General features: G+C 65.1%; 49 protein-coding genes and 1 tRNA gene (1 of these 50 cut by a window edge). 15 read left to right on the top strand and 35 right to left on the bottom strand.

Features of this window, described 5'->3' with window-relative positions:
* Positions 1-659 precede the first annotated feature (659 nt).
* The 7 genes from L6D89_RS25360 to L6D89_RS25390 form a co-directional block, all read right to left on the bottom strand.
* Positions 660-2,183 carry a malonate--CoA ligase gene (locus L6D89_RS25360; RefSeq protein ID WP_236201530.1) on the bottom strand — a complete coding sequence of 508 codons (1,524 nt, stop codon included), beginning with the start codon at positions 2,181-2,183 and terminating at the stop codon, positions 660-662.
* 9 nt (positions 2,184-2,192) lie between these two features.
* A complete protein-coding gene (locus tag L6D89_RS25365) occupies positions 2,193-3,512 on the bottom strand; it encodes a malonyl-CoA decarboxylase (protein WP_236201531.1) in 1,320 nt (439 codons plus the stop codon).
* A 25-nt stretch (positions 3,513-3,537) separates the two neighbouring features.
* Positions 3,538-4,998 (bottom strand): amidase, encoded by a 1,461-nt coding sequence (locus tag L6D89_RS25370; protein WP_236201532.1) that lies wholly within the window; start codon positions 4,996-4,998, stop codon positions 3,538-3,540.
* Between the two features lie 168 nt (positions 4,999-5,166).
* Positions 5,167-6,162 carry an ABC transporter substrate-binding protein gene (locus L6D89_RS25375; protein WP_371914085.1) on the bottom strand — a complete coding sequence of 332 codons (996 nt, stop codon included), beginning with the start codon at positions 6,160-6,162 and terminating at the stop codon, positions 5,167-5,169.
* Between the two features lie 60 nt (positions 6,163-6,222).
* Positions 6,223-7,029, bottom strand: coding sequence for an ABC transporter permease (locus L6D89_RS25380; RefSeq protein ID WP_024765757.1), 807 nt, complete (start codon positions 7,027-7,029; stop codon positions 6,223-6,225).
* Positions 7,029-7,955: an ABC transporter permease gene (locus L6D89_RS25385; RefSeq protein ID WP_236201533.1), complete on the bottom strand. Its 927-nt coding sequence runs from the start codon at positions 7,953-7,955 to the stop codon at positions 7,029-7,031. Before L6D89_RS25385 ends, L6D89_RS25380 begins: the two co-directional genes overlap by 1 nt.
* A gap of 12 nt (positions 7,956-7,967) precedes the next feature.
* The gene (locus L6D89_RS25390; protein ID WP_236201534.1) at positions 7,968-9,086 is read right to left on the bottom strand and encodes an ABC transporter ATP-binding protein; all 1,119 of its coding nucleotides are present in this window, start codon (positions 9,084-9,086) and stop codon (positions 7,968-7,970) included.
* A gap of 248 nt (positions 9,087-9,334) precedes the next feature.
* On the opposite strand from L6D89_RS25390, the gene L6D89_RS25395 reads away from it, so the two are divergent.
* Positions 9,335-10,255, top strand: coding sequence for a LysR substrate-binding domain-containing protein (locus tag L6D89_RS25395; protein WP_236172045.1), 921 nt, complete (start codon positions 9,335-9,337; stop codon positions 10,253-10,255).
* Positions 10,256-10,322: 67 nt separating this feature from the next.
* Here the strand turns inward: L6D89_RS25395 and L6D89_RS25400 are convergent, their stop codons facing one another.
* From L6D89_RS25400 to trxA, 4 genes are all read right to left on the bottom strand, one after another.
* The gene (locus L6D89_RS25400; RefSeq protein WP_236201535.1) at positions 10,323-11,291 is read right to left on the bottom strand and encodes a CDP-6-deoxy-delta-3,4-glucoseen reductase; all 969 of its coding nucleotides are present in this window, start codon (positions 11,289-11,291) and stop codon (positions 10,323-10,325) included.
* A 120-nt stretch (positions 11,292-11,411) separates the two neighbouring features.
* On the bottom strand, positions 11,412-12,878 hold the full coding sequence (gene ubiD, locus L6D89_RS25405) for a 4-hydroxy-3-polyprenylbenzoate decarboxylase (RefSeq protein ID WP_236201536.1): 1,467 nt from the start codon (positions 12,876-12,878) through the stop codon (positions 11,412-11,414).
* A 221-nt stretch (positions 12,879-13,099) separates the two neighbouring features.
* On the bottom strand, positions 13,100-14,362 hold the full coding sequence (rho, locus tag L6D89_RS25410; protein WP_015475046.1) for a transcription termination factor Rho: 1,263 nt from the start codon (positions 14,360-14,362) through the stop codon (positions 13,100-13,102).
* 237 nt (positions 14,363-14,599) lie between these two features.
* A complete protein-coding gene (gene trxA, locus L6D89_RS25415; RefSeq protein WP_015475045.1) occupies positions 14,600-14,926 on the bottom strand; it encodes a thioredoxin TrxA in 327 nt (108 codons plus the stop codon).
* A 190-nt stretch (positions 14,927-15,116) separates the two neighbouring features.
* Between trxA and ppx the strand changes: the two genes are divergently transcribed.
* On the top strand, positions 15,117-16,619 hold the full coding sequence (gene ppx, locus L6D89_RS25420; RefSeq protein WP_236172051.1) for an exopolyphosphatase: 1,503 nt from the start codon (positions 15,117-15,119) through the stop codon (positions 16,617-16,619).
* Positions 16,620-16,807: 188 nt separating this feature from the next.
* On the opposite strand, the gene ppk1 is transcribed toward ppx, so the two are convergent.
* Positions 16,808-19,012 (bottom strand): polyphosphate kinase 1, encoded by a 2,205-nt coding sequence (ppk1, locus tag L6D89_RS25425; protein WP_236172052.1) that lies wholly within the window; start codon positions 19,010-19,012, stop codon positions 16,808-16,810.
* Between the two features lie 20 nt (positions 19,013-19,032).
* Positions 19,033-20,052, bottom strand: a complete 1,020-nt coding sequence (gene hemB, locus L6D89_RS25430) for a porphobilinogen synthase (RefSeq protein ID WP_236201537.1) — start codon at positions 20,050-20,052, stop codon at positions 19,033-19,035.
* A 233-nt stretch (positions 20,053-20,285) separates the two neighbouring features.
* Here hemB and L6D89_RS25435 point away from each other — a divergent pair, with 233 nt between their 5' ends.
* On the top strand, positions 20,286-20,846 hold the full coding sequence (locus L6D89_RS25435) for a DedA family protein (RefSeq protein WP_054910216.1): 561 nt from the start codon (positions 20,286-20,288) through the stop codon (positions 20,844-20,846).
* Positions 20,847-20,859: 13 nt separating this feature from the next.
* On the opposite strand, the gene L6D89_RS25440 is transcribed toward L6D89_RS25435, so the two are convergent.
* Complete coding sequence (locus tag L6D89_RS25440; protein ID WP_236201538.1) at positions 20,860-22,098, bottom strand: sterol desaturase family protein; 1,239 nt, start codon at positions 22,096-22,098, stop codon at positions 20,860-20,862.
* Positions 22,099-22,225: 127 nt separating this feature from the next.
* Here L6D89_RS25440 and elbB point away from each other — a divergent pair, with 127 nt between their 5' ends.
* Positions 22,226-22,876 carry an isoprenoid biosynthesis glyoxalase ElbB gene (gene elbB / locus L6D89_RS25445; RefSeq protein WP_236172058.1) on the top strand — a complete coding sequence of 217 codons (651 nt, stop codon included), beginning with the start codon at positions 22,226-22,228 and terminating at the stop codon, positions 22,874-22,876.
* Positions 22,877-23,007: 131 nt separating this feature from the next.
* Here the strand turns inward: elbB and L6D89_RS25450 are convergent, their stop codons facing one another.
* From L6D89_RS25450 to L6D89_RS25475, 6 genes are all read right to left on the bottom strand, one after another.
* Positions 23,008-23,478: a YaiI/YqxD family protein gene (locus tag L6D89_RS25450; RefSeq protein ID WP_236201539.1), complete on the bottom strand. Its 471-nt coding sequence runs from the start codon at positions 23,476-23,478 to the stop codon at positions 23,008-23,010.
* 71 nt (positions 23,479-23,549) lie between these two features.
* On the bottom strand, positions 23,550-25,451 hold the full coding sequence (locus L6D89_RS25455) for a cytochrome c/FTR1 family iron permease (RefSeq protein ID WP_236172061.1): 1,902 nt from the start codon (positions 25,449-25,451) through the stop codon (positions 23,550-23,552).
* A 139-nt stretch (positions 25,452-25,590) separates the two neighbouring features.
* Positions 25,591-26,220: a LysE family transporter gene (locus L6D89_RS25460; RefSeq protein WP_054910211.1), complete on the bottom strand. Its 630-nt coding sequence runs from the start codon at positions 26,218-26,220 to the stop codon at positions 25,591-25,593.
* 246 nt (positions 26,221-26,466) lie between these two features.
* On the bottom strand, positions 26,467-27,225 hold the full coding sequence (locus L6D89_RS25465; RefSeq protein ID WP_236201540.1) for a TerC family protein: 759 nt from the start codon (positions 27,223-27,225) through the stop codon (positions 26,467-26,469).
* 15 nt (positions 27,226-27,240) lie between these two features.
* Positions 27,241-27,804, bottom strand: coding sequence for a mechanosensitive ion channel family protein (locus L6D89_RS25470; protein WP_236172065.1), 564 nt, complete (start codon positions 27,802-27,804; stop codon positions 27,241-27,243).
* Positions 27,804-29,714 carry an ATP-binding cassette domain-containing protein gene (locus L6D89_RS25475; RefSeq protein WP_236201541.1) on the bottom strand — a complete coding sequence of 637 codons (1,911 nt, stop codon included), beginning with the start codon at positions 29,712-29,714 and terminating at the stop codon, positions 27,804-27,806. The genes L6D89_RS25470 and L6D89_RS25475 overlap by 1 nt, the downstream gene beginning before the upstream one ends.
* Before the next feature lie 47 nt (positions 29,715-29,761).
* Here L6D89_RS25475 and L6D89_RS25480 point away from each other — a divergent pair, with 47 nt between their 5' ends.
* A complete protein-coding gene (locus tag L6D89_RS25480; protein WP_236201542.1) occupies positions 29,762-30,226 on the top strand; it encodes a TIGR02444 family protein in 465 nt (154 codons plus the stop codon).
* 3 nt (positions 30,227-30,229) lie between these two features.
* Here the strand turns inward: L6D89_RS25480 and L6D89_RS25485 are convergent, their stop codons facing one another.
* Positions 30,230-31,429 (bottom strand): AlgP family protein, encoded by a 1,200-nt coding sequence (locus tag L6D89_RS25485; RefSeq protein WP_236201543.1) that lies wholly within the window; start codon positions 31,427-31,429, stop codon positions 30,230-30,232.
* A 127-nt stretch (positions 31,430-31,556) separates the two neighbouring features.
* On the opposite strand from L6D89_RS25485, the gene L6D89_RS25490 reads away from it, so the two are divergent.
* Positions 31,557-32,207, top strand: a complete 651-nt coding sequence (locus L6D89_RS25490) for an FKBP-type peptidyl-prolyl cis-trans isomerase (protein ID WP_236201544.1) — start codon at positions 31,557-31,559, stop codon at positions 32,205-32,207.
* Positions 32,208-32,263: 56 nt separating this feature from the next.
* Here the strand turns inward: L6D89_RS25490 and L6D89_RS25495 are convergent, their stop codons facing one another.
* Together L6D89_RS25495 and L6D89_RS25500 are read right to left on the bottom strand one after the other, a co-directional pair.
* Complete coding sequence (locus tag L6D89_RS25495) at positions 32,264-32,731, bottom strand: Rsd/AlgQ family anti-sigma factor (protein WP_045213212.1); 468 nt, start codon at positions 32,729-32,731, stop codon at positions 32,264-32,266.
* Positions 32,732-32,988: 257 nt separating this feature from the next.
* On the bottom strand, positions 32,989-33,474 hold the full coding sequence (locus L6D89_RS25500; RefSeq protein WP_054910205.1) for a disulfide bond formation protein B: 486 nt from the start codon (positions 33,472-33,474) through the stop codon (positions 32,989-32,991).
* A 116-nt stretch (positions 33,475-33,590) separates the two neighbouring features.
* On the opposite strand from L6D89_RS25500, the gene L6D89_RS25505 reads away from it, so the two are divergent.
* A complete protein-coding gene (locus L6D89_RS25505; RefSeq protein WP_236201545.1) occupies positions 33,591-34,676 on the top strand; it encodes a PQQ-dependent sugar dehydrogenase in 1,086 nt (361 codons plus the stop codon).
* A 48-nt stretch (positions 34,677-34,724) separates the two neighbouring features.
* Here L6D89_RS25505 and L6D89_RS25510 read toward each other — a convergent pair whose 3' ends face one another.
* From L6D89_RS25510 to L6D89_RS25535, 6 genes are all read right to left on the bottom strand, one after another.
* Complete coding sequence (locus L6D89_RS25510; RefSeq protein ID WP_236201546.1) at positions 34,725-35,957, bottom strand: heme biosynthesis HemY N-terminal domain-containing protein; 1,233 nt, start codon at positions 35,955-35,957, stop codon at positions 34,725-34,727.
* Positions 35,954-37,066, bottom strand: coding sequence for a uroporphyrinogen-III C-methyltransferase (locus L6D89_RS25515; RefSeq protein ID WP_236172077.1), 1,113 nt, complete (start codon positions 37,064-37,066; stop codon positions 35,954-35,956). The genes L6D89_RS25510 and L6D89_RS25515 overlap by 4 nt, the downstream gene beginning before the upstream one ends.
* Positions 37,067-37,093: 27 nt before the next feature.
* On the bottom strand, positions 37,094-37,852 hold the full coding sequence (locus L6D89_RS25520; RefSeq protein WP_236201547.1) for a uroporphyrinogen-III synthase: 759 nt from the start codon (positions 37,850-37,852) through the stop codon (positions 37,094-37,096).
* Entirely contained in the window at positions 37,849-38,787 is a 939-nt protein-coding gene (gene hemC / locus L6D89_RS25525; RefSeq protein WP_236201548.1) for a hydroxymethylbilane synthase, read from the bottom strand. The genes L6D89_RS25520 and hemC overlap by 4 nt, the downstream gene beginning before the upstream one ends.
* A gap of 113 nt (positions 38,788-38,900) precedes the next feature.
* Positions 38,901-39,647 (bottom strand): alginate biosynthesis regulator AlgR, encoded by a 747-nt coding sequence (algR, locus tag L6D89_RS25530; protein ID WP_017521347.1) that lies wholly within the window; start codon positions 39,645-39,647, stop codon positions 38,901-38,903.
* A 4-nt stretch (positions 39,648-39,651) separates the two neighbouring features.
* On the bottom strand, positions 39,652-40,722 hold the full coding sequence (locus L6D89_RS25535) for a sensor histidine kinase (RefSeq protein WP_236172089.1): 1,071 nt from the start codon (positions 40,720-40,722) through the stop codon (positions 39,652-39,654).
* A 233-nt stretch (positions 40,723-40,955) separates the two neighbouring features.
* Here L6D89_RS25535 and argH point away from each other — a divergent pair, with 233 nt between their 5' ends.
* Together argH and L6D89_RS25545 are read left to right on the top strand one after the other, a co-directional pair.
* Positions 40,956-42,350, top strand: coding sequence for an argininosuccinate lyase (gene argH / locus L6D89_RS25540; protein WP_236201549.1), 1,395 nt, complete (start codon positions 40,956-40,958; stop codon positions 42,348-42,350).
* A gap of 51 nt (positions 42,351-42,401) precedes the next feature.
* Complete coding sequence (locus L6D89_RS25545; RefSeq protein ID WP_236201550.1) at positions 42,402-42,683, top strand: hypothetical protein; 282 nt, start codon at positions 42,402-42,404, stop codon at positions 42,681-42,683.
* Here L6D89_RS25545 and L6D89_RS25550 read toward each other — a convergent pair.
* The 3 genes from L6D89_RS25550 to gabD form a co-directional block, all read right to left on the bottom strand.
* Positions 42,669-43,865: an HDOD domain-containing protein gene (locus tag L6D89_RS25550; RefSeq protein ID WP_236201551.1), complete on the bottom strand. Its 1,197-nt coding sequence runs from the start codon at positions 43,863-43,865 to the stop codon at positions 42,669-42,671. The two genes, L6D89_RS25545 and L6D89_RS25550, sit on opposite strands and share 15 nt — an antisense overlap.
* A 250-nt stretch (positions 43,866-44,115) precedes the next feature.
* Positions 44,116-45,396: a 4-aminobutyrate--2-oxoglutarate transaminase gene (gene gabT / locus L6D89_RS25555; protein ID WP_024766390.1), complete on the bottom strand. Its 1,281-nt coding sequence runs from the start codon at positions 45,394-45,396 to the stop codon at positions 44,116-44,118.
* A gap of 201 nt (positions 45,397-45,597) precedes the next feature.
* A complete protein-coding gene (gabD, locus tag L6D89_RS25560; protein WP_054910195.1) occupies positions 45,598-47,049 on the bottom strand; it encodes an NADP-dependent succinate-semialdehyde dehydrogenase in 1,452 nt (483 codons plus the stop codon).
* A 656-nt stretch (positions 47,050-47,705) separates the two neighbouring features.
* Between gabD and L6D89_RS25565 the strand changes: the two genes are divergently transcribed.
* A tRNA-Arg gene (locus tag L6D89_RS25565) sits at positions 47,706-47,782 on the top strand.
* A gap of 224 nt (positions 47,783-48,006) precedes the next feature.
* Positions 48,007-48,600, top strand: coding sequence for a transglycosylase SLT domain-containing protein (locus tag L6D89_RS25570; RefSeq protein ID WP_236172097.1), 594 nt, complete (start codon positions 48,007-48,009; stop codon positions 48,598-48,600).
* 35 nt (positions 48,601-48,635) lie between these two features.
* On the opposite strand, the gene L6D89_RS25575 is transcribed toward L6D89_RS25570, so the two are convergent.
* Together L6D89_RS25575 and L6D89_RS25580 are read right to left on the bottom strand one after the other, a co-directional pair.
* A complete protein-coding gene (locus L6D89_RS25575) occupies positions 48,636-49,361 on the bottom strand; it encodes a hypothetical protein (RefSeq protein WP_236172099.1) in 726 nt (241 codons plus the stop codon).
* Between the two features lie 77 nt (positions 49,362-49,438).
* Positions 49,439-49,621: a hypothetical protein gene (locus L6D89_RS25580; protein WP_236172101.1), complete on the bottom strand. Its 183-nt coding sequence runs from the start codon at positions 49,619-49,621 to the stop codon at positions 49,439-49,441.
* A gap of 176 nt (positions 49,622-49,797) precedes the next feature.
* On the opposite strand from L6D89_RS25580, the gene L6D89_RS25585 reads away from it, so the two are divergent.
* On the top strand, positions 49,798-50,232 hold the full coding sequence (locus tag L6D89_RS25585) for a CBS domain-containing protein (protein ID WP_081518744.1): 435 nt from the start codon (positions 49,798-49,800) through the stop codon (positions 50,230-50,232).
* Between the two features lie 16 nt (positions 50,233-50,248).
* On the opposite strand, the gene L6D89_RS25590 is transcribed toward L6D89_RS25585, so the two are convergent.
* Positions 50,249-50,986, bottom strand: coding sequence for a metallophosphoesterase (locus tag L6D89_RS25590; protein WP_236201552.1), 738 nt, complete (start codon positions 50,984-50,986; stop codon positions 50,249-50,251).
* Between the two features lie 355 nt (positions 50,987-51,341).
* Here L6D89_RS25590 and L6D89_RS25595 point away from each other — a divergent pair, with 355 nt between their 5' ends.
* From L6D89_RS25595 to L6D89_RS25605, 3 genes are all read left to right on the top strand, one after another.
* Positions 51,342-53,558, top strand: a complete 2,217-nt coding sequence (locus L6D89_RS25595; RefSeq protein WP_236201553.1) for a TonB-dependent receptor — start codon at positions 51,342-51,344, stop codon at positions 53,556-53,558.
* A gap of 14 nt (positions 53,559-53,572) precedes the next feature.
* A complete protein-coding gene (locus L6D89_RS25600; protein WP_236201554.1) occupies positions 53,573-54,646 on the top strand; it encodes an ABC transporter substrate-binding protein in 1,074 nt (357 codons plus the stop codon).
* 361 nt (positions 54,647-55,007) lie between these two features.
* Positions 55,008-56,644, top strand: the 5' portion of a protein-coding gene (locus L6D89_RS25605; protein WP_236201555.1) for a TonB-dependent receptor family protein. Its footprint extends 526 nt past the window's final position; the window shows 1,637 of its 2,163 coding nt (coding positions 1-1,637); the start codon lies at positions 55,008-55,010; its stop codon lies beyond the right edge, outside the window.

Genomic DNA, 56,644 nt, shown 5'->3' on the forward strand with positions numbered 1-56,644 from the left:
TCAGCCGACCTTCGGGTGGGTGTGAGGCGGCGGTGCCAATTGTCGCGCAAACATCGGGCGGCCTCAGCGGCGGAAGGCGGTGCCAAGCATCGCGCAAGGCAGTGCCAAAAGCGGCGCGCGCTTACACTTTGGCTTTAAAGAGATTTCCAGAGAAACATCCACGCACTCCGAAGGGCCCCGTTCAGGAGGCCTCGTTGAAGCGCAGTTTCAGGGGTTGAGCGGCATGGATGCCGCGAGAGCCGCGATGGGCCAGGGATGGCCCTTCGTGGGGGGACGCCTAGTTCGGGCCCCTGAAACTGCGCTTCAACGAGGGCATTTTTCGCCCCAAGCGAAAAACCGGATGATTGGGGCAAGACCTTTGCCTACTTTGGGTGGGGCGGCCATCCGTCGTTTGCCAAAGTAGGTCGCCCGAGGGGGCGAAACAGGGAGCCAGCGCGCACTCCGGCGCGACGCGGGAAACAAAGGCGCGAGGCAGACACATCGCGGACGGAGTCCGCTCCTACGAAAGCAAAAGCCCCGCATCAGCGGGGCTTTTTCATTTCGGTATAGGCCTGGAGGCGCCCGGGTTCGCGAGCAAGCTCGCTCCTACGAAGAGCGCGTCACGGCTGGGAGTACCTGTAGGAGCGAGCTTGCTCGCGAACAGCCCCCACTCCATGCCCTCATGAATACAGCGCCTTGAACTGCTCACGCAGCACGTTCTTCTGCACCTTGCCCATCACGTTGCGCGGCAGCGCATCGACCACCATCACCCGCTTGGGCTGCTTGAAGCGCGCCAGCTTGCCGTCCAGCGCGGCGAGCACCTGGGCCTCGCTCGGCGCCTGCCCTTGGCTGGCCACCAGCACGGCGGTAACGCCCTCGCCGAAGTCCGGGTGCGGCACGCCGATCACCGCCGACTCGACCACGCCAGGCAGGGTGTCGAGGATCTCCTCCAGCTCCTTCGGGTACACGTTGAAGCCGCCGCTGATGATCATGTCCTTGTTGCGGCCGACGATCTGCACGTAGCCCTTGTCGTCGATGAAGCCGATATCGCCGGTCATGAAGTAGCCGTCCGCACGCAGTTCCTCGGCGGTCTTCTCCGGCATGCGCCAGTAGCCCTGGAACACGTTCGGCCCACGCACCTCGATCATCCCCGGCTGGCCCTGTGGCAGCGGGGTTGGCGCGGACTGCGAAGGATCGGTGATGCGCAGCTCAACGCCCGGCAGCGGGAAGCCGACGGTGCCGGCAATGCGCTCGCCATCCAGCGGATTGGAGGTGTTCATCCCGGTCTCGGTCATGCCGTAACGCTCGAGGATGGCCATGCCGGTACGCTCGGAAAACGCCTTGTGGGTCTCGGCGGTGAGCGGCGCGGAGCCGGAGATGAACAGGCGCATGTGCGCCACCGCCTCGCGGGTCAGGCCGGGTTGGTCGAGCAGGCGGGTGTAGAAGGTCGGCACGCCCATCAGCAGGTTCACCTGGGGCAGCAGACGGAGCATCTGCGCGGCATCGAACTTGCCGAGGAAAAGCATCGAGCCGCCGGCCATCAGCAGGCTGTTGCAGGCCACGAACAGGCCGTGGATATGGAAGATCGGCAGCGCGTGGAGCAGCCAGTCGTCGCCAGTGATCTGCCAGGCATCCACCAGTGCGCGAGCGTTGGAGACGAGGTTGCCGTGGCTGATCATCGCCCCCTTGGAACGCCCGGTGGTGCCGGAGGTATAGAGGATCGCGGCGAGGTCGCTGGAGGCGCGCGGCACGTCGACGAAGCGCCCCGGCTTGCCATGCACGGCGTCCATCAGCGAGCCGTCGACCTGGTCGCCCAGGGTCGCCACACGAGCCACACCGCTGGCTTCGGCCAGTTCGCGGGCCTGGGCTTCGAAGGCCGGCGCGCAGACGAATAGCGAAGGCTCGGCGTCGTCGAGGAAGTAGCGCAGCTCGTCACCGGTGTAGCCGCTGTTGAGCGGCAGGTAGACCGCGCCGACGCGCAGCACGGCGAGGTAGAGCATCACCGTCTCGGGGCTCTTGTCGACCTGCACGGCGACGCGATCGCCCGGCTGCACGCCGAGCTCCACCAGCGCATGGGCGAACTGCGAGGTACTGCGCAGCATGTCCGCATAGCTGTAGCCGCCGCCCAGGGGCGTGCGGATGAAGGGCTTGGACAGGTCGCTGGGCAGGTGTTTGCCGACTTCGGCGAAAAGACTCTGGTTCATGGTGAGGTCCTAGCGTTTTGTTTTCGCCGTCAGGGTCGCGAGCTTGCGCACCTCGGGTGAGGCTGCGACCGCGCCCTGGTTGGCGTAGGCTTCGTGGTTCTTTTCGATCTGGCGCAGTTCATAGCGGTAATTGACCATCAGCCCGGCCGCCTGGCGCAGGCCGCTGGCGGAAAGGTCGCCACGCCAGTTCAGGCGCTCCAGGCGGGCGCCGTTGCCAAGGTGGAAACGCGCCACCGGGTCGAGCGGCAGGCCGGTGCCATTCCTGGCGTGCAGGAAGTACTCGGCGGCCAGCGCCAGCAGCGGCTGCTCGGTGCGCGGCGGGGGCGGCGTGTCGGGCTTGAGCGCCTTGAGCAGATCGGCTGCGGCCGCGCCCAGTTGCGGGTCGTCGCCCAGCCCGTCGAGCCAGCGACGGAAGCCGGGTACCGGCGACAGGGTGACGTACTGGCGCAGGCCGGGAATCTCCCGCGCCAGCTCTTCCACCACCTGCTTGATCAGGAAGTTGCCGAAGGAAATGCCGCGCAGGCCGTCCTGGCAGTTGCTGATGGAATAGAACACCGCCGTATCGGGTTCTTCTGCCGGCTCAACGTCCGTCGCCGGCGCGAGGATGTCTGCGATCGCGCCGGGCATGGAACGGGTCAGCGCCACCTCGACGAAGATCAGCGGCTCGTCGGCCAGCGCCGGGTGGAAGAAGGCAAAGCAGCGGCGGTCGGCCGGTTGCAGGCGGCTGCGCAGGTCATCCCAGTCCTTGATGGCGTGGACGGCCTCGTACTTGATGATCTTTTCCAGGATCGACGCCGGCGTCGACCATTCGATGCGCCGCAGCACCAGGAAGCCACGGTTGAACCAGGACGCCAGCAGGTGCTGCAGGTCATGGTCCACCGCCGCCAGCTCGGGCTTACCCTTGAGTTCGCCGAGCAAGCGACGGCGCATGGCGATCAGCTCGGCAGTGCCGCCGGGTGCCTGGTTGAGGCGGCGGAACAGTTCCTGGCGCGGCGGTTCGCTGGCCTCGAACAGCTTCGTGGTGTTGGCCGACGAAGGATCGTCGAGATAGCGCTGGCAAGCAGCGACCAGCACATCATGGGGCGGTGCGAAGTCCATGAGCAGCGTGTCGAAGAAAGCCTTCTGCTGCTCCTCCGGACAGTCGCGGTAGGCGCACAGCACCTGCCGCGCCAGCGCCACGCCGGAAGCCTCGCCGTGGCCGGAGATCAGTTTGCGGCAGGCCTGCGCCAGCGCCTGGGCATTGCCCGGCGCCGGTTCGCGCGACTCCAGCAATTGCCGGCCGCGCTCGCTGATGCTCTGCAGCAGTTCCTGGAAGAAGCTGATATTCATGCGTCCCCCTCAGCTTGTGGATAAATCAGTCGTCCTTCAGCATCGGCGGCGGGCAGCGCTGGTACCAGCGCGAAGCCTGCTCGTAGGCGTGGGCCAGTTGCAGCACGGCCATGTCGGCCTGGTGCTTGCCGATGATCTGGATGCCCATGGGCAGGCCCTGTTCATTGAAGCCTACCGGCACGTTGGCCACCGGGCATCCGGACAGGGTGGCCGGGATCACCACTTCCATCCAGCGGTGGTAGGTGTCCATGGCCTTGCCGGCGACTTCCTTCGGCCAGTCCCAGTTCTTGTCGAACGGGAATACCTGCGCGCTGGGCAGCAACAGGTAGTCGTAGCGCTCGAACAGCTGGCTGATGGCGCGGTACCAGTCGCTGCGCGCGGCGGACGCGCGGAACACGTCCATGGCGGAGAGCTTCAGGCCGTTCTCCACTTCCCAGATCGCCTCGGGCTTGAGCAGCTCGCGCTTGGCCGGATCGCTGTAGGCCGCGCCGAGAGAGCCGGCGACCATCCAGTGGCGCAGGGTGCGCCAGGTGTCCCAGAGGCGCTCGGCGGAGAAGCCCATGGCGGTGTCTTCGATGTGGCAGCCAATGGCTTCGAAGTCGGCGAAGGATTTGCGGCACAGCTCCAGCACACCGCGCTCCATCGGCAGGTGGCCGCCCAGATCGCCCAGCCAGCCCAGGCGCGCGCCCTTGAAGTCGCGCTCCAGCCTGCCGGCGAACTGCTCGCCACTCTCGGCAATCGACAGCGGCGCGCGGGCATCGCCGCCGGCCTGTACCGACAGCAGCAGCGCCACATCACGCACGCTGCGACCCATCGGGCCTTCATAGCCGAGCTGGTCGATGAACAGGTCGGCGCTGTCGTCGAAGGGCACGCGGCCCTGGGACGGACGGAAGCCGACGATGTTGTTGAACGCCGCCGGGTTGCGCAGCGAGCCCATCATGTCGCTGCCGTCGGCCACCGGGACCATCTGCAGCGCCAGCGCGGCCGCCGCGCCACCGCTACTGCCGCCAGCAGTGCGTTCGGGCGCGTAGGCGCAGCCGGTGGCGCCGAAGATCGGGTTGTAACTGTGGGAGCCGAGGCCGAATTCGGGGGTGTTGGTCTTGCCGATCAGCACGGCGCCGGCCGCGCGGATGCGCTCGACCATGATGCCGTCGCGCTCGGGCAGGTAGTCGCGGAACAGCGGCGAGCCAAGGGTGGTGCGGATGCCCTGGGTCAGCGACAGGTCCTTCACCGCATGGGGCAGGCCATGCATCCAGCCACGGTATTCGCCGCGCGCCAGCTCGGCGTCGCGCTGGTCGGCCGCGGCGAGCAGCTGCTCTTCGGGCTGCAGGCTGATAATGGCGTTGACCGCCGGGTTGTAGCGCTCGATCTGCGCCAGGTGCGCCTGCATGACTTCGCGGCAGGACACCTGGCGCAGGCGGATGCGCTGGGCCAGTTCATGGGCCTGGAGCTGGACGAGTTCGTTGTTGTGCTTGTACTGGCTCATGGAGCGCGGCCTTCTTTCATCGGGAGCTTCCGGCAGATGGGAAGCCTATGTCGGGTTCAGCAACCCCGCTGGCAGGCGAGGCTTGTTGCGTTCTTCAGGCCGAGCGATGCCGCTGCGCCGAGCTGGCGCACGCGTGCATCGCTGTGCCGTGTTCCCGTCTGGCGGGGATCAGCGCATCAGGTTGGTCCAGATGCGGTCGGCCAGGCGGATCGCGCCTTCGCCGCAGGTCTTGCTGAACACCACCTTGGTGCCCTCGGGGATGTGCAGTTCCGGCGCATCCTTGAGGCTGGCATCGAGGAAGGGTTCCACGCCCTTGATCGGGCTCTGGTGCTTGAGGAAGTTCTGGGTCATCGCCGAGTTTTCCGGCTGGCTGAGGAAGGCGATGAACTTCTTCGCGTTCTCCGGGTGCTTGGCGCCCGCCGGGATCACCAGGTTGTCCACCCAGGCCATCACGCCCTCTTTCGGGTAGAGGTATTTCAGGCTGGACTTCATTTCACGCGCACGCATCGACGAGCCGCCCCAGAACATCGACATGTCGACCTCGCCCGAGGCCAGGTTCTCGCGGATCGAGCCGGCCTTGGAGCTGTAGGTCTTGACGAAGGGCTTCTGGGTCTTCAACAGGGTCAGCACCTGCTGCATCTGCTTGGGGTCCTCGCTGCACAGCGGGATGCCCAGGTAGAGGCTGGCGGTGTCGATCACCTCACTGGCCGAGTCGAACATGTTGATCTTGCCCTGCAGCTCCTTCGGCGGGGTGAACAGCACCGAGTAACTGTCGGCCGGGCCGCTGTATTTCGCGCTGTCCAGCACCACGCTGGTGGTGCCCCAGATGAAGGGCACGGCGTAGGCGCCTTCCGGGTCCCAGGCGGGCTTCTTCAGGTTGTCCTCGACGTTGGCGTAGTATGGCTGGCCGGCCGGGTCGAAGCGCTCCAGCAGCTTCTCCTGGATCAGGATCGGCACGAACTGGTGCGAGGGAATGGCCACGTCATAGCCGGTGCCGCCCTGCTTGAGCTTGGCCAGCAGGGTCTCGTTGGAGTCATAGGAATCCACGGTGACCTTGATGCCGGTTTCCTTCTCGAACTTCTCCAGGATCTGCGGGGTGAAATAACCACTCCAGCTCACCACGTTGAGTTGCTCGGCGGCGTGCACGTTTGCCACCAGGCCCATGGCCAGCGAGGCACCTACAGCAGCGATCAGTTTGCTCATCTTCTACTCCGGTATATGGGCTCAGGCTTTCTTCTTGCCAAGCAGGAAGGACAGGGTTACGAACAGCACGGAAACGCCGAGGATCAGGGTCGATACCGCGTTCACATCGGGCGTCACGCCCATGCGCAGCAAACCGAAGATGAAGATCGGCAAGGTGGTGGTACCGGCCTGGGAGACCATCATCGAGATCACGAAGTTATCCAGCGAGACGATGAAGGCGAGCATCACCCCGGAGAAGATCCCCGGCATCAGCAGCGGCAGGGTGACCTTGCGGAAGGTCCGCCAGGGCCCGGCGTAGAGGTCGGCGGCAGCCTGCTCCAGGGACAGGTCCATGTCGTTCAGGCGCGCGCGGATCGGCAGGTAGGCGAACGGGATGCAGAACACCGTGTGGGCGATGATCAGGTTGCCGTAGCCCAGCGACAGGCCGAGGGTGGAGAACAGCGCCAGGGTGGCCACGCCGACGACGATCTCGGGCAGCACCAATGGCAGCATGATCGCTCCCATGGACAGGCGCAGGCCCTTGAACTTGGCCCCGCGCGAGGTGCCCAGCGCGGCCAGGGTGGCGATCGCCGTGGCGATCACGCTGGCGCACACGGCGATCAGCAGGCTGTTGCCGGCGGCCTGGCGCAGCGCCTGGTTGGCGAAGGCAGCGCGGTACCAGTCGAGGCTGAAGCCGGTCCACACGGTGGCGGACTGGTTGGCGTTGAACGACAGCACCACCAGCACCACGATGGGCGCGTAGAGGTACAGGTAGAACAGGAAACTCAGGACGCCGAAGCCACGGAAATCCTGCACGCCCAGACGGCGCTTGGTCAGCAGCGAAAGCATCATTCACCTCCCCGGGCGATGCGCAGGCGCTCGGCGCGCATCGCGTAGAACATCAGCACCAGCATCACCGCGCCCATCAACACCAGCGACAGCGCCGCACCGAAGGGCCAGTTCCGCGAGTCGCTGAACTGCCGGAAGATCAGGTTGCCGAGCATCATCTTGGTGCCGCCGCCGAGCAGCTCGGGGGCGATCATCGCGCCCAGGCACGGCACGAAGGTGAGGATGGCGCCGGCGAGAATCCCCGGCCGGGCGATCGGCAGCACCACCTTGCGCAGGGTGCGGATACGCCCGGCGTAGAGGTCCTGGGCCGCTTCGAGCAGGCGCATGTCCATCTTCTCGAGGGTCGCGTAGATCGGCAGCACGACGAAGGGCGCGTAGGTGTAGACCAGGCCCAGCAGCACGGCGCCGTCGGTGTAGAGCAGGTTCAGCGGCTGGTGGATGATGCCGAGGCTCATCAGCGTGCCGTTGACCACCCCGGTGCCGCGCAGCAGCAGGATCCAGGCGTAGGTGCGGATCAGCAGGTTGGCCCAGAACGGCACGGTGATCAGGAAGATCAGCAGGCCGCGACGATGCGCCGGCTGCATGGCCAGCCAGACCGCCACCGGGAAGCCCACCAGCAGGGTGATCGCGGTGGTCGCCGCGGCGATGCCGATGGAGCGCAACGCGATCATCACGTAGGAGTCGGCGAAGGCCAGGCTGTCGTCGAGCTGGCGCTCGAACAGCAGCGAGACGTAGGCATCGACGCTGAAGTGCGGGTTCACCCCGCCGTAGGGGTTGGCCTGCATCAGCGAGTAACCGATGACGATGAAGATCGGCACGATCAGGAACAGCCCGATGGAGACCAGCGCGGGCGACACACCGAGGAAGCTGCGCAGCGCCTGACGCCGCTCCAGCGCATTGCCGGAGGTTGTGGAAAACCGGTTCATGCTCACCTCCGCTCAGTCCACCAGGACGCTGGCGCTGCCTTTCTCGAACAGCAGGCCGGCACGCTGCCCGGCCACCAGACGCTGGCGCTGGCCGGCGCTGTTGGGCGCGCGGACAGTCAGCTTGCTGCCGTCCTGAAGCTCGACCTGATACTGCAGGTCGGTGCCCAGGTAGATCTGCTGGACGACGGTGCAGGGCGCGGCGGACGACGTGTCCTCGGCCACCAGTTGCAGGCGCTCGGGGCGGATCGACAGGGTGACTTCGGCGCCGATCTTCAGGCCCTCGCGAGAGCCGGCCTCGATCAGTTGCTCACCGCCGATGCGGTAGTGCGCGCGGTCGCCGTCGAAGTTCTCGACGCGGGCCGGCAGGAAGTTGGTCTCGCCGATGAAGTCGGCGACAAAGCGGTTGCGCGGATGCTCGTAGATGTCGTCCGGGCGGCCGACCTGCTGCACCTCGCCCTCGGAGAGCACGGCGATGCGGTCGGACATGGTCAGCGCTTCTTCCTGGTCGTGGGTGACGAAGATGAAGGTGATGCCGGTCTTGGCCTGAATCGCCTTGAGCTCTTCACGCATGGCCTGGCGCAGCTTGAGGTCGAGCGCGGAGAGCGGCTCGTCGAGCAGCAGCACCTTCGGATGCGGCGCCAGCGCACGGGCCAGGGCGACGCGCTGTTGCTGGCCGCCGGAAAGCTGGGTCGGCTTGCGCTGGGCGAAGCGTTCCATCTGCACCAGGGCGAGCATCTCGCGGACGCGCTCGGCGACCTGCGCCTTGCTCATGCGCTGGCCCATCGGGTGGGATTCCAGGCCGAAGGCCAGGTTCTCGGCGATGGTCATGTGCGGGAACAGCGCGTAGTGCTGGAACACCGTGTTGACCGGGCGCTCGAACGGCGGGCGGTCGGCGATGTTCTCGCCGTACAGCTGGATTTCCCCGGCGGTGGGAAATTCGAAGCCGGCGATCATCCGCAGCAGAGTGGTCTTGCCGCAGCCGGAAGGGCCGAGCAGGGTGAAGAATTCGTTGTCGCGGATGTCCAGGTCGACGCATTTGAGCGCGACGGGACCGCTGGCCGGGTCGCCGTAGACCTTGCGCACGGAGCGGATCGAAACCGCCGCCGTCTGCAGGCTGTGCAGGGCATTCATGGTGAAACCTCCGCATCCTTCCCGTCCGCCGCACGCTGGCGTTCGGGGGATCTTGTAGTTGTTCTGGCAGGGCTGGAGTAGACGCTGGATGCAGCGCTGGCCGTGGGTTCGGCTCGATATTGTGGTGATGCTGCTGGAGCGGATATTCGAAGAAAGGTGGTTGAGCGAAAAGCTCAATTTTCTTACATTCGATATTAAATAATTTAACAGCTGAAATTTAACAGCTCAGCCCGCCTTCGAGGTCAGCCATGTCCATCCAGCGTCTTCCGCCGCTCAATGCCGTCCGCGCCTTCGAGGCCGCCGCACGCCTGGGCAGCTACGTCGCCGCCTCGAAAGACCTGCATGTGACGCAGCCGGCCATCGGCCGGCACGTCAAGCTGCTGGAGGACTGGCTGGGCGTGCAGCTGTTCGAGCGTACGCCGCGCGGGGTCAGCCTGACGCCTGCCGGGCAGCGCTACTACGCGAAGATATCCACAGCCCTGCAGCAGATCGCCGACGCCGGCCACGAACTGGCACCGGGCGGCACCGCGCGCTGGCTGAAGATCATGGTGGTGCCGGCCTTCGCCAAGCGCTGGCTGATGCCGCGCCTGGAAACCCTGCGCCAGCAGCGCCCCGGCCTGAAGGTGGCGGTTGAACCCAACCCGACTTTCAGTGAAGTGGACGGTAAAAGCGCCGATCTGGGCATAGTCTACGGGCTTCCCGGCATCTATCCGCAGTGCCACAGCACCCTGGTGCGGCCGCTGGTTTTCCCGGTGTGTTCGCCCGCCTACCTCGAAGAGCACGGGCCATTGACCAGCGTGCACGACCTGGCGCGGCACAAGCTGATCCACGTCGACGACGGCGAGTGGTGGAACCTCTGGCTGTCCACCATCGGCCTCGACCTGCGGGTGAACTCCGACGTGCTCTACGTCAGCAACGACCACGCGCTGTCCATGGCCGAGGCCGGCCACGGTATCGCCCTGGCGAACCTGGTGCTGGTGAAGCACCAGCTGGCCGCTGGCACGCTGGTGCGGCCATTGCCCGAGGAGGTACCGCTGGAGAGCTATCAGCTGCTGCTGCCCACCGGCGCGGTAAGCGCCGACGTGGCCTGGTTCGAGGACTGGATTCGCGCGGCGCTGCAGGAGGAGTTCTCGCCACATGCCAACCACGAGACTGAGTCGACTGAATAGCTAGGCGGAGTGCCGAAGACAGTGCGACTAGCACGGCGAGGCGCTCCAACGACGCTAAGCAGTTGAATCAGCCTCGTGGGGCGTAGGCGAAGACATCCGCGCGCATTTGATGCGGGTCCATCCCCGCCGCCACCAGCGCATCCAGGGTGCCATAGACCATCGCCGGCGAGCCGCTGGCATAGACGCGCAAGCCGGACAGCTCGGCGAAATCCTCGCACACCGCCTCATGCAGCAGGCCGCAGCGCCCCTGCCAGCCGCACAGATCGCTGACGATCTTGTGCAGGTGCAGGTTGGGCACGCCCTGCCACTCGTCCCAGTGCGCCAGCTCGTAGAAATCCTCCGGACGACGCACGCCCCAGTACAGGTGCACCGGGTGGGCGAAGCCAGTGGCGCGACAGAACTCGATCAGGCTGTGCATCTGCGCCATGCCGGTGCCGGCGGCGATCAGCACCAGCGGGCCGTCCGGCAGGTCGGCCAGGTGCGCGTCGCCGAAGGGCATCTGTATGCGGGCGAAACGGTCGCGCTGGAGTTGCGCCAACAGGTCGATGGCGCTGTTCTCACGGGCCAGGATGTGCAGTTCCAGGTCACGCCCTTCCTGCGGCGCGGAGGCGAGGGAGAAGGCCGCCGGGTCGCTGCCTTCGCGCTCGATCAACACGTACTGCCCGGCGTGGTAGCGCGGCGGCTTGCCGGCTGGAGCACGCAGACGCACGCGCCAGACGTCACCACCGACCGGCTCGCAGAGCGTCAGTTGGCAGGACAACGCACGCACTGGCAGCTCGCCGGGGGCCAGCACGCCGTCCCAGTGCAGCACACAGTCTTCCAGCGGTTCGGCCAGGCAGGTGAAGAGCTCGCCGTGGTCGCGCACCTCGCCATCCTGGCGCACACGGCCTTCCACCAGCAGCGCCGCGCAGATATGGCAGTTGCCGTTGCGGCAGCTCTGCGGGCACTCGTAGCCCAGGCGCCGCGCACCGTCGAGGATACGTTCCCCGGGGCGCAGCTCGAGCTGGGCGCCGGAGGGTTGCAAGGTCACTTTCAAGCGTCGTTCTCGTTCTTTTAGTTGTAGGAGCGAGCTTGCTCGCGAACGATTCCCGCAGCGGAGAAAGGTTCGCGAGCAAGGACTAGGCGTCCCCCTCGGTCCTACAGGCGGGCGGCCACATCAATCGATGCCCAGGCTCGCCCAGATTTCATCGACCCGACGCGTTACCGCCGGGTCCTTCTCGATCACCCGACCCCACTCGCGGCTGGTCTCGCCCGGCCACTTGTGGGTGGCGTCCAGGCCCATCTTCGAGCCGAGGCCGGAGATCGGCGAGGCGAAGTCCAGGTAGTCGATCGGCGTGTTATCGATCATCACCGTGTCGCGCTTGGGGTCCATGCGCGTGGTGATGGCCCAGATCACGTCGTTCCAGTCGCGGGCATTGATGTCGTCATCGGTGACGATAACGAACTTGGTGTACATGAACTGTCGCAGGAACGACCAGACGCCGAGCATCACGCGCTTGGCGTGGCCGGGGTACTGCTTCTTCATGGTCACCACCGCCATGCGGTAGGAGCAGCCTTCGGGCGGCAGGTAGAAGTCGGTGATCTCGGGGAACTGCTTCTGCAGGATCGGCACGAAGACTTCGTTCAGCGCCACGCCGAGGATCGCCGGCTCATCCGGCGGGCGGCCGGTGTAGGTGCTGTGGTAGATCGGTTTCTGCCGGCGGGTGATGCGCTCGACGGTGAACACCGGGAAGCGGTCCACCTCGTTGTAGTAGCCGGTGTGGTCGCCATACGGGCCTTCATCGGCCATCTCGCCGGGGTGAATCACCCCTTCGAGAACGATTTCGGCACTGGCCGGCACCTGCAGGTCATTGCCGATGCACTTGACCAGCTCGGTCTTGTGCCCGCGCAGGAGGCCGGCGAAGGCGTATTCGGAGAGATTGTCTGGCACCGGGGTCACGGCGCCGAGGATGGTCGCCGGGTCCGCGCCGAGGGCCACGGCCACCGGATAAGGCTGGCCGGGATGCTTCTGGCACCACTCGCGGAAGTCCAGAGCGCCGCCACGGTGGCTGAGCCAGCGCATGATGACCTTGTTGCGGCCAATCACCTGCTGGCGGTAGATGCCCAGGTTCTGCCGCTCCTTGTTCGGCCCGCGGGTGACCGTCAGGCCCCAGGTGATCAGCGGCGCGACGTCGCCGGGCCAGCAGGTCTGCACCGGCAGCTTCGACAGGTCAACGTCGTCGCCCTCCTCGATCACTTCCTGGCACGGCGCGTCCTTGAGGACCTTGGGCGCCATGTTGATGACCTTCTTGAAGATCGGCAGCTTGGACCAGGCGTCCCTCAGCCCCTTGGGCGGCTCCGGCTCCTTGAGGAAGGCCAGCAGCTTGCCGATTTCGCGCAGCTCGGAGACGTCCTCGGCACCCATGCCCAGGGCCACGCGCTCGGGCGTGCCGAACAGGTTGCCGAGCACGGGCATGTCGTAGCCGGTGGGCTTTTCGAACAGCAGGGCCGGGCCCTTGGCGCGCAGGGTGCGGTCGCACACCTCGGTCATTTCCAGCACCGGGGATACCGGCGCCTGGATGCGCTTGAGCTGTCCGCGCTGCTCCAGGGCAGCGATGAACTCGCGCAGGTCGCGATACTGCATGAGGGTCTCGATGGCGGCAGGATGATGCGACAGTCTACCGCCTATCAGCGCCCGGCAGAAACACGAAGGCCGGGTTTCCCCGGCCTTGTGGCACTACTGATGCGCGTAGAGTCGCTGACAAATCTGAGCGAAGCGGTTCTGGCTAGACGCCTGGCCTCAGACAGTACTTCGCGTACGGCAGAGGCCAGGCAACGAAGCCAGAACAGATTTGCCGGCGACTCTTACTTGCTGCGCTTCATCGAGTCGAAGAACTCGTCGTTGGTCTTGGTCTGGCGCAGCTTGTCCAGCAGGAACTCGACCGCGGCGATCTCGTCCATCGGGTGCAGGATCTTGCGCAGGATCCACATGCGCTGCAGCTCTTCCTCACCGGTGAGCAGCTCTTCGCGACGGGTACCCGAACGGTTGATGTTGATCGCGGGGAACACGCGTTTTTCCGAGATGCGACGGTCGAGGATCAGCTCCGAGTTACCGGTGCCCTTGAATTCCTCGTAGATCACTTCGTCCATCTTCGAGCCGGTTTCGATCAGCGCGGTGGCGAGGATGGTCAGCGAACCGCCTTCCTCGATGTTGCGCGCGGCGCCGAAGAAGCGCTTGGGCTTCTCCAGGGCGTGGGCATCGACACCACCGGTGAGCACCTTGCCGGAGCTGGGGATCACGGTGTTGTAGGCACGGGCCAGACGGGTGATGGAGTCGAGCAGGATGATCACGTCCTTCTTGTGCTCGACCAGGCGCTTGGCCTTCTCGATCACCATCTCGGCAACCTGCACGTGGCGGGTCGGCGGCTCGTCGAAGGTGGAAGCGACCACTTCGCCGCGCACGGTGCGCTGCATCTCGGTCACTTCTTCCGGGCGCTCGTCGATCAGCAGGACGATCAGGTGGCACTCGGGGTTGTTGCGGGTGATGTTCGAGGCAATGTTCTGCAGCATGATGGTCTTGCCCGCTTTCGGCGGGGCGACGATCAGGCCGCGCTGGCCCTTGCCGATCGGCGAGCAGAGGTCGATCACACGGCCGGTGAGGTCCTCGGTGGAGCCGTTGCCGGCTTCCATGGTCAGGCGCTTGGTCGGGAACAGCGGCGTCAGGTTCTCGAAGAGAATCTTGTTCTTCGCGTTCTCCGGACGATCGAAGTTGATCGAGTCGACTTTCAGCAGGGCGAAGTAACGCTCGCCTTCCTTCGGCGGACGAATCTTGCCGATGATGGTGTCGCCCGTGCGCAGGTTGAAGCGCCGGATCTGGCTGGGCGAGACGTAGATGTCGTCAGGGCCGGCCAGGTACGAGGAATCGGCGGAGCGCAGGAAGCCGAAGCCATCCTGGAGAATCTCCAGCACGCCGTCACCGGAGATTTCCTCGCCGCTTTTCGCGTGCTTCTTCAGCAGCGCGAAGATGATGTCCTGCTTGCGCGAACGGGCCATGTTTTCCAGGCCCATGGCATCGGACATTTCCAGCAATTCGGCAATCGGCTTTTGCTTGAGTTCGGTCAGATTCATAGAAGGGACGTAAATACGCTGAAAGGGGAAAAGGGAACAAGCGTGATGCTTGAAGAGCCGCGCCGTAGATGACGGACAGGATCGCTTGGAATTCGAATGGGAAGTGCGTCGGCGACGGCTTGCAGGGGACAACGAAAAACTCGTTGTGGCCCGAATTTAACACCCGAGTTTCAGAGCGTCTAGGGGCAGAAAGAAAAAAGCCCCGCAAATCTGCGGGGCTTTTCGGACTTCATCGACTCAGATGTTGCTGTCGAGGAAGGCAGCCAGCTGCGACTTGGACAGTGCGCCGACCTTGGTAGCTTCGACGTTGCCGCCCTTGAACAGCATCAGGGTCGGAATGCCGCGCACGCCATACTTCGGCGGGGTGTCCTGGTTCTCGTCGATATTCAGCTTGCAGACTTTCAGCTTGCCCTGATAGTCCTTGGCGATCTCGTCGAGTACCGGGGCGATCATCTTGCACGGACCGCACCATTCGGCCCAGTAGTCGACCAGCACGGGACCGTCGGACTTCAGTACGTCCTGCTCGAAGCTGGCATCGGTAACATTGACGATATGTTCGCTCATGTATTCTCTCCGTCAATCGGATGCGAAAAAGTGTCCGCCATCATATCCCGCCTCGGCCCACACCGAAAGGCGCAGCCGATTGAGTGTATCTATCGCTGCCGCGGTGACTTCTGATCGGTGACAACCCCTTCATTGGCACTACCTGCCTAAAATGGCAGGATGTCTTCCGTATTTACCCGGACCTCTCCCTATGCCCCATACCCCTGCCAAGACCTTCCCGATGATCGCAGCCATTGACCTTGGCTCGAACAGTTTCCACATGGTTTTGGCGAAGGCCGATCACGGCGAGATCCGCATCCTCGAGCGATTGGGCGAGAAGGTCCAGCTGGCGGCGGGCATCGGCGAAGACCGCATGCTCACCGAAGAGGCGATGCAGCGCGGCTACGACTGCCTGAAGCAATTCGCCCAGTTCATCAACGGCATGCCGCCGGGTTCGGTTCGCGTGGTGGGCACCAACGCCCTGCGCGAAGCGCGTAACCGCGGCGAGTTCATCCGCGTCGCCGACCAGATTCTCGGCCACCCGGTGGAAGTCATCTCCGGCCGCGAAGAAGCGCGCCTGATCTACCTGGGCGTCTCCCACACGCTGCCGGACAATCCGGGCAAGCGCCTGGTGGTCGATATCGGCGGCGGCAGCACCGAGTTCATCATCGGCCAGCAGTTCGAATCGCAGCTGCGTGAGAGCCTGCAGATGGGCTGCGTGAGCTTCACCCAGCGCTACTTCAAGGACGGCAAGATCACCCCGGCACGCTACGCCCAGGCCTACACCTCGGCGCGCCTGGAGCTGATGAGCATCGAGAACAGCCTGCGCCGCCTGGGCTGGGACGAGGCGGTCGGCGCCTCGGGCACCATCCGCGCGATCTGCCTGGCAATCCAGGCCGGTGGTCATGGCAACGGCGAGATCAACCCCGATGGCCTGGCCTGGCTCAAGCGCAAGATGTTCAAGCTGGGCGAGGTCGAGAAGCTCGACATCGACGGCATCAAGCCGGACCGCCGGCCGATCTTCCCGGCCGGCATGGCGATCCTCGAGGCACTGTTCGACGCCCTCGAACTGACCCGCATGACCCACTCCGAGGGCGCCCTGCGCGAAGGCGTGCTCTACGACCTGCTGGGCCGCCACCACCACGAGGACGTCCGCGAGCGCACTATCGGCGCGCTCATGGAGCGCTACCACGTCGACCCGGAACAGGCCGCGCGCGTCGAAGCCAAGGCACTGGAGTCGCTGGATCAGGTCGCCAAGGCCTGGGAACTGACCGACGAAGGCCACCGCGAACTGCTGATGTGGGCCGCGCGGGTGCACGAACTGGGCCTGGACATCGCCCACTATCACTACCACAAGCACGGCGCCTACCTGCTGGAGCACTCGGACCTGGCCGGCTTCTCGCGCCTGGACCAACTGACCCTGGCACTGCTGGTGCGTGGCCACCGCCGCAACATCCCGGTGGACAAGTTCAACGAACTGGGCGATGAGGGCGACAAGCTGATCCGCCTGTGCGTCGTGCTGCGCTTCGCCATCCTCTTCCACCACATCCGTGGCACCCAGGAAATGCCGGCGGTCGCCCTGAAGGCTTCCGGCAAATCGCTGGACGTGCGCTTCCCGGACGGCTGGCTGGCGGCCAACCCGTTGACCCAGGCGGACTTCGAGCAGGAAGCGGAATGGCTCAAGCGCGTGGGTTATTCGCTCAGCGTGAGCTGATCGCACCCGCAAAAGACAACGGCCCCGGCGCGCAAACGCCGGGGCCTTTTGATTTCCAGCCCACGCCAGTGCTTTCACACCGCGTAGGAGCGGACTCCGTCCGCGATCGCCCACTGCCGGCAGCACAATGTCCGGACGCGCAAAAAAAAAGCCCTGCCGAGGCAGGGCTTTCGATGTCGCCAGCCGGATCAGCGTACGTTGATCACCGGCGTGCACAGGCGTTCCAGCAGGGTCGCCTGGGCGTTGCGTGGGTTCTGGTTGCCGCTGGGGCTCTGGCGCACGTAGCTGCCATCGGACTGCAGCACCCAGGCCTGGGTGTTGTCGGTCAGGTACGACTCCAGCTCCTTCTTGACGCGCAGCACGAGCTTCTTGCCTTCCACCGGGAAGCAGGTCTCCACGCGCATGTCGAGGTTGCGCTCCATCCAGTCGGCGCTGGAGAGATAGAGCTTCTCCTCGCCGCCGTTGAGGAAGTAGTAGATTCGGCTGTGCTCGAGGAAGCGGCCGATGATCGAGCGCACCTGGATGTTGTGCGACACGCCCGGCACGCCCGGACGCAGGCAGCACATGCCCCGCACTACCAGGTCGATCTTCACGCCGGCCTGGCTGGCCTTGTACAGCGCGCGGATGACCTTGGCGTCGGTCAGCGAGTTGACCTTGGCCATGATGTGCGCCGGCTTGCCCTCGGCGGCCTGGGCAGCCTCGCGGTTGATCATCTCCAGCAGGTTCTTCTTCAGGGTGAAGGGCGCGTGCAGGAGCTTCTTCATGCGCAGGGTCTTGCCCATGCCGATCAGTTGGTTGAACAGCTTGTGCAGGTCCTCGCAGAGCGCCACGTCGGCGGTCAGCAGGCTGTAGTCGGTGTACAGGCGGGCGTTGCCGGCGTGGTAGTTGCCGGTGCCCAGGTGCGCGTAACGGCGCAGCTCGCCGTCCTCGCGGCGGAGGATCAGCATCATCTTGGCGTGGGTCTTGAAGCCGACCACACCGTAGATCACCACTGCGCCGGCCTGCTGCAGGCGGCTGGCCAGCTGCAGGTTGGATTCCTCGTCGAAGCGCGCCCGCAGTTCGATCACCACGGTGACTTCCTTGCCGTTGCGCGCGGCTTCCACCAGCGCGTCGACGATCTCGGAGTTGGCGCCGGAGCGGTACAGCGTCTGCTTGATCGCCAGCACGCTGGGGTCCTTGGCGGCCTGGCGGAGCAGGTCGACCACCGGGGTGAAGGATTCGAACGGGTGCATCAGCAACACGTCGAGCTTGCCCAGGACGTTGAACAGGTTTTCCTTCTTCTGCAGCAGCTTGGGGATCGTCGGGGTGAACGGCGGCGACTGCAATTCCGGATGGCTGGCCAGGCCGGTGACGCTGAACAGGCGGGTCAGGTTGACCGGTCCGCTGACGCGGTACAGCTCGGTCTCGGACAGGCCGAACTGCTTGAGCAGGTAATTGGACAGGGGCACCGGGCAGGTATCCACCACCTCCAGGCGCACGGCGTCGCCGTAGCGCCGCGAGAACAGCTCGCCACGCAGCGCGCGCGCCAGGTCTTCGACGTCCTCGGCGTCCACCGAGAGGTCGGCGTTACGGGTCAGACGGAACTGGTAGCAGCCTTTCACCTTCATGCCGTGGAACAGGTCATCGGCGTGGGCGTGGATCATCGACGAGAGGAACACGTAGTTGTCGCCGGGGCCGGCAACTTCCTCCGGCAGGCGGATGATCCGCGGCAGCGAGCGCGGTGCCGGAATGATCGCCAGACCGGAGTCGCGACCGAAGGCGTCCAGGCCTTCGAGCTCGACCATGAAGTTCAGGCTCTTGTTCACCAGCAACGGGAACGGGTGCGTCGGGTCGAGGCCGATTGGGGTGACGATGGGCGCAATCTCGTCGCGGAAGAAGCGACGGACCCAGGCCTTGATCTTCGGCGTCCAGTAGCGACGGCGGATGAAGCGGATGTCGTGCTTGGCCAGTTCCGGCAACAGGATGTCGTTGAGGATGCTGTACTGGCGGGCAACCTGCTCGTGCACCTGCTCGCTGATGCGCGCCAGCGCCTGGTGCGGCAGCAGGCCATCGGCGCCGGCCTGTTCGCGGGCGAAGGTGATCTGCTTCTTCAGGCCGGCGACGCGAATCTCGAAGAATTCGTCGAGGTTGCTGGAGAAGATCAGCAGGAACTTCAGGCGCTCCAGCAGCGGATAGGACTCATCCAGCGCCTGCTCGAGCACGCGGATGTTGAACTGCAGCTGCGAGAGCTCGCGATGAATGTAGAGGGCACTGTCGTCGACGTTGATCGCCGGCACCGCAGGTTCGACAGGCGGTGGCGTCGTCTCGACGGCCTCCGCCACGACGACTTCGGTGATTTCAGCAGTGGTGTCAGCTTCGATAACTTCGGTTTCGCTAATGCCTTCGGTATTCATCGCTCGTCTCATCGACGGGGTCAGCCCCCGCTTTTCATTTTCAATTGTTGTGCCGCGCGCTTGGCGAAGTAGGTCAGGATGCCATCTGCGCCCGCGCGTTTGAAGGCCAGCAGCGATTCGAGGATCACCGCTTCGCTGAGCCAGCCATTGTTGATCGCGGCCATGTGCATCGCGTACTCGCCGCTGACCTGGTAGACAAAGGTCGGGGCGCGGAATTCGTCCTTGGCCCGGCGCACGATGTCGAGATAGGGCATGCCCGGCTTGACCATGATCATGTCGGCGCCTTCGGCAAGGTCAGCGTAGATCTCGTGCAGCGCTTCGTCGCTGTTGGCCGGGTCCATCTGGTAGGTGGCCTTGTTGCCCTTGCCCAGGTTGGCGGCGGAGCCGACAGCGTCGCGGAACGGGCCGTAGTAGGCGCTGGCGTACTTGGCCGAGTAGGCCATGATGCGGGTGTTGATGTGGCCGGTGGACTCCAGGGCCTCGCGGATCGCACCGATGCGGCCGTCCATCATGTCCGAGGGAGCCACGACCTGGGCGCCGGCTTCGGCGTGGGAAAGCGCCTGCTTGACCAGCACATCCACGGAAATATCGTTCAGCACGTAGCCATCTTCGTCGAGGATGCCGTCCTGGCCATGGCTGGTGAACGGATCCAGCGCCACGTCGGTGATGATGCCCAGCTCCGGGAAGCGCTCGCGCAGGGCGCGGGTGGCGCGCTGGGCAATGCCGTCGGGGTTGAAGGCTTCGGCGCCATCGAGGGATTTCTTCTCCAGCGGGGTCACCGGGAACAGCGCCAGCGCCGGGATGCCCAGCTCCACCAGTTCCTCGGCTTCCTTGAGCAGCAGGTCGATGGACATGCGCTCCACACCCGGCATCGAGGGCACCGCTTCACGCTGGTTCTTGCCGTCGAGGACGAACACCGGAAGGATCAGGTCGTTGGCGGTCAGGACGTTTTCGCGCACCAGGCGGCGGGAAAATTCGTCACGACGGTTGCGACGCAGTCGGGTGAAGGGGAAGGCGCGATCGGCGGGGATGAAGCTCACGGCGTACTCCAGGGCCTGATGCAGCAGGCACAGTCTGACAGTTATAGCCCTGAATTATGACCGATTGGTAACAACCGGTAACAGTGACCCTTGGTCGCGGCATCCTGCCGCAGCGGCAACCCGCCGCTCTGCACCGGTACAGACTTGTTCCAGGTCAGTTGCGCAGACCGAGGTGCCTTCCCTGCGGGCGACAACCGGGTTAGGCTTCGCGTTCATTTCGCTGCGTTGCCTCGATAATGCTCCAACAATTCCTGCAGGATTTCGGCTACTTCGCGCTGTTTCTCGGCACGTTCTTCGAGGGTGAGACCATTCTGGTCCTGGCCGGCTTCCTGGCATTCCGCGGCTACATGCAGCTGGAGTACGTCATCGCGGTGGCGTTCTTCGGCAGTTATGCGGGCGACCAGCTCTGGTATTTCCTCGGTCGTCGCCATGGCCGCAAGCTGCTGGCGCGCAAGCCACGCTGGCAGAAGATGGGCGACAAGGCGCTGGAGCACGTGCGCAAGCATCCCGACCTGTGGGTGCTGAGCTTCCGCTTCGTCTACGGCCTGCGCACCGTGATGCCGGTGGCCATCGGCCTGTCCGGCTACCCGCCGGCGCGCTACCTGCTGCTCAACGGTATCGGCGCCATCGTCTGGGCCACGGTGCTGGGCAGCGCCGCCTTCTACTTCGGCAGCGTGCTCGAAGGTGTACTGGGCAATATCAAGAAGTACGAACTCATGGTCCTTGGCGGTCTCGTGGTGATCGGCTTGCTGTTCTGGCTGCGCCGCCGCTACAAGGCCAGCAAGTCCGAGTAATCACGCCGACTGATCAGGCCGCCTGTGGCAGGCGCTCCGCGCGCCGCAGGCCCAGCAGGCCGATCAGACTGAGCAGTGAATAGACCGCCAGCGCCCAGGGCGCCCACTGCGGCAGCTCAATCCCTCCCCAGAGTGCCAGCGCCGCGACCGCCGGCACGTTCAGCGCCAAGCGCGCCAGCTCCAGGCGCAGCGCCCACGCGCGGTTCTCCAGCCAGCAACCGATGGCGTAGAGCCCGAAGGCCATCCAGCTCCAGCCGATCACCAGCGGCAGTACTTGCCAGCCCTCCCCCACGCCCAGCAACCAGGTGCCGACCACCACGTAGGTGGCGAACTGCAGGCCGGCATACCACTGCCGACCACGGCTGAGCGGCACCTCGAACTTGCGGAAGGACGCCAGGTCCGGCTTGCTCATGGGATAGCGCTGGGCGACGTCCTCGGGGCGCCAGCCGGTGCGCATGAACCAGATGCGCAGCTTGTCCCACAGGCTGCCGGCGCGCCGCGCATCGTGCCACAGGTGTGCGTAGACCTGCAGGTTCGCCCACAGCGGGTTCCAGCTGGCCAGCGGCACGGTCACGCCGAACACCACCGGCTCCTCGTCCAGTTCCTCCTGGAAGGTGCCGAACAGGCGATCCCAGACAATGAACACGCCACCGTAGTTGCGATCCATATAGACAGGGTTCTGCGCATGATGCACGCGGTGGTTGGAGGGGGTGATGAAGACCCACTCGAACCAGCCGAGCTTGGGAATGTGCCGGGTATGCACCCAGAACTGGTACAGCAGGTTCAGCGCACCGACGGTGAGGAACACCAGCGGCGGCACGCCGGCAAGGGCCATCGGCAGGTAGAAGATCCAGCCGAAGATGAATCCGGTGCTGGTCTGCCGCAGCGCGGTGGAGAGGTTGTAGTCCTCGCTCTGGTGGTGCACCGAATGCGCGGCCCAGAGCACGTTGCGCTCGTGGCCCAGGCGATGGTTCCAGTAGTAGCAGAAGTCGTAGAAGACGAAGGCGAACGCCCAGACCCAGAGGCTTTTGGTCGACAGCTCGAACAGCGCGAGGTGCTGCCAGGCGACGGTATAGGTCACCAGCGCCAGCCCCTTGGTCAGCAAGCCACTGGTGGTCGACAGGACACCCGCACTGAGGCTGTTCAACGCATCGCTCAGGCGATAGGTGCGCAGGCCGCGCCAGCGGTCGGCGAGCAGTTCGATCGCAATCAGCAGGAAAAAGAAAGGCACGGCGAAGAGGATGTAGTTCATGGCGCGACCGAATCGTTATGCTTATGAGGAAGGATCCTAGTCCCTTGCCCGCGGCCAGCCACGGCCGCCGGCGACAGCCCGGGCGGCATATCGCGACAGCCCCGGCCCCCTCGAACAGGAGCAGTCCATGAAGAAAGTTGCGGTTATCCTTTCCGGTTGCGGCGTTTACGACGGTGCGGAAATCCATGAAAGCGTGATCACCCTGCTACGCCTCTCCCAGCGCGGCGCCAAGGTGCAGTGCTTCGCCCCGGACATCGCCCAGCACCACGTGCTGAACCACCTCACCGGCGAGGAGATGGCCGAGAGCCGCAACGTGCTGGTCGAGTCCGCCCGCATCGCCCGCGGCGATGTGAAGGACGTGCGCGAAGCCAAGGTCGAAGACTTCGACGCCCTGATCGTGCCTGGCGGCTTCGGCGCGGCGAAGAATCTCAGTGACTTCGCCTTCAAGGGCGACCAGTGCGAGGTGCAAGCGGACGTACTGGCCTTGGCCAAGGCCTTTGCCGCGGCGAAGAAGCCTGTCGGCCTGATCTGCATTGCCCCGGCCATGGCCGCACGGATCTACGGTGACGGCGTGGAGTGCACCATCGGCACCGACGCAGGCACCGCCCAGGCGCTCACCAGCATGGGCGCCAAGCACATCGATTGCGCCGTGGAAGACATAGTCGAGGACAAGGACCACAAGCTGGTCACCACCCCGGCCTACATGCTCGCGCAGTCCATTGCCGAAGCCGCCAGCGGCATCAACAAGGCGGTCGACCGAGTGCTGGAGCTAGCCTGAAGCCGTAGGAGCGGACTCTGTCCGCGATGGTTTCCGGCGCGCTGCGAACCTATCGCGGACGGAGTCCGCTCCTACGCCCGTTCCACCATCGGTGAATATGAAAACGCCCGGCAATGCCGGGCGTTTTCGTTTCAGGGCTTGCGGCTTTCCGCCTCGCGCATCAGCCGCGTCAGCAGCCGGTCCAGGCTGTTGGCGAAGGCCTGGCGGTCCTTGTCGCCATAGGGCGCCTGCCCGCCGCCGACCTGACACTGCTCGCGCAGGTCGGTGAACAGGTTGCGCACGGCCAGGCGCTCGCCCATGTTCTTCTCGTCGAACTCGCGGCCGCGCGGGTCCAGCGCATCGACGCCCTTCTTCACCAGGCGGTCGGCGAGCGGCACGTCACTGCAGATCACCAGGTCGCCCGGCTCGGCCTGCTCCACCAGGTAGTCATCGGCGGCGTCCATCCCGCTGGGGACGACAATCAGGCTGACGCAGGCAAACGGCGGCTTGGCCACGGGCTGGCCGGCGACCATCACCACGTCCAGCTTGCGCTTGAGGGCAAACTTCGCCACCAGGTCCTTGGCTGCGCGCGGGCAGGCGTCGGCATCGATCCAGATACGCATCGGAAAACCATTCTCCAGAAAGCACGACGGCCAGTATCGCACTGGCCGTCGTGTATCGCTCAGCTATCGCCTCAGGACGAAGCCACCTCGGCCGCCTTGCGGCGCTCGGAGAAGTAGCTGCGTCCGTAAAGCACCGCCACTGCCAGCAGCGCCACGGCCTGGGCCGACAGCGAGTAGGCATCGGCCTTGATGCCGAGCCAGTCGAAGTCGAAGAAGGGCACCGGGCGGGTGCCGATCACGCCGGCTTCCTGCAGGGCGACCACGCCGTGGCCAGCGAAGACCACCGACAGGGCGCAGAGCAACGCGGCGTTGACGGTGAAGAACAGCTTCAGCGGCAGCTTCGCCGAACCCCGCAGGATCACGAAGGCGATGCCGATCAGGATCACCACGGCGGTGCCCGCACCGGCGATCACCGCGTTGTGGCCGGCCGGGCCGGCCTGCAGCCAGAGGGTCTCGTAGAACAGGATGACCTCGAACAGCTCGCGGTAGACCGAGAAGAACGCCAGCACGGCGAAGCCGAAGCGTCCGCCGCCACCCACCAGGCTGCTGCGGATGTAGTCCTGCCAGGCGGCGGCATGGCGGCGGTCGTGCATCCACACGCCGAGCCAGAGCACCATCACGCAGGCGAACAGCGAGGTGAAGCCTTCCATCAGCTCGCGCTGGGCGCCGCCGATGTCGATGACGTAGGCCGCGACCGCCCAGGTGGCGAAGCCGGCGACGAAGGCCAGGCCCCAGCCGATGTGCACCCCGCGCACGGCCTTCTCCTGCCCGGTGTTGCGCAGGAAGGCGAGGATGGCGGCGAGTACCAGGATCGCTTCCACGCCTTCGCGCAGGAGGATCAGCAGGGCCGAGACAAAGCTGATGGAGAAGCTCAGCGAGTCGCCGCTCAGAGCCTTGGCAGCGTCCGCCAGCTTGGCCTTGGCCAGTTCCAGCTGTTGCGCCACCTCGGCTTCGGGCAGGCCGTCACGCAGTGCCTGACGGTAAGCCATCAGTTGCTTCTCGGTGGCCTTGCGCAGATCGGCGTCGACGTTGTCCAGCGAGCTTTCCACCAGCTCGAAGCCTTCCAGGTAGGCCGCCACGGACAGGTCGTAGGCCTGGTCGTGGTCGCCGGAGCGATACACGGCGAAGCTCTTGTCCAGGGTCACGGTGGTGTAGTCGATCTGCTGCGCCGGACCACGGTGCTCCAGCGGCGGGTGGGCGCGCAGGGCACGGAAGCTTTCGGCAGCGGCTTCGCCATCGCGCTCGGCGACATCCGCCGGGGTCTGGGTCGAGAGGGTCGCCAGCGGGTAGGCATGGGCCGGGTCGGCCTTGGCCTGGGCGGCGCTCAGACCGGCGATATACGCCGCCAGGTCCCAGCGCTGACGCTCATCGAGCTGGTCGGCAAAGGCCGGCATGTCGGTGCCGGAAATACCCAGGCCGATAACGTTGCGCAGGTCGTAAAGGCTCAGTTGGTCGAGACGCGCGCGGTCGGTCAGGTTGGCCGGCGGCGGCTCCAGGCCGATACCCGCCGGGCCGTCGCCCTTGCCGGCATCACCGTGGCAGATCGAGCACTGCTGGGTGTAGATCTCGGCGGCGCGGGTCGGGTCCGGGGTGATCGAGGGAGTCTGCACCACCTGGTAGATATCGGCGACGCGCGCCTCCAGGTGACGAGCCTGCTGGGCGACCTGCTTGCCTGGATGACGCTGCTCGATGGCCTGCTTGAGGCTGGCAGCGTCCTTTTCCAGGTCGGCAAGTTCAGGGCGGGCCGGCAGCGTGAGGATCAGAGCCTGCAGATTGCCGACGAACTCCAGTTGCTCCTTGTATTCGCTCTCGTCGACAACCTTGCCGTCGGTGACGGTGGCCGGGTAGTCGGCAGCGAGATAGCTGAGCAGGTGAAGAGCTTGGGAGGGGTCGACGGCCGTGTCGGCTTGAGCTCCAAGGCTGAAGAGACCGACCAGCGGTAACAGCCAGACGAAAAGTTTGGAGGGGCGCATACGGGAAGGCAAATGAGAATGAAAGAGGTTAAATTGTCACCTCAGGTTTCCGTCTATGCAAGGACAATGTCCCGCACAGTTGCGCCCGGAGCGACTTCGAGGCCGCCCCGACATGCCCCCGAAGAAGCCGCAAACGCCCTCAGGCCGGGGCGCGGCGGACGGTAGCGAGCAGCGCCGCGGCGCCCACGAAAAGGGTAGCGAAAGTACGATTCATCACCCGCTGCTGGCGCTGCGAGCGCAATGCACGCAACACACGGGCGGCCAATCCGGTGTAGCCGGCCATGACGATCAGGTCCACGGTGATCATGGTCGCGCCCATGATCACGTACTGGATCGCCATCGGCCGGTGCGGATCGACGAACTGCGGCAGCACCGCGAGCATGAAGATCACCGCCTTGGGATTGCTGGCGTTGACCAGGAAACCGCGCAGCACCAGGGTCAGCGGCCGACCGATGGGGCGCTCGCCGCTGGCCGCCATGACCTGCGGAGCAGCGGTCCACTGGCGGTAGGCGAGGTAGACCAGGTAGACCACGCCGAACCACTTGATCGCACTGAAGGCCACTGCGGAGGCGGAGAGCAGCGCACCGACGCCGGCGGCGACGATGGCGATCTGCAGGGCAAGGCCGATCTGCAGGCCCAGGGCGTTCCAGTAGCCGCGCCAGAAGCCGTATTGCAGCCCGCAGGACATCGAGGCGATGGCCCCGGCGCCGGGCGACAGGCTGATCACCCAGCAGGCAATGAAGAAGGCGAACCAGGTACTGGCGAGCATTGCGAACCTCACGGCGCCCAGGCAGGCGCAATAATTTGTTACGGAGGCCCAGTGTGCCTCAGTCGCGCCGCATCGCCCAGCATTGCCGACGAAGGTCGCAGGCCTCCCTTGTAGGAGCGAGCTTGCTCGCGAACCGCCTCCGCTGCGGAGTCGCAGGAAACTCTGCTGGCGAGCAAGCTCACTCCTACGAAGTGCCCAAGAAAAAGCCCGGCACCAGGCCGGGCTTTTTTCGTCAACGCAGGCCGATCAGCTCGGAATGTCCTTGCGCAGCTTCACCGGTTCCTCGCCGCGCTTGCGCGCCAGGGCGCCGCGCAGGCGGATGTTGATTGCCTCCACCGCCAGCGAGAAGGCCATGGCGAAGTACACGTAGCCCTTGGGCACGTGGATCTCGAAGGCCTCGGCGATCAGTACGGTGCCGACCACGATGAGGAACGACAGCGCCAGCATCTTCAGCGACGGGTGCTTATCGATGAAGGCGCTGATGGTACTGGCCGACAGCATCATCACGCCGACCGAGATGACGATGGCAGCAACCATCACCGGCACGTGCTGCACCAGACCCACGGCAGTGATCACCGAGTCCAGGGAGAAGACGATGTCGATGATCGCGATCTGGATGATGATGCCCATGAAGCCGCGAGACTTGCCGCCCTGCTGGCCGCCCTCTTCCGCGCCTTCGAGGCTGTGGAAGATTTCCATGGTGCTCTTGAACAGCAGGAACAGACCGCCGAAGAACAGGATCAGGTCGCGCCCGGAAATACCGTGGTCGAACACGGTGAACAGGTCAGCGGTCAGGCGCATAACCCAGGTGATCGACAGCAGCAGCAGTATGCGCGTGCCCATCGCCAGTGCCAGGCCGAAGAAGCGCGCCTTGGGTTGCTGCTCCGGCGGCAGGCGGCCGACCAGGATCGAGATGAAGATGATGTTATCGATGCCCAGTACGATTTCCAGGGCAGTCAGGGTCAGAAAGGCAACCCAGATCTCAGGGCTTGTGAGCCATTCCATAGTGGGGGACGTCCGTCAGGGAGTGGTGGGAAAATTCGGGCCGCGCCAGCGGCGGATGGCCTTCTGGAAGAACAGGTTGTTCGGTACTTGCAGGAGTGCGCCCGGCGCGCCGTCCTCGGCGACTTCTTCCAGGGTGGTGTAGAGCAGGTTGATTGCCACGACCCGGCCCTTCACACCAGGCTTGTCGGCGGACTCGATGACCTCCACGCGGTCGCCCAGGCGGAACGGCCCCATGGTGAAGATCATCAAGGCGCAGAACAGGTTGGACAGCACGCTCCAGATGGCGAAGAAGGCCACCGCAGCCACCGCCGCGAAACCGGTCAGCGCGGCCCAGAGCACGTCGGCGGAGACACCCAGGCGCTCCAGCACCAGCATCACTGCCGAGCCCATGATCAGCCAGCGCAGGCCTCCGCGCAGCGGCAGCAACAGCTCCGGCGGCATCGGATAGCGCTCGCCGAGGCGGCTGATGGCGCGCGTCACGATGCGCTGCACCACCCAGGCCAGCAACAGGATGAGAATGATCTGCCCGCCACGCAGCAGCGGTTCGCTCCACGCCACCAGCAGGTTCACGTCATTCATCACTCACTGGCCTCGAGTTGGCGCTGCAACTCTTCGAGGGTTTCCAGGGCCATCAGCCAGGACTCTTCCAGCTCGCTCTCGCGACCTTTCAGTGTCGCCTGGCGGGCTAGCAGATCGCGCAGCTCGTCCTTGCGCGCGGCATCGTAGAGCGCGCTGTCGCCCAGCCGCTGTTCCAGCTCGGCAAGCTGCTCATGGACCTTGCCCAGTTCCTTCTCCAGCTTGTCCGCCTCGCGCTTGTGCGGAGCGAGTTGCTGGCGCAGGGCGGCGGCGGCCTGCCGCTGTGCGCGCTTGTCGGTCTTGTCGCCGGCCGGCGCGGTTGGTGCAGACGGCGTCTGGCGGGCGCGGAAATCCACCAGCCAGCGGGCGTAGTCCTCAAGGTCGCCGTCGAACTCGCGGATGTGCCCATCGGCTACCAGCAGGAACTCGTCGGTAGTGCTCTTGAGCAGGTGCCGATCGTGCGACACCACCACCACGGCGCCGGAGAACTCCTGCAGCGCCAGGGTCAGCGCCAGGCGCATCTCCAGGTCGAGGTGGTTGGTCGGTTCGTCGAGCAGCAGCAGATTGGGCTTCTGCCAGGCGATCAGCGCCAGGGCCAGGCGCGCCTTCTCGCCACCGGAGAAATTCAGCACCGGCTCGTCGCAGCGCTCGCCACGGAAATCAAAACCGCCAAGGAAGTCACGCAGGGTCTGTTCACGCTCGGCCGGCGCGATGCGCGCCAGGTGCAGCAGCGGGCTGGCCTTGGGGTCGAGCGAGTCGAGTTGATGCTGGGCGAAGTAGCCGATGGCGAGGTTTTCACCGCGGCTCAGTTCACCGGCCAGCAACGACAGATCGCCGGACAGGGTCTTGATCAGCGTCGACTTGCCTGCGCCGTTCGGCCCCAGCAGGCCGATGCGCGCACCTGGAACCAGTTGCAGCTTGACCTTCTCCAGCACGGCCTTGTCGCCGTAGCCCAGGCGGGCCTCGGACAGGTTGAGCAGCGGGCTGGAGATCTTGTCGGACTCGCGGAAGGCGAAGTCGAACGGCGAGTCGATATGCGCCGGCGCCAGCTCTTCCAGACGCTCCAGCGCCTTGATCCGGCTCTGCGCCTGGCGGGCCTTGGTGGCCTGGGCGCGGAAGCGGGCAATGTACTTTTCCATGTGCGCGCGCTGCGCCTGCTGCTTCTCGAAGGCCTGCTGCTGCTGCGCCAGACGCTCGGCGCGGGTGCGCTCGAAGGCCGAGTAGCCGCCGCGGTACAAGGTAAGCTTGCACTGCTCCAGGTGGGCGATGTTATCTACCACGGCATCGAGGAAGTCGCGATCGTGGGAAATCAGCAGCAGCGTGCCCGGATAGCCTTTGAGCCACTCTTCCAGCCAGAGGATGGCATCGAGGTCGAGGTGGTTGGTGGGCTCGTCGAGCAGCAGCAATTCGGACGGACACATCAGCGCCTGTGCGAGGTTCAGGCGCATCCGCCAACCACCGGAGAAGTCGCCGACTCGGCGATCCATCTGTTCGGAGGTGAAGCCCAGGCCCGCCAGCAGCTTGCGAGCACGGGCGTCAGCGGTGTAGCCGTCGGCGCTGTCCAGCTCACTGTGCAGGCGCGCGATAGCGGTGCCGTCGTGGGCCTCTTCGGCCGCGACGAGGTCGGCCTGGATCTTGCGCAGATGTACGTCGCCGTCGAGCACGTAGTCGACGGCGAGGCGGTCGAGGGTATCGACTTCCTGGCGCATATGCGCGATGCGCCAGTCGGCGGGCACATAACAGTCGCCGGCGTCCTGGCCGAGTTGGCCGCGCAGCAGGGCGAACAGGCTCGACTTGCCGGCACCGTTGGCGCCGATCAGGCCGACTTTCTGTCCGGCGTGCAGGGTGAGTTCGGCACCTTCCAGCAAGCGCTGGGGGCCACGCTGTAGCGTAAGATTTTGTAGTCGAATCATGGCGGCGGAGTTTATCAGCTTCGCCTGGCAATCGCTGTGGGTGCTCTATGTCTGATGATGTCTGGTCGTATGCGCTGAAACTCTACGCCCGCCCTGGGGTTGAGGCGGTTTGCCTGGCGCTGCAGGAAGACGGCACGGACGTCTGCCTGCTGCTTGGCGCAGCCTGGCTGGGAAGCGCGGGAGCGGCGTTCTCCGAACCCCGGATGAACGAGCTGAAAGCTATCGCGATGAACTGGCGTGACGAGGTGATAGTGCCGTTGCGCTCACTGCGCCGGAACTGGCGCGACGCTGCAAACCGGGATGCAGACCTGGCGGCACTGCGCGAACGGCTCAAACGCCTTGAGCTGGATGCGGAAAAGGTGCTGCTGGAGAGATTGCAGGACGCGGCGAAGAACTGGCCACGGGGCGAAGCGGAAGATCTCGTGCGCTGGCTGGATGCAGCGGCGGGTGACGCGGGCGGCTTGCGCCGCGATGCGCGGGAAACCCTGCGCATCGCGGCGAGCCTCTCCTGAGCCTCAGGAAGCGCTGGAGGAGTTGCTGCTGGCCGGAGTTGCCGGCGCCGGAGTAGCACTGGAAACCGGGGTAGCGGCCGCAGTGCTCGGCTGGGCAGCCGGTGCACTCGGAGCAGCCGGAGCGGCCGGTTTGGCAACGGCGGCGGGCTTCGCAGCGGCAGGCTTGGCGGCCGGTTTTGCGGCAGGCTTGGCAGCGGCTTTCACCGCGGGCTTGGCAGCCGGTTTCGCAGCAGGTTTGGCGGCGGGTTTGGCAGCCGCAGGCTTGGCTGCCGGTTTCGCGGCGGGCTTGGCGGCGGCTTTCGCAGCAGGCTTGGCAGCAGCTTTCGCGGCCGGCTTGGCGGCAGCGGCGGCAGGCTTCGCAGCGGGTTTGGCGGCCGGCTTGGCAGCGGCTTTCGCAGCAGGCTTGGCTGCAGCAGCGGCAGGCTTCGCAGCAGGTTTGGCAGCAGCCTTGGCGGCGGGTTTGGCTGCCGGCTTGGCGGTGGCTTTCGCAGCGGGCCTGGCGGCAGGCTTAGCCGCGGGTTTAGCAGCGGCAGGCTTGGCAGCGGCAGTGCGTGCGGCCGGTTTGGCAGCAGGCTTGGCGGCAGCTTTTGCGGCAGGCTTGGCAGCCGGTTTGGCGGCGGGCTTCACAGCCGGTTTGGCAGCTGCTTTAGCAGCCGGCTTGGCAGCGGCAACCTTGGCGGCCGGCTTGGCAGCGGGTTTTGCCGCAGCTTTTGCAGCTGGCTTGGCGGCAGCTTTCACGGCCGGTTTGGCAGCCGGCTTGGTGGCAACCCTGGCAACCGGTTTGGCAGCGGCAGCAGCCGGCTTGCGGGTAGCGAGGGATTTGCCAGCGGCTTCCTTCACCTTGGTCACGCCCTGGGCGAGCTTCAGGCTCTCCTGCACATCGCGCTTGAGGTTGGCGATGTAGGCGCGGGTTTCAGTCTGGCGAGTTTTCAGGATATCCAGTGCGCCGTCGATTTCAGCGATGGTCGACTTGGCTTTTGCCTGCGCCTTCGCCTTGCCAGCCTTGGTCGCTTCCTGCAGCTTGGCGCGAGCCTTGTGCAGCTTCTCCTGTGCCTTGCCGCGTTGCTTCTCGAGCTTGGCGAGCAGCTTTTCGGAATCGACGAGCGCCTGCTTGCAGGCACCTTCGAGGTGTTCGATCAGACTGTTGGACAGCTGGTGCAGCAGATGCAGAGGGGTAGTGACGGGTTTCTTGTTGGCCGACATGACGTGCCTCCTGGCGGACGTGGTTGCGCCCATACTAGCCCCGCACACGGCCTCTCGCCAATGTCCTGATTGAGCTGGAGCCCGCGGCAGGCATAATCTCCAGCGGTTTTCACACACGGATGAAGCGATGCATCGCCACTGCCTGATCTGCCTTGCACTGTTTTCCCCCCTCGCCAGCGCTGCCGCGCCAAAGGACGAACTGGCCTACAGCCTGGGCGTCGAGCTGGGTCAGCGACTGCAGCAGGAAGTGCCTGGAATAGCCGTCGCAGACCTGCTCGAAGGCCTGCGCCAGGGCTATCGCGGCGAGGCGCCGGCACTCTCCGAACAACGCATGCAGGACGTGCTCGCCGCCCACGAAAGGCAGCACGACGCAGCGCAACCACAGGCCGCCGCGAGCGAGCAGGCGATGGCTGCCGAACGGCGTTTCCTGGCCAACGAAAAAGCGCGCTACGGTGTTCGCCAACTGCCCGATGGCGTGCTGGTCCAGGAGCTTCGTGCCGGGCGTGGAGTGGCGAATGCGCAGATGCGCGAAGCGAAGGTGAACTACATCGGCACCCTCGCCGATGGCAGTCAGTTCGATGCGAGCAATTCGCCGCAGTGGTTCCGCCTCGACGCGATCATTGCCGGTTGGCGCAGCGTATTGCCCATGATGTCGCCCGGTGCGCGCTGGCGCATCGTGGTGCCATCGGCACAGGCTTATGGAGCGGAAGGCGCCGGCGATCTGATCCCGCCCTATGCCCCGCTGGTCTTCGAGATCGAGTTGCTCGAGAGTCGCTGAAACGAAAACGGCGCGAGTGCATCGAGCGCTCGCGCCGTCGGGGGGCTCGCCATCGCTCAGGCCGTGACGGCTTTCTGCTCGTGGGAGTTGTGCAGCACTTCGATCAGGCAGTCTTCCAGCTCGAAGCGTTCGTGCAGTTGCTGGCGCAGGCTCTTCAGCTCACTGGTCAGGCAAGTACCTTCACGGCAGTCGCCATTATCACAGCGGTCATTGAAGTTCAGCGCATTGGCGGTGATGGTTTCGAGGCGTGGATAGATCTGCTTGGCCAGTTCCAGGCCCCGTGTATCACCGAAGGCCTGTGCCTCGTTCATCAGCTGTTCGTAGACTTCGAAATGGCCTGCCGACACATAGTCGAGCAGTAGCTGACAGAAGCTTTGCAGGTTCTCGGCATTGGTCTTCGGCGCCTGGACACCGTCCAGGGAATCGAATGCCCGGACCAATTCATGTCGATCCCGCAACCAGCGGTCGATCAGCTGGTGTACGCCTCCCCAACGTTCCTGGGCATTACGGCAGCTCTCGAGCATGTTGTCCTCACTTCCCTTTTCGCCGTCCCGGCAATGTCCGCCCCGGGACAATATTCTGTCGAATCTCGACGTCCGCGATGTATGAAGCTTGTTCGGCGGCGGCTTTCCGACGGAGTGGAAAACCAGAGTATGCCCGCCCGTTATCGCCTTCAAGACACCGGCAACGGGAAAATTCATACGAGCGTTTAATCGACAGACCGCGACGCCTCTGGCCTGCGCCGATACGGCGCAGGCCATGGCGAATTGAGATGCGACGCTCAGCCGCGGCGGCGGAAGAACTGCACGATGGCGAACAGGGCGAAACCGATGAAAGCCAGCAGGCTCCACTCCGGAATGCTCAGGCCGAGCAGGGTCCAGGACACTTCGGCGCAGTCGGCCGAGCCGTGGAACATGGTCCAGATGATGTCGGCATAGGGCATGCTCTCCATCATGTATTCCAGCGGCGGCAGGCAGGACGGCAGTTGGTCCGGCGGCAGAGTCTGCAGCCATACCTGGCGGCCCGCGGTGCCGGCGCCACCCAGGGCGCAGAGCAGGATCAGCACCGAGTACACGCGCGGTGCGCGGCCGTGCAGTGCGGCGATCAGCGAGAACAGACCGCAGCCCGCGAAGAAAATACGCTGCAGGATACACAGCGGGCAGGGCTCCAGCCCGACCATGTACTGCAGGTAGAACCCGGTGCCAAGCATGGCGACGCAGGCGAGGAAGGCAAGGAAGAACAGGGACCGAGGGCTGGCCAGGTTCATGGCGGCTCCGCTGAAAAGCGCTGTTGCAGGAAAGGCCGCTACGGTAGAGGAAACACGGCGATCAGTTCAAGGCAAGTGTCTAGACTGGCCGTGGCACTCATCCGGGAATCCATGCCATGCGTCGTCATTTCCTACTTTGCTCGCTGCTTTCCCTGACAACAGCACCGGCCATAGCTGCTACCGATCTCAGCAAAATTCGCCTACCCGAAGGCTTCCACATCAGCCTTCTCACCGATCAGGTCCCTGGCGCCCGCGCCATGGCCTGGGGCGACCGGGGCACGCTGTTCGTGGGCAGTCGCTCCGCCGACAGGATCTATGCGGTGAAACCCGACGGCCAGGTGAAGGCGCTCGCCAATGGCCTGCAGATGCCCGTGGGCGTGACCTTCCACAAGGGGGACCTCTACGTTTCCTCGGTCAACCGCGTCGTCGTACTGCGCGACATCGAGGCGCACCTCGATGCACCACCCAAGGCTGAGGAGCTACCGGCAAAGTTTCCGCAGGAGACCGCGCACGGCTGGAAGTTCATCGCCTTCGGCCCCGACGACAAGCTTTATGTGCCGGTCGGTGCGCCATGCAACATCTGCCGTCCGGATCGCGAGCAGTACGCCAACCTGCAGCGTATGAATGCCGACGGCAGTGCGCGGGAAGTGGTGGCCTACGGCATCCGCAATACGGTTGGATTCACCTGGCACCCGCAGACGAACCAGCTGTGGTTCACCGACAACGGGCGCGACCTGCTCGGTGATGACGAGCCTGATGACGAGCTGAACAAGCTCAGCAAGGTGGGCGAGGACTTTGGCTACCCCGACTGCCACCAGGGCGACATCGCCGACCCCGAAGAAGGCAGGAAGCCCTGCTCCGCGTTCACTCCCCCGGTGGCCAAGCTCGGCCCGCACGTCGCCGCACTGGGGCTGCGCTTCTACACCGGCGAGCAGTTCCCCGCCGAGTACCGCAATAACCTGTTCATCGCCGAGCACGGCTCGTGGAACCGCACGCAGAAGATCGGCTATCGGGTGAAGCGGGTCGAACTCAACGATGACGGCACGCTGAAGCGCCAGAGCGTGTTCGCCGAAGGATGGCTGGACAGCAACGGCGAGGTTCACGGCCGACCTGCCGACGTACTGGTGGCACCGGACGGCTCGTTGCTGGTCAGCGACGATCAGAATGGCGCGATCTACCGCATCAGCTACGGCAAGCCCTGAAAATGAAAACGGCGCCCAAGGGCGCCGTTTTCACTTGCATCGACAGGATCAGGCGCGCACCGCGACCGCCTGCGATACCGGCGGCGCCAGCAAGCCAAGGCCTTCCTGGAACAGCTGGTTGCTGCGCTCCACTTCACCCAGTTGCGCCAGCAGCCTCGCCAGTTCGGCACAGGTTTCCGCGCTGCGCTGGCGTGCCAGGCTGGCTTCCAGATATTCGCGCGCCTTGCCCCACAGCTTGTTCTGCAGGCACAGCCGGCCCAGGGTCAGCAGGAGCTCGGGGTCATCGCCATGCTGCTTCAACCAGCCTTCGGCGGTCTTCAACTGGTGCGCGCCGTCGCGGCCACGAGCACGGCCATAGAGGTGCACCAGACGGCTGTCGTAGCCTTCCTTGAGGGCCTTGCGCAGCACTTCCTCGGCCTCTTCCGGCGCGCCCAGACGCAGCAGTTGTTCGGCATAGGCGGCCACCAGCGGTGGCTGCGCACGAAGGTTGGCAGGCACGTTCTGCCAGCGCTGGGTCAGCGGCTGCAGGCTGCTTTCGCCCTGGCCGACGCCCCGCTCGCCCGCCTCGCCCAGCGCAGCCATCCAGGTACGGCGCTCCAGGTCCGCCAGCTCGGCGTTCTGCAACACGCGCTCCTTGCGCAACTCGGGCAGCAATACACACAACGCCTGCCATTCGTGGAGGCTGACGTAGAGCTGCTGGAGCAGGCGCAGCACGGTCGGATGACGCGGATGATCCTGGTGCAGCTTGTCCAGCACCACGCGGGCGCGGGTGAAATCGCCGCGGTTGATCAGCAGCTGCGCGCGGGTCAGACCCACGGCAAGCTCGGCGCCGGGCTCGCGCTCCTGGGCGCGGTCCAGCAGCTCATCGCACTCGTCGGTCTTGCCCAGCTCGTTGGCCGCGCGCGCGGCGCCCAGGTAATGCGGCAGCGGGCGGTCGCTCAGTTCGGCGGCACGCCGCAGGTGGCGCAGCGCCTGCGCCCAGTGTCCCTCGGCGAGATCGCGCTGGCCATGTTCCTCGGCCAGTTGCGAGCGGCGCCGACGGTTGAGGCGTGACCAGGGGTTCACCACCCGCCCGGAGACGCCCAGCAGGCGCAATGCCAGACGTACGGCGAGGTAGATCACCCAGAGCGCTACCAGCAGCGCGAGGAAGGTCCACAGGCTCGATTCGTAGCGGAAACTCTTGTAGGCAATCAGCACGTAGCCTGACTGTTCGGCAATGGCCAGCCCGATCAGGGTGGCCGCCAGGACCACGGCGAGAATCAGGACGTAGACGCGACTCATGGCTGGGTCCCCGCGTCCGGCGCCACCGCCTCCTGCTGCTGCACCGCGTTCTCGCGGCGCGACAGGTAGGCCTGCAGCGAACTCAGGGCAGGACCCAGGTCCGGCGTCTGCACGGTAACGGCCTGGCCGCTGAGCTCATCCAGGCGCGCGAGCAGAGCGCGGCTGTCGGCGAGGTCGGCATTGAAGAAGTCACCAACGATCTGCCTGGCCTGCTTCAGCGCCTGCTCGTAGACGTCCTGCTTGCCGTTCAGCGCGGCCCATTGTGCCTGCTCGAGGGCGAGGCTCAGGGCGAGACGGACGCGGTCCAGCTGTTGGCCAGAGAGCAGCGGGCGGATGTCCTGCCCGGCGTTGAAGTCGATGCGCACGTAGCGCGAGATGCGCTCCCACCACTGGTCCCAGGTGCTGCTGCCGTCGCCCCAGGCGGTGCTTGGGCCGGTACCGCCCTCGGAGGGTTTGAATGCCGGATTCAGCGGTTGCAGCTGGGCCGCCTGGTCGCGCAGCGCGCCCAGTTGCAGGAAGAGTCCGGTGCGATCCGGACGCGGCAACGCGCGCAGCGCTTCAAGGCTCTTGGCCAGTTGCGCGCGGGCGGCGAAGGCGCCCGGATCGTTGTTCACGCGAAGGATGTCATCCGCGCCCTGCACCAGCTCGGTGGCGCTGTCGATGTCCTGCAGCGCAGAGAGGCGCAGCGCGGCCAGGCGCAGCAGATGCTCGGATTCGGCCAGCCGCCACTGCTGGCGACTCTGCCCGAGCACCTGCTTGATCTGCTTGGCCAACTGCTGCTGGTCGCCCTGCAGCTCCACCACCAGACGCCGACGGGCTTCGAGCTCATCAGCGTTGGGCAGGGTATCCAGGCGCTTGTTCAGCTCAGCGTTGGCGCTCTGCACGCCCTGCGCCTGGGCGCGGGCATCTTCCAGTTGTGCGGCGCGCTGCTGCTCGGCGCCCTTGAGCTGCTGGACCTGCCAGACGCCCCAGCCACCCGCGGCGAGGCCAGCGGCCCCGACCAGCAGTGCCAGCAGCGCGATGCCCGTGCCACCCCTGCGCGGGGCCGGCGCGGAGGCCGGACTGGACGATGTTGGAGAAGTCTCTTGGGGAGTGACGGCTTCGCTCACAGATCCATCCTTCGCTCGAAAATTGTTCTAGTCGGCGCTTCTCAACGCTTCCATTAACGCCGCTGCGCTTGCGCCCCGGCAATCGATTACTCGCAGTGCGCCCATCTCCCGCGCCTGCTCTGCCACTCGCGGGCTGGGTACGAACAAGGGCATGGCGCGCACTTGCGCCCAATTCTCCGCTGCCAGTTGCCGCAGGTGCTCCAGCCCCTGTCCACTACTGACCGCGATGGCGTTCAAACGCTCCCCCTGGATTCGCCGCAGCAATTCGCCCGGGGGATAAGCCGGCATTTCGCGCCGGTAGAGTTCCAGATAGTCGACCACCACGCCTTGGCCGCGCAGGCGCTCGGCAAGGAATTCTCGGCCACTCTCGCCACGCATGATCAATACCTTCGGATCATGCACCTGCAGGGCCTGCTCGAACTCCGGCAGGGCCAGTAGCGCTTCGCTGTCGTCGCCGTCCTGCGGGCAGACGACATCCAGCCCGTAGTCTTCGAGGATAGCCGCCGTGGCGGCGCCGACGGTGAACCAGCGCTGGGTCAGCGGCGCTTGCGGCCAGTAGCGGTCCAGCCGCTCCAGGCCGAGGCGTGCCGCCGGCTTGCTGACCACGATAACCGCGCAATAGCGGTCCAGGTCAAGGATCAGGCTGCGTTCGGCGGGAGTCTCTTCGCGCGGCGTGATCGCCAGCAAGGGCAGGCAGTCGCCGTGGATGCCGTGTTCGGCGAGGGTGGCAGCGAGCGCTGCACAATCCTCTTCGGGACGGGTCAGCAGCAGCCGCCAGCGGCTCACGGGTGACCGGCCTCGCCGTAGACCGCACGGAGGATTTCCTCGGCGCCCTGGCCCAGCAGGTCTTCCGCGACCTGCACGCCGAGGGCTTCGGCGTCGGCAAACGGCGCGCGAGCTTCGGCGCGCAGCAACTGGCTGCCGTCAGGCTGGCCGACCAGGCCACGCAGCCACAGTTGCTCACCTTCGAGGATCGCGTAGCAGGCAATGGGCACCTGGCAACCACCATTGAGGCGCTTGTTCAGTGCGCGTTCGGCAGTAACGCGCAAGGCCGTCTCGCGGTGATGCAGCGGCTGCAACAGTGCATGGATTTCCGCATCGGCGGTGCGGCACTCGATACCCACTGCACCCTGGCCGCCGGCCGGCAGGCTGGCTTCGACACTGATGGAGGAGCGGATGCGGTCTTCGAAACCGAGGCGGATCAGGCCGGCAGCAGCCAGCATGATGGCGTCGTATTCGCCCGCATCGAGCTTGGCCAGGCGGGTGTTGACGTTGCCACGCAGGAAACGGATCTGCAGGTCCGGGCGGCTGGCCAGCAGCTGGGCCTGGCGGCGCAGGCTGGAGGTGCCGACCACGCTGCCGGCCGGCAGGTCGTCCAGGCTGGCGTAGGTATTGGAAACGAAGGCGTCGCGCGGGTCTTCACGTTCGCAGATGCAGTACAGGCCCAGGCCTTCGGGGAAGTCCATCGGCACGTCCTTCATGGAGTGCACGGCGATGTCCGCTTCGTTTTCCAGCAGGGCGGTTTCCAGCTCCTTGACGAACAGGCCCTTGCCACCGATTTTCGCCAGGGGCGCGTCCAGCAGTTTGTCGCCGCGGCTGGTCATCGGCAGGAGGGTCACGGTCAGGCCGGGATGGGCCTGTTCCAGGCGGGCCTTGACGTATTCGGCCTGCCAGAGTGCCAGGGCGCTCTGGCGCGTGGCGATACGGATTTCGCGAGACATGGGCATTTCCAGGCAAAGGAAGCGTGCAAGAAAGTGCCCGCATGATAACAGCTCACGCAAATGAAAAGCCCGGGGACCGCCCCCCGGGCTTCAGGCGCTGCGGCACTGTGTCGCTACAGGTTGTGCATGAGTCGCCGCACGCCGGCGACGTGGCGGCGGCTGACGGTCAGGGCATCGCCGTTGAGACCTTTCAGGTACAGCTGGAAGTGCCCCAGCGGAGTGCGCTGCAGACGCTCGATACGCTCGCGGGAGACCAGCGCGTTGCGGTGAATACGCACGAAGCGGTCACCGAACTCGTCCTCCAGCGCCTTCAGCGGCTCGTCCAGCAGCACTTCGCCGCCGGCGTGACGCAGGGTCACGTACTTGTGGTCGGCGATGAAGAAGATCACGTCTTCCAGCGGAATCAGTTCGATGCCCTTGCGAGTCCGCGCGCTGATATGGCTGCGCGGACCGGGGCCACCGGCCGCCGGAGGCTTGGTCAGCGCCGCCAACTGCACACGGTTGGGCCGCGAGGCTTTCTTCAGGGCGTCCGCCAGGTCCTCGCTGCGGACCGGCTTGACCAGGTAGCCGACCGCACTGACCTGGAACGCCTCCAGGGCGAATTCATCGTGGGCGGTACAGAAGATCACCGCCGGCGGGGCTTCACGCTCGCACAGCTTGGCGGCCACCTGAAGCCCGTCAAGGCCGGGCATGCGGATATCCAGCAGGACGATATCCGGCTTCAGGCTGTCGATCAGCGTCAGCGCTTCTTCGCCGTTGCTGGCGGATGGCTCGAGGACGCGATAGCCGTCCAGTTGCCCCACCAGCCGGGCCAGGCGCTCTCGCGCCAGGGGTTCGTCATCGACGATCAGGACATTCATAAGCTCAGGCTTCCTGCATGAGACGCGCACATGGATAGCGTAGACAGGTGAAGTGCCGTCCGTCACGGCGCTCGACGCTGAGACTAGCTTTTGGCCCGAAAAGTGCCGCAAGTCGCGCCGCAATATTTTGCAGGGCTTGCTTGGTCCCCTTCGTGGGCAGCGTCTCGGTCGATTCGTCGTACGGGTTGCTCACGCAGAGCTGGAACACACCGTCACGGTAGTCCGCCTCAACTTTCACCAGACCGCCTTCGATCCGCGGCTGGATGCCATAAATCAATGAGTTCTCGAGCAACGGCTGCAGCGTCAGCTGGGGAATCGGCACGCCATCGGGCACGCCGCTCACCTGCCAGTCCATCTGCAACCGGTCGCCAAGACGGAACTGCTCAATGGAAAGATAGCGTCTGGCCAGCTCAAGTTCCTCTCCCCAGGAAATTAATGTTCCAGGTTTGGCCAGGCTGGCGCGAAAAAGGTCCGAAAGATTCAGCACCGCCAGCTCGGCCTTGCCCGGATCGATCTCGATCAGGCTGGCGATGCTGTTCAGGCTGTTGAACAGGAAATGCGGACGGATACGCGCCTGCAGCGATTCGATCCGCGCCCGCAGCTCAGCCTGCTCCTGCCGTCGCCATTGGCTCTGGAGATAAAAGTAGCGTAGCAATAGCGTAGACATGATGAGCGCAATCAACGCGTGCCGCAGGTAGAGATTGACCTCGCCGGTGCGCGACATCGGCCCGCCAAGGGAAAAGTAATCCGCCACGGCCGTGCAGCCCAGCGTCAGCAGGACCACCAGAGCGCAGCTGAGCAGCCCGGAGAACCAGGCCGGCCAGCGCGACATGAACGGCCGCAACTGGCACAGCAGGCCGGCCGAGAGCAGCACGATCCACTGCACGAACAGCGAGGCCAGCGCCAGGCGCACCCAGTTGAAGCTGGGCGTCATCGGCTCGGCGAGCACCAGCACGAGCACCAGCAACTCGGCGAGCAGCACCAGGCTGAACAGCGCTTCAGGCTGGCACAGTTCGGGAATGAAGAAGTCTTCGTTGGGCGCCGGCTTGTCGCCGGTCTTCGTCAGTATGGGCATCGACGCAGTTTCCGTAAGCGCCTGCACGGCGGCAAGCGCCGCGTGCGACCAAAAGCCTGGAATTGTCGGGCAGCGCAAAGATCGGCCAGCGGCCCTGCGACGATTCACCGCCACTACCCTGCCGTAACCCGCCAAAGCGCCGCCGGTTTTGTCCTTCAGCCTGCTATTATCGTCGCACTTTGCCCTTCATGCAGGCTGCGCGCCGCGCCTGCCCGTTTCAGCGAGAGAGATCCATGAGCGTAGAGAAGACCAACCAGTCCTGGGGCGGCCGCTTCAGCGAGCCCGTCGATGCCTTTGTCGCCCGCTTCACCGCTTCCGTCGACTTCGACAAGCGCCTCTACCGCCACGACATCATGGGTTCCATGGCCCACGCGACCATGCTGGCCAAGGTCGGCGTGCTGACCGACGCCGAGCGCGACACCATCATCGATGGCCTGAAGCAGATCCAGAGCGAGATCGAAGCCGGCACCTTCGACTGGCGCGTCGACCTCGAAGACGTGCACATGAACATCGAAGCACGCCTGACCGACCGCATCGGCATCACTGGCAAGAAGCTGCACACCGGCCGCTCGCGCAACGACCAGGTGGCCACCGACATCCGCCTGTGGCTGCGTGACGAGATCGACCTGATCCTCGCCGAGATCACCCGCCTGCAACAGGGCCTGCTGGGCCTCGCGGATGCCGAAGCCGACACCATCATGCCCGGCTTCACCCACCTGCAGACCGCCCAGCCGGTGACCTTCGGCCACCACCTGCTGGCCTGGTTCGAGATGCTCAGCCGCGACTACGAGCGTCTGGTGGACTGCCGCAAGCGCGCCAACCGCATGCCCCTGGGCAGCGCTGCGCTGGCCGGCACCACCTACCCCATCGACCGGAGCATCACCTGCGAACTGCTGGGCTTCGAAGCCATCTCCGGCAACTCGCTGGACGGCGTCTCCGACCGCGACTTCGCCATCGAATTCTGCGCCGCTGCCGCCGTGGCGATGATGCACCTGTCGCGCTTCTCCGAAGAGCTGGTGCTCTGGACCAGCGCCCAGTTCCAGTTCATCGACCTGCCCGACCGTTTCTGCACCGGCTCCTCGATCATGCCGCAGAAGAAGAACCCGGACGTACCGGAGCTGGTGCGCGGCAAGTCCGGCCGCGTGTTCGGCCACCTTGCCGGCCTGCTGACCCTGATGAAGGGCCAGCCGCTGGCGTACAACAAGGACAACCAGGAAGACAAGGAACCGCTGTTCGACGCCGCCGACACCCTGCGCGACAGCCTGCGCGCCTTCGCCGACATGGTTCCGGCGATCAAGCCCAAGCGCGAGATCATGCGTGAAGCTGCCCGCCGCGGCTTCTCCACCGCCACCGACCTCGCCGACTACCTGGTGCGCCGTGGCCTGCCGTTCCGCGACTGCCACGAGATCGTCGGCCACGCCGTGAAGTACGGCGTGGACAGCGGCAAGGACCTCGCCGAGATGAGCCTGGACGAACTGCGCCAGTTCAGCGACCAGATCGACGACGATGTGTTCGCCGTGCTGACCCTGGAAGGCTCGGTGAACGCCCGCGACCATATCGGCGGCACTGCACCGAACCAGGTTCGCGCTGCTGTCGTGCGCGGCAAGGAACTGCTGGCTTCGCGTTAACAGCCATCAGCCGCGCCGCCCGGCGCGGCCGATCGAGGGGAAAGGATTCCCATGCTCGACGATCTCTCCACCGCCCTGCTGGGGCGCCTGCTCCGCCTTCTGCTACTGGGCTTCGAGTTTCTGCTCGAAGGTCTGCTTGACGCCCTCTTCAACCGCTTCAGCTATCTGCTCGGCTGGCTCTTCCTGCGCCTGATCACACTGGGCAGGCGACCGCGCGGGCCGGCATTTCCCGACGATTTCCGTGGAGCCGACTGGCTGGTGCAACTTGTTGGCGCGCTGGTGCTGATCACTGTGCTGGCGCTGGCCTTCTGGCGAGCGCTAGGTCCGACCTAGAAAGCCCAGCTGCGCCGGCGTCAGCCGCAACATGCGCGCGGCCTTGTGCTCGGTCAGGGCCGGCAAGTCGTTTTCCGGCAGGCGTGCCGCGCTGGAAGCCAGGTTGACGATCAACGCCTCGCGGCTGAACACGCCGTTGTCGATGGCATAGGCCGCGGCGATCAGGTTGCGCAGCTCCAGCGGCAGGCGCCAGCGGGTGCGCAAGGCGGAGCCAAAGCTCGCACCGTGCGCCTTCAAGGCCTTATCCACATCCGCCTCGCCCAGCTCGCCGCCGGCGCTGTGCCAGTCCTGCAGGCTGCGCAGCAGCGCGAGGTCGCCCAGGCAATGCAACAAACCAGCGGTGAAGCAGCGGTCGGCGTCTGCCCCCAGCGACTCGGCCAGGGCAAAGGCCGCGTCGGCGGTATGTCGGGAAAGCTCCCAGAAGCGCTCGGCACGCTCCTTGAGCAGCGGATCATTGAGGGTGGCTGCGCGCTGCAGGGCGACCGCCAGCATCAGGTTCAATGCCTGCGCCACACCCAGCCGCGACAATGCCTGCATCAGCGTCTGGCAGGGCATGCCGACGTGCCGTGCAGCACTGTTGGCGGCGGAGATCAGGCACGCAGTGATCTGTGGATCGTGACCGAACTCCTGCTCGAGCATTTCCAGGTTGATATCGCTGGCTTCCATGCAGCGATTCACCGCTGCACCGACCTCCCCCATCAGCGGTGCGCCCTCGGTGGCATCGCGTTCGGTCTGCAGGAAGCGCTCCAGCGACAGGCTCTGCTCCAGGGTTGGCAACTCGCAGACGACGTTCTCGCCCGGCGCCAGCAGCAATGAGCGCAGGCGCTCGCGCAGGTTCTCGGCATTGAAGGGTTTGACCAGGTAGGCCGTGGGCGCCAGCGGCAGGGCAGCGCGCACACTGGCGGCATCGGCCTTGGAGCTGATCAGGATGAAAGGTTGGGCGACCGGCCCGCGGCGGCGCATGCGCACATGGCGCAGCAGCTCCAGCCCGTCACTGCCGGGCAGTTCGCGCTCGGCCAGGATCAGGGCGAAGGGATGGCGGCGGCAGGCCTCGATGGCCGTGTCGCCGTCTTCGCAGAATTCGACGTTCGCATCGCAGCGTACGCTCAGCACCAGTTGGCCAAGCAGCTCGCGGCTCCAGGGATCGCTGGCAGCCACCAGCACGCCGGGAGAAACGCTCATGGATCACACCTCGTTCGGGACGAATGCCGTCGCGGGCGGAAACAACCGATCCAGAGCCTTCCCTGCCGAGTGCCCGGTCCTTCGGATGCCGCCGGCCAACGGCCTACGGATACTGCGCAGCGTAGTCCAAAGCCCTCAGGCTTCCCATGCGCGCCATCAACTTCGGAAGACAATTCTCACAAAAAAAGACGCACAAAAAGAAAGGCCCGCTTGCGCGGGCCTTTCTCCTGAACGGCTAGAGTGATGAGGCTCAGGCCAGTTCGTCGAAGCACTCGGCCAGGATGGCCAGGCCTTTGTCCAGCTGCGCGTCCGGGATGGTTACCGGCATCAGGAAGCGGATCACGTTGTAGTAGGTACCGCAGGAGAGCAGGATCAGACCTTTCTCACGGGCACGCACCACGATCTTGCTGACCAGTTCAGCGGCCGGCTTGTTGTGATCGCCGCCTTCGAACAGCTCGATGGCGATCATCGAACCCAGGCCGCGAACGTCGCCGATTACCTTGTGCTTGGCCTGGATGTCGCGCAGGCCAGTCTTCAGGCGCTCGCCAACGGCTTGCGAACGGTCCAGCAGCTTCTCTTCGTCGAACACTTTCAGCACGGCCAGGGCCGCGGCGCAAGCGATCGGGCTACCGGCGTAGGTGCCGCCCAGGCCGCCCGGAGCGATGGCGTCCATGATCTCGGCCTTGCCAGCAACGCCGGAGATCGGGAAGCCGCCGCCAACGGATTTGGCGAAGGTGGTCAGGTCCGGGACGATGCCCAGCTGCTCGGTGGCAAAGAAGGTGCCGGTACGGCCAGCGCCGGTCTGCACTTCGTCAGCGATCAGCAGGATGCCGTGCTCGTCGCACAGGGCGCGCAGGCGCTGCATGAAGGCCTTGGAGTTGACGTAGAAGCCACCCTCGCCCTGAACCGGCTCGATGATGATGGCAGCGATGTCGCGCGGCTGAGCGTCGTTCTTGAAGATGCGTTCGATGCTGGCGATCGACTCGTCTTCGCTCACGCCGTGCAGTTCGCACGGAGCCAGGGCGCGGAAGATGCCGCCCGGCATCAGGCCCATGCCAGCGGAGTACGGAACGACCTTGCCGGTCAGGCCCAGGGTCATCATGGTACGGCCGTGGTAAGCGCCGGTGAAGGCGATCACGCCAGCGCGGCCGGTGGCGGCACGGGCGATCTTGACAGCGTTCTCAACGGCTTCGGAGCCGGAGGTGACCAGCAGGGTCTTCTTCGGGAAGTTGCCCGGAACGCGCTTGGCGATTTCTTCGGCCAGCTCGATGTAGGGCTCGTACGCCAGCACCTGGAAGCAGGTGTGGGACAGCTTGGTCAGTTGCTCCTGAACGGCAGCGATCACTTTCGGGTGCAGGTGACCGGTGTTCAGTACGGCAATGCCGCCGGCGAAGTCGATGTACTCACGACCTTCGACGTCCCACACGGTGGAGTTCTCGGCGCGCTCGGCGACAACCGGGTGGATCTGGCCTACACCGCGCGGTACGGCGGCCTGACGACGTTGCAGCAGGGATTCGTTGGTTTTGCTCATAGCTTCCTCAGTGGCCGCTCATCGGGCGACCGGATCAAAGGATGAAAGCGGGGAGAAGCCTCACGCGACAGCATACGATGATCGACTGTCGTGGAACTTGCGGCCCGCCAGACGGGTTGTCCGGTGCTACCACCGGAAAACGCCGACGCGAAGGTGGCTGTCAGCTCTTGCCTGCCACCTCGCGCCCACGGAAAAAACGGATCAGATACCGCCGAGGCAGAGGTATTTGACTTCGAGGTAGTCCTCGATGCCGTACTTCGAACCTTCACGGCCCAGGCCCGAGGCCTTGATGCCGCCGAACGGTGCGACTTCGTTGGAGATCAGGCCGGTGTTGATACCCACCATGCCGTACTCCAGCTGCTCGGCGACGCGGAATACGCGGGCCAGGTCGCGGGCGTAGAAGTACGAAGCCAGGCCGAACTCGGTGTCGTTGGACATGGCGATGACTTCAGCCTCGTCCTTGAAGCGGAACACCGGCGCCAGCGGGCCGAAGGTTTCGTCCTTGGACACCAGGGCGCTCTTCGGCACGTCGACCAGGATGGTCGGCTCGAAGAAGGTGCCACCCAGGCTGTGCGGCTTGCCGCCAGTGAGGACTTTGGCGCCCTTGGAAACGGCGTCGGCGATGTGCTCTTCGACCTTGGCGACGGCCTTGGAATCGATCAGCGGGCCGGTGGTGACGCCCTGCTCCAGGCCGTTGCCGATGTTCAGCTTGGCCACGGCGGCCTTCAGCTTCTCGACGAAGGCGTCGTACACGCCGTCCTGAACGTACAGGCGGTTGGCGCAGACGCAGGTCTGGCCGTTGTTGCGGTACTTGGAGATCAGCGCGCCTTCGACAGCGGCGTCCAGGTCGGCATCGTCGAACACGATGAACGGAGCGTTGCCGCCCAGTTCCAGGGACACTTTCTTGATGTCCTTGGCGCATTCGGCCATCAGCTGGCGACCGATCTCGGTGGAGCCGGTGAAGGTCAGCTTGCGCACGATCGGGTTGCTGGTCAGCTCGCCGCCGACTTCGCCGGCGCTGCCGGTAACCACGCTGAACACGCCTTTCGGAATGCCGGCGCGCTCGGCCAGCTCGGCCAGGGCCAGGGCGGAGTACGGAGTCTGCGAAGCAGGCTTGAGCACCATGGTGCAGCCAGCGGCCAGGGCCGGGCCGGCTTTACGGGTGATCATCGCGGACGGGAAGTTCCACGGGGTGATAGCCGCGGTCACGCCGATCGGCTGCTTGATCACGATGATGCGCTTGTCGGGCTGGTGGCCCGGAATGGTGTCGCCGTAGATGCGCTTGGCTTCTTCGCCGAACCACTCGAGGAAGGAAGCAGCGTAGGCGATTTCGCCCTTGGCTTCGGCCAGCGGCTTGCCCTGCTCGATGGTCATCAGGCGAGCCAGGTCGTCCTGGTTGGCGATCATCAGGTCGAACCACTTGCGCAGCTTGTTGGCGCGCTCCTTGGCGGTCAGTGCACGCCAGGCCGGCAGGGCCTTGTCGGCGGCTTCGATGGCGCGACGGGTTTCGTCGGCACCCATCTTCGGCACGGTGCCGATGATCTCGTTGGTAGCCGGGTTGTTCACGTTGATGGTCTTGCCGTTATCGGCGTCGACCCAGGAACCGTCAATGTAAGCCTGTTGGCGGAACAGCTTGGCATCATTGAGTTGCATGACCTGTCTCCTTTCGAGGAAAGCCTGTGGACGGCGGGTCTGCTTGGAGTCCCGCCTGCCTTGTTGTCTGGATGGGAGAGACCGCAGTCTCTGCCGTTCATTCGCCCCGACCGACCCGTATCGGCGCCGGAGGCGAATGCCGCCCCTGCACGGAGGCGACGCCCGGCGAACGGCTCTTAGTTCGCTCGGCATGCGGACACGAAAAAACGCAGGCCGGGGTCATTGCCCGGTCTGGTTGAACTCGTTCACGCACAGATTCCCGGGCTCTGCCCAGGAGTACGACTGCCCTACAACCTTCCGGTACGCTGATCGACGGAAGCCGCACGGAGACCTGTCACAAGGGACATGCGGTGGGTGCAACGGAAGACTGTCATCCCGCAGGCTGATGGCCGGCTGGTGTGATGCCAATTCTCCGGTCTCCTGTTGTTGTGATGGGGAGGCGTTTGAAATCTCAAACGAATCCTAGGGCCCTCGACTGCAAAGGGCAATAGCTCGTTCGACAAAACCAACGAAGGTATCAGGTTGCAGCGGGTTTTCGGAGCACTTCTACCGACAAGCGGCTGTTTTCGTTCGATATCATGAACGAGCGTACCTGCATTGGACGCCCGCACGGGAGATGCGTATGATTGCCGCCTGCCGCGCCAGCCGCGGCATACGCACCAGTAGCTCAGCTGGATAGAGTACTGCCCTCCGAAGGCAGGGGTCGTGGGTTCGAATCCCGCCTGGTGCGCCATCTATGTTGTTTCGAACTGCTTCATGCTGCCTGCGAAACTGCCTGAAAAAGCCCGCCCTGAGCGGGCTTTTCAGTTTCTACCGGCAACGCAGCGCGAGCTTCAGCACCGCTATCGTGGCGGCAGGCGCAAGTTCGAGGATCATCCTCGACAGGCGACGATTCAACTTCACCACCCAAGGTTGTATAAGCCTGCTGCCAACGCGCGAGAAAAGGACTCACCGCCCATGCTCCGGCTCCTGCTGCCAGCCCTGCTGCTGACCCTTGCCGGGTGCGCCACCAAGCCGCCGGCGCACCCGGAAAACCTCTGCGAGATCTTTCGCGAGAAGCCGAAATGGCACGATGCGGCGCTGAAGATGCAGAAGCGCTGGGGCGGGACGATCCAGGTGCCGATGGCGATGATGTACCAGGAGTCCTCCTTCAGGCACGACGCCCTGCCACCCCGTTACTACTTCCTCGGCTTCATTCCCTGGGGCCGGGTCAGTACCGCCTACGGCTATGCCCAGGCCAAGGACGAGACGTGGGCGGACTACAAGAAGGAAGCGGGAGGCTGGGGCGCCGACCGCGATGATTTCGCCGATGCGCTGGACTTCATGGGCTGGTACATGAACAAGACCTACAGCGTGAATCGCGTCTCCAAGTGGGATGCCTACGCCCAGTACCTGAACTACCACGAGGGCTGGGGCGGCTATCGCAATCGCAGCTACGACGCCAAGCCATGGCTGAAGGCAACGTCACAGAAGGTCCAGGCTCGCGCCTCGCTGTACGGCGCCCAGTACAAGAGCTGCGAGCAGGAGCTGTCGAGCGGCGGCTGGTTCTAGCAACCCCGAATGTTCACGCGACAGCGCAGGGGCGCTCAGCGCCCCATGATCCGCTGGTATTCGTCGCGGTATTCCTCGTACGGCAGGTTGCGCTGCTGCAACTCCATCAAGCGCTGCTCCTTGGTCAGCGGCCGGGAGACATGGGCGACAGTTTCCGCCGCGGTCGGCGAAACCGGCTGCGGGAGGGCCTCGGGCGGTTGCGCCGGGGTGGTAGCGGGCAGCGGCGCCGGCAGGCTGCGTGACGGGCGGGCGACCAGCAGGGCGCTGGTGATCTCGTCGACGATCTGTTCCGACACCGCACTGACTTCCGACGAGCCCATGGAGGTGAACAGGTCGCCGTCGGCTTCGCTTTCGTAACGGCGCGAGGCGAGTAGCTGGCCGGTGAGGCCATCGTGATAGCGCACGGTGGAGGCGATCCATTCTTCGCCATCGTTGCTCGTGCGGTTGTTGGCGCCATGTCCGGCGCCAACCTCGATGACCACCAGGGTCGACAGGGTGTCGGTGGCGCGCGGCTCGCCCTCCTGCTCGGTGAGCTGGTAGTCCGCCGAACCCGCCTCGTCACGCAGCGCCTCGCGCCAACTGGCCTTCAGCGCACCCCAGCGCGGGTTGGCCGCCACGCTGGCGTCGGGCTGGAAATTCACCACCATCACGTGGCGAGTGTCGCGGTAAAGCGAGATGGGCGCGGTGCGCTCATCCCGGCGGACGTCCGAAGAGCATCCGCAGATCAGGGAAACGGCCAGGGCGAGCGTGACGTTGCGCATGGTGCTTTCTCTTTATTGTCTGCCGGCATTCTGCCAGCCAATCATGACGCCCGGGTATCGTCCGAAGGTCAGCCCGCTTACCAGTCCTCGTCATCCAGGCCCGGCTGATACTCCTCCGCTTCCTCGTCATCGGCCTGGTGATCGTCAGGCTGATCCTCGAAGAATGCCGCATCCTCCTCGAGCAGGCCGTCGAGGTCGTCATCGAGGTCCAGCAGGTGGTCGTGTTCGGGCTCGTGGAGGTCGAGGTCGTCGTCAGTCATGGCCGGTCTTTCGTGGGGGGAAACAGGGAAGGGAATCACAGTATAAGTCGCGCCGCGGGCGGATGACGCTCGCGTGACGGCGGACGGCGCTTTCCGGCCTTGCCGGATCGCGATTCGTCCACGATTCTCTATGAACCACGGGCGCTGCGCCGTGAGACGACGAACAGGGGGTAGGAATGAAGACTGTGGCTCAGCTGTTGAACGCCAAGGCGGACCAGCAGGTTTACACCATCGCCCCGGATGCGCTGGTGATCGATGCATTGCGCCTGATGGCGGAAAAGAACCTCGGTGGCCTGCCGGTGGTGGAGGCCAACCAGCTGGTCGGCTTCTTCAGTGAGCGCGATTACGCCCGGCGCCTGGCGCTCAAGGGGCGCAACTCGGAGGACACGCCGATCAGCGCGGTGATGACCGCCCCGGTGATTACCGTGGACACCCACCTGAACGTCGACAAGTGCATGGGCATCATGACCGAGCGCCACCTGCGCCACCTGCCGGTGGTGGAGAACGGCGAGCTGCTCGGGCTGCTGTCCATCGGCGACCTGGTCAAGGCGGCCATCGCCGAACAGGCCGAACTGATCCAGCAACTGGAACAGTACATCCGCGGCGAGTGAGCGTCCCGGCGGTCGCTCAGCGCGCGGCCGCCGTAGCCACCGCGCCACTGTGCATGTCGACGATGCTCAGGCAGCCGTCGGCGTAGCCGCTGCCCGTGTCGATGTAGTGAGTGTTGCCCAGCGGGCGCACGGCGCTTTGCGCGGTATGGCCGACATACAGGCGCTCCAGCCCGGCGATGGGCGTGGCGTCTTCCTTCTCGATCCGCGTGCGCGCCCACATCACGATGGCGGCGGCGCGTTGACGGGCATCTTCGCCAAGCTCACCGGCCAGCGCCGCCACACCGCTGTCCCAGTCAGGGAACGCCGGCGTGATCGGCACCTCGGCGTGCACGATGCCGGCGCGACGGCCATCGCCCAGTTCCACTTCGATCGCCAGCGGTAACTGTTGCAGACGGCGGGCAATGCGCTCGCGGGTGAGCGGTGTGAGCTTGTACAGCCAGGCACCGCCGTTGCGCAGGTGCAGGTCGCGATCGTCCCCCGCCAGCACGATATCGATGACCAACTGCTCGTGATTGCCGCGCACCGAAGCGAACCAGGGCTTGGCCAGCCAGTCGAGCACTTGCGGGGAATAGGGCCCGCGATCCACCAGGTCGCCAGCGGCGAACAGGCGATCAGCGGCGGGGTCGAACCCGACCTGTCCGAGCAGGCGCTCGAGCAATTCGAAATGACCGTGCACATCCCCCACCACGAAGTCGCGGCCACGCGGGTTGTGCGGAAATCGTTGCACGGACTGCTCCGGCAAGAGCGTATTCATTACCAACTCCAGGGCTTTCAAGGACACAGCTTAACAGCTGCACATTGCGTTCCAGCGGCACTGCGACGAAAGCCTCGAGGGGTCTGCTGCCGCGCTGCTGCTCAGGCAGCGACGCCCCAGCATTGGCTGCTGCCCCAGCAGCACAGCGCCCGCAAGCCGATGGTAAAACCCATATTTATCAGAGAGTTAATCGACCAGCAGGAAGCGGTACGGAAGTTGCGATGTCCCCTTCAAGCCAACCGGCCTTTTTCACGCGTGAGCCAGCACAAGAGCAACGCAATAACAGCTTGATGCCTTGCGGCGACGACCGAGCACCACAGAGCCAGCCGTCCTTTCGCCGCCCCCTGGGGACACCATGTTCAAACGCAATACCCTTTCCCTCGCCGTCGTCCTGGGACTCGCCAGCCTCGGCGCGCATGCAGCCGACGGCGACACCCAGAGCCAGGAAGAAACCAGCGCCGCGCCGACCCTCGGCAAGGTGGTGGTGACCGCGCAGAAGCGCGAAGAGTCGGTACAGGAAGTACCGGCGCCGATCACCGTGCTCAGCGGCGAGAAGATCCGCGACGCCTCGCTGCAATCGGCCAACGAGGTCACCCGCTACACCCCCAACGCCTCCGCTGGCACCACCGATGGCCATGGCCGCCCGCGCTGGTGGATTCGCGGGTTGGGCACCGGTGACCAGGGCGCCAACACGGTCAGCCCGATCGGCATCTATGTCGACGACGTGTACATCGCCAACATCAGCGCCACCGGCTTCCCGCTGTTCGACCAGGAGCGCGTGGAAGTGCTGCGTGGCCCGCAAGGCACGCTGTGGGGCAAGAACACCACGGGCGGCGCGATCAACTTCATTTCGCGCAAGCCGACCTTCAGCCCCGAGGGCTACTTCAAGGTCGACATGGGCAACTACGCCAACCGCATCGTCGAAGGCGCGGTGAGTGACGCGCTGGTGGACGACAAACTGGCCGGGCGCGTGTCCTTCCACCACCAGGGCCGCGACGGCTACACCGAGAACAGGAACGACGGCAACGACCAGGGCGCGCTGGAAGACGACGCCGTGCGCCTGCAACTGGCCGCGCGGGTGAATGACAACCTCGACGCCAACCTCAACGTCCACGCTCGTCACTACCACGACACCGCCAGCTACAACACGGTGAGCTACGGCACCCGGCCCAACGGCACCAACCAGTTCGGTTACTCCATCGACCCGGAACTGGGCAAGGCCAACTTCAACGCCAAGTACCAGGCCGAGATCGACCAGGCCGGCAGCAACCTCAACCTGGTCTGGCAACTGGGCGACCTGGAGCTGACCTCCATCACCGCCTTCGAGCACTTCACCCGCGACGGCTGGACCGACAGCGACAACACCCCGCTGGAACTGCAGCGCAGCTACAGCTATGCCGACAGCCAGCAATGGTCGCAGGAACTGCGCCTGGCCTCGCCGCGCAGCGACCGGCTGAACTGGGTGCTGGGCTTCCACTACTTCAACGAGGACCTGGAGTCGAAGAACGCCAACGCGGCGCTGCCCAACGTCTACGTGCCCAGCTACTACAACAACGTCAGCTACGACCAGAAGACCGAGAGCTACGCGATCTTCGGCAGCACCACCTACAACTTCACCGACGACTTCAGCCTCACCGCCGGTCTGCGCTGGACCCGCGAAACCAAGGACATCGACCTGGAGCGCCTGGTCAACCGCGGCGCGGCGAGCTTCGGCGACGGCCACTGGTGGCAGCCGGGCAACGTCGACTCGCCGCTGATCGTCAACGCCACCCAGGACGAGAGCAACACCTGGAGCGACTACAGCTGGGACCTGACGCCCGAATACCGGATCTCCGACAATGCCCGCGCCTACTTCCGCTATGCCCGCGGCTTCCGTTCCGGCGGCTACAACGCCGGCGTCACCAGCCAGGCCACCGTGGCCAAGGTCGATCCGGAATACCTCACCTCCTACGAGCTGGGCCTGAAGTCGGAATGGTTCGATGGCCGCCTGAACGCCAACGCCAGCGTCTTCTACTACGACTACAAGGACATTCAGCTCAACATCGTCACCGCGGTGAACAACCAGACCGTCTCGCGCCTGGCCAACGGCGCCCAGGGCGAGGCCTATGGCGCCGAGTTCGAGCTCGAAGCCATCCCGGTGCAGAACCTCCACGTCAACTTCGGCCTGGGCCTGCTGCACACCGAGTTCACCGACTACACCTCGGGCACCGACGACTACTCCGGCAACCACTTCGTCCGCGCGCCCAGCGTCTCGGCGGTGATCGGCGCCGACTACCGCATCCCGCTGAACGTCGGCGGCGCGGTGATCCTCGGTACCGACTGGAACACCCGCAGCCGCCAGTACTTCTTCACCAACGACCAGAGCGCCAACATGCGCAGCGGCGGCTACACCCTGGGTAACGCGCGGGTGACCTACGAGCTGCCGGGCGAAACCACCCGCGTCACCGCCTACGTGAACAACCTGACCGACAAGGAATACCGCAACCACACCCTGCCGGGCGGCTACCAGACCGCCGCGGTGATGTTCGGTGATCCGCGCACCTTCGGCGTCTCGGTCACCACCGACTTCTGAGCGAGGTAACTGCCATGTCCCTGATCCATCGCACGTTCCGCCGCCTGCTGCCGGCGGCCGCCATGCTGCTCGCGGGCCACGCGCTGGCCGCCGAGCAGCCCAGCACCCTGCGCATCGCCACGGTGGCCTACGCCAACGCCGGGCAGATCACCTTCAACGGCCCGGCCTACGTCATCGACCGCGACAAGTGGCTGGAGCAGCAACTGGCCCAGCGCAACATCAAGCTGGAGTGGGTGCCCGCAGCCACCGGCTCGGTGGGCACCTTCGTCAACGAGGAGTTCGCCAACAAGCGCATCGACTTCGCCTTCTACGGCGACCTGCCGTCGATCATCGCCAACGCTTCGGGCGTGCAGACCCAGCTGATCGTCCCCGGCGGCATCGGCAACAACGTCTACCTCGTGGTGCCGCCAGGCTCCACGGCGAAATCCATCGCCGACCTCAAGGGCAAGCGCATCGCCCTGCACCGTGGCCGCCCCTGGGAGCTGTCGTTCGCCAAGTTGCTGGAAGCCAACCACCTGGGCTTCGAGGACTTCCGCATCTTCAACCTCAACCCGCAGGCCGGCGCCGCCGCACTGAGCGCCGGGCGGGTGGACGCCTTCTTCACCCTCAGCGACGCCTTCCTGCTGGAGGACAAGCAGGTCGGCCACGTCATCTGGTCGAGCAAGGAAGCCCCGGCGGACTGGAAGATGCGCGCCGAAGTGTGGGGCGCGCGGGACTTCGTCAAGGATCATCCGGACCTCACCCAACTGGTGGTGGACGCCTACCTGAAGGCCGCCTGGTGGGTGTCCCAGGACGCCAACCAGGCGGCGTACCAGCAAGCGCAATCACGCTCCGGCGTACCGCTGAGCGTGCTGCAACGCGAAGTCGCCGGCGAGCCGTGGCCAGCGCACTTCTCCCCGCTGTACGACGATGCCCTGCGCCAGCACTACACCGACGGCATCGCCTACAGCCTGAAGGCGAAACTGATCCGCAACGAGGTGAAGGTGGACGACCTGCTGGAACCGAAGTTCGTCGAGCAGGGATTGAAGAATCAGCAGCTCGAAGGATTCTGGAAAGAGCAGGTGAAAACCGTCGCCAGCCAGCCCTGACATTCCTGACACCAATGAAAATAATAAAGCCCCGCTCTCGGGGCTTTATTATTTTTTCGGCAAACTTCCAGGAGCAACTGTTCATAACAAGTAGCTGCCCCAGCACCACTGTAAACGCAGTTGCTGCAGCAACAGCAGAGAAACACCTTGAATTCGCACTAAACCGCTCTAAATCGCATGGCACAGAGCTTGCTCAGGCTAATGGGTAAATTATTAAAAGCCCCGAGCGACTGCCATGAAGCATGCAAGAGATTTTCGATTGAAACCGCTGGCCATTGCATTATCCAGCGCCCTTTTATTCAACACTGAAGTTGCACTTTCCGACGAATCCAATAGCGCCGGAAATATCACCCTGAGTACCGTGACCGTCCAGGGACAAAGCCAGGAAACCCAGGTCGGCGATGCCCGCAAGGAAGTCGCCCCAGTCTCCAGGGGCACCCTCAGCAAATCCCAGCTGGAAAAGTTCGTCGGCCTCGACAGTGCCGTCACCGGCGCCCTCAAATACCTGCCCGGCGTGCACGTCAGCGGCGGTGACAACAGCGGCATCACCGAAGGCGGATTGAACATCCGCGGCTTCTCCCAGGACCAGATCGGCTTCGTCCGCGACGGCATCCCGCTCAACGATCCGCAGTTCCTCACGCCCCATGCCGACTTCATGGGCGACCCGGAAAACTACGAGTCGGTGTCGGTGCTCTACGGCTCCTCCTCGATCAACGCGCCAACCCTCACCGCCAGCGGCGGCAGCGTGCTGATCAAGTCCGTGGCGCCGACCAGGGAAAGCGGCCTGCTGGTCAAGCAGAACGTCGGCAGCGATAGCCTGTTCCGTACCTTCGCGCGGGTGAACACCGGCGAGGTGAACGGCTTCTCCGCCTGGCTCTCGGCCTCGCGCACCACCGCCGACCTGTGGGACAACAGCGGCGGCGAGCTGTCCTCCAACCGCTACGAAGGCAACCTGCAGTACGAGTGGGACGGCAACCGCATCAACGGCCTCTTCTCCAGCTTCCTGATGCGCACCAACAGCTACAACCACCCGACGCTCGCCGAGTACCGCGCCAACAAGTACGACCAGGGCTACCCGCGCGACATTTACCCGACCAAGGGCAACGGCACCAACGGCGTGCCCGACGTCACCGTGCCCGGCCAGAGCGCGGCGGCCTCGCGCGCCGACTTCAAGATCCAGACCTACGCGCTCAACGGCCTGTTCAACCTCTCCGACAAGGTACAGCTGAAGGTCGACCCGTACTTCGTCCGCGTCACCGACGGCACCGCCGCCGTAGCCGTGGTGCCGGTCAACGAGAACAAGGTCAACGCCGACCTCAATGGCGACGGCGACAGCATCGACCCGCTGGTAACCGGCGCGCTCAGCGTCTACCCGACGCAGTACCGCATCGGCTCCACCAACACCCTGGATTTCCTGGTCAACGACGACCACACCCTGCAACTGGGCCTGTGGACCGACTACACCCACGCCCGCAACCAGTTCCCGGTGGTCGAGATCAAGGGCAACGGCAAGCCCGCCGGCATCGACGGCAGCCACAAGCTGCACGACGGCAACGGCAACGCCATCTACTTCACCGATCAGCGCAACGAGATCACCACCCAGAAGCTCTGGGTGCAGGACACCTGGGACATCACCTCGCAGCTCGTCCTCACCGGCGGCCTGGCCTGGCAGCACACGCAGAACAAGGGTGACGACCGCCTCAGCGGCTTCGGCGACAGCGCCGACTACAACCGCTTCCTGCCCAGCCTGAGCCTGAGCTACCAGCTCGACCCGCAGCAGCAGCTCTACTACAACACCACCTCGAACATGCGCACTCCGGCGGTGGCCTCGGTCTACGGGCAGGCCAACGGCGGCGACAAGCAGAAGCCGGAAGTCACCTGGAACCAGGAAATCGGCTGGCGCTACAGCACCGATGACCTGCTGCTCAGCGCGGCGCTGTTCTACGACAAGTTCAAGGATCGCCAGGCGGCGTTCGAGGAAGTCTCCGGCGTCACCTC

The sequence above is a fragment of the Pseudomonas pseudonitroreducens genome (genome assembly GCF_021603645.1).
In the GTDB taxonomy this organism is placed as follows: domain Bacteria; phylum Pseudomonadota; class Gammaproteobacteria; order Pseudomonadales; family Pseudomonadaceae; genus Pseudomonas; species Pseudomonas pseudonitroreducens.

Excerpts from the sequence above, each read along its gene's own strand:
- L6D89_RS25380 (WP_024765757.1), bottom strand. The coding sequence starts at position 7,029 with ATGCTTTCGCTGCTGACCAAGCGCCGTCTGGGCGTGCAGGATTTCCGT.
- gabT (WP_024766390.1), bottom strand. The coding sequence starts at position 45,396 with ATGAGCAAAACCAACGAATCCCTGCTGCAACGTCGTCAGGCCGCCGTA.
- L6D89_RS25570 (WP_236172097.1), top strand. The coding sequence starts at position 48,007 with ATGCTCCGGCTCCTGCTGCCAGCCCTGCTGCTGACCCTTGCCGGGTGC.
- L6D89_RS25485 (WP_236201543.1), bottom strand. The coding sequence starts at position 31,429 with ATGTCGGCCAACAAGAAACCCGTCACTACCCCTCTGCATCTGCTGCAC.
- L6D89_RS25480 (WP_236201542.1), top strand. The coding sequence starts at position 29,762 with ATGTCTGATGATGTCTGGTCGTATGCGCTGAAACTCTACGCCCGCCCT.
- argH (WP_236201549.1), top strand. The coding sequence starts at position 40,956 with ATGAGCGTAGAGAAGACCAACCAGTCCTGGGGCGGCCGCTTCAGCGAG.
- hemC (WP_236201548.1), bottom strand. The coding sequence starts at position 38,787 with ATGTCTCGCGAAATCCGTATCGCCACGCGCCAGAGCGCCCTGGCACTC.
- L6D89_RS25535 (WP_236172089.1), bottom strand. The coding sequence starts at position 40,722 with ATGCCCATACTGACGAAGACCGGCGACAAGCCGGCGCCCAACGAAGAC.
- L6D89_RS25360 (WP_236201530.1), bottom strand. The coding sequence starts at position 2,183 with ATGAACCAGAGTCTTTTCGCCGAAGTCGGCAAACACCTGCCCAGCGAC.
- L6D89_RS25495 (WP_045213212.1), bottom strand. The coding sequence starts at position 32,731 with ATGCTCGAGAGCTGCCGTAATGCCCAGGAACGTTGGGGAGGCGTACAC.
- L6D89_RS25510 (WP_236201546.1), bottom strand. The coding sequence starts at position 35,957 with ATGAGTCGCGTCTACGTCCTGATTCTCGCCGTGGTCCTGGCGGCCACC.
- L6D89_RS25390 (WP_236201534.1), bottom strand. The coding sequence starts at position 9,086 with ATGAATGCCCTGCACAGCCTGCAGACGGCGGCGGTTTCGATCCGCTCC.
- L6D89_RS25455 (WP_236172061.1), bottom strand. The coding sequence starts at position 25,451 with ATGCGCCCCTCCAAACTTTTCGTCTGGCTGTTACCGCTGGTCGGTCTC.
- L6D89_RS25580 (WP_236172101.1), bottom strand. The coding sequence starts at position 49,621 with ATGACTGACGACGACCTCGACCTCCACGAGCCCGAACACGACCACCTG.
- ppk1 (WP_236172052.1), bottom strand. The coding sequence starts at position 19,012 with ATGAATACCGAAGGCATTAGCGAAACCGAAGTTATCGAAGCTGACACC.
- L6D89_RS25500 (WP_054910205.1), bottom strand. The coding sequence starts at position 33,474 with ATGAACCTGGCCAGCCCTCGGTCCCTGTTCTTCCTTGCCTTCCTCGCC.
- L6D89_RS25590 (WP_236201552.1), bottom strand. The coding sequence starts at position 50,986 with ATGAATACGCTCTTGCCGGAGCAGTCCGTGCAACGATTTCCGCACAAC.
- L6D89_RS25365 (WP_236201531.1), bottom strand. The coding sequence starts at position 3,512 with ATGAATATCAGCTTCTTCCAGGAACTGCTGCAGAGCATCAGCGAGCGC.
- L6D89_RS25460 (WP_054910211.1), bottom strand. The coding sequence starts at position 26,220 with ATGCTCGCCAGTACCTGGTTCGCCTTCTTCATTGCCTGCTGGGTGATC.
- L6D89_RS25550 (WP_236201551.1), bottom strand. The coding sequence starts at position 43,865 with ATGAGCGTTTCTCCCGGCGTGCTGGTGGCTGCCAGCGATCCCTGGAGC.
- L6D89_RS25370 (WP_236201532.1), bottom strand. The coding sequence starts at position 4,998 with ATGAGCCAGTACAAGCACAACAACGAACTCGTCCAGCTCCAGGCCCAT.
- L6D89_RS25585 (WP_081518744.1), top strand. The coding sequence starts at position 49,798 with ATGAAGACTGTGGCTCAGCTGTTGAACGCCAAGGCGGACCAGCAGGTT.
- L6D89_RS25470 (WP_236172065.1), bottom strand. The coding sequence starts at position 27,804 with ATGAATGACGTGAACCTGCTGGTGGCGTGGAGCGAACCGCTGCTGCGT.
- L6D89_RS25375 (WP_371914085.1), bottom strand. The coding sequence starts at position 6,162 with ATGGGCCTGGTGGCAAACGTGCACGCCGCCGAGCAACTCAACGTGGTG.
- L6D89_RS25505 (WP_236201545.1), top strand. The coding sequence starts at position 33,591 with ATGCGTCGTCATTTCCTACTTTGCTCGCTGCTTTCCCTGACAACAGCA.
- L6D89_RS25450 (WP_236201539.1), bottom strand. The coding sequence starts at position 23,478 with ATGCGTATCTGGATCGATGCCGACGCCTGCCCGCGCGCAGCCAAGGAC.
- L6D89_RS25395 (WP_236172045.1), top strand. The coding sequence starts at position 9,335 with ATGTCCATCCAGCGTCTTCCGCCGCTCAATGCCGTCCGCGCCTTCGAG.
- L6D89_RS25465 (WP_236201540.1), bottom strand. The coding sequence starts at position 27,225 with ATGGAATGGCTCACAAGCCCTGAGATCTGGGTTGCCTTTCTGACCCTG.
- ubiD (WP_236201536.1), bottom strand. The coding sequence starts at position 12,878 with ATGCAGTATCGCGACCTGCGCGAGTTCATCGCTGCCCTGGAGCAGCGC.
- L6D89_RS25440 (WP_236201538.1), bottom strand. The coding sequence starts at position 22,098 with ATGAACTACATCCTCTTCGCCGTGCCTTTCTTTTTCCTGCTGATTGCG.
- L6D89_RS25475 (WP_236201541.1), bottom strand. The coding sequence starts at position 29,714 with ATGATTCGACTACAAAATCTTACGCTACAGCGTGGCCCCCAGCGCTTG.
- trxA (WP_015475045.1), bottom strand. The coding sequence starts at position 14,926 with ATGAGCGAACATATCGTCAATGTTACCGATGCCAGCTTCGAGCAGGAC.
- L6D89_RS25385 (WP_236201533.1), bottom strand. The coding sequence starts at position 7,955 with ATGAACCGGTTTTCCACAACCTCCGGCAATGCGCTGGAGCGGCGTCAG.
- gabD (WP_054910195.1), bottom strand. The coding sequence starts at position 47,049 with ATGCAACTCAATGATGCCAAGCTGTTCCGCCAACAGGCTTACATTGAC.
- L6D89_RS25595 (WP_236201553.1), top strand. The coding sequence starts at position 51,342 with ATGTTCAAACGCAATACCCTTTCCCTCGCCGTCGTCCTGGGACTCGCC.
- algR (WP_017521347.1), bottom strand. The coding sequence starts at position 39,647 with ATGAATGTCCTGATCGTCGATGACGAACCCCTGGCGCGAGAGCGCCTG.
- L6D89_RS25600 (WP_236201554.1), top strand. The coding sequence starts at position 53,573 with ATGTCCCTGATCCATCGCACGTTCCGCCGCCTGCTGCCGGCGGCCGCC.
- ppx (WP_236172051.1), top strand. The coding sequence starts at position 15,117 with ATGCCCCATACCCCTGCCAAGACCTTCCCGATGATCGCAGCCATTGAC.
- rho (WP_015475046.1), bottom strand. The coding sequence starts at position 14,362 with ATGAATCTGACCGAACTCAAGCAAAAGCCGATTGCCGAATTGCTGGAA.
- L6D89_RS25575 (WP_236172099.1), bottom strand. The coding sequence starts at position 49,361 with ATGCGCAACGTCACGCTCGCCCTGGCCGTTTCCCTGATCTGCGGATGC.
- elbB (WP_236172058.1), top strand. The coding sequence starts at position 22,226 with ATGAAGAAAGTTGCGGTTATCCTTTCCGGTTGCGGCGTTTACGACGGT.
- L6D89_RS25545 (WP_236201550.1), top strand. The coding sequence starts at position 42,402 with ATGCTCGACGATCTCTCCACCGCCCTGCTGGGGCGCCTGCTCCGCCTT.
- L6D89_RS25490 (WP_236201544.1), top strand. The coding sequence starts at position 31,557 with ATGCATCGCCACTGCCTGATCTGCCTTGCACTGTTTTCCCCCCTCGCC.